Origin of the sequence: Polycladidibacter hongkongensis, from assembly GCF_001561995.1 — a bacterium.
Classification (GTDB): domain Bacteria; phylum Pseudomonadota; class Alphaproteobacteria; order Rhizobiales; family Stappiaceae; genus Pseudovibrio; species Pseudovibrio hongkongensis.
In genome coordinates, this window is sequence record NZ_LLWC01000017.1 from 1 (window position 1) to 56,082 (window position 56,082).

Annotated in this window: 57 protein-coding genes, 1 tRNA gene and 1 rRNA gene (1 of these 59 only partly in view); 43 read left to right on the forward strand and 16 right to left on the reverse strand. The window is 52.9% G+C overall.

Translation table 11 applies throughout. From position 1 onward, the window contains the following. Positions 1 to 288 precede the first annotated feature (288 nt). The 4 genes from rrf (at position 289) to AYK82_RS06465 (ending at position 2,626) form a co-directional block, all read left to right on the forward strand. Positions 289 to 403 (forward strand): 5S ribosomal RNA (gene rrf / locus AYK82_RS06450). A gap of 303 nt (positions 404 to 706) precedes the next feature. After that, complete coding sequence (locus tag AYK82_RS06455; RefSeq protein ID WP_068312925.1) at positions 707 to 1,441, forward strand: energy-coupling factor ABC transporter ATP-binding protein; 735 nt, start codon at positions 707 to 709, stop codon at positions 1,439 to 1,441. After that, a complete protein-coding gene (locus AYK82_RS06460) occupies positions 1,426 to 2,043 on the forward strand; it encodes an energy-coupling factor transporter transmembrane component T family protein (protein ID WP_208976416.1) in 618 nt (205 codons plus the stop codon). The genes AYK82_RS06455 and AYK82_RS06460 overlap by 16 nt, the downstream gene beginning before the upstream one ends. A gap of 22 nt (positions 2,044 to 2,065) precedes the next feature. Beyond that, complete coding sequence (locus AYK82_RS06465; RefSeq protein ID WP_068312927.1) at positions 2,066 to 2,626, forward strand: biotin transporter BioY; 561 nt, start codon at positions 2,066 to 2,068, stop codon at positions 2,624 to 2,626. Between the two features lie 42 nt (positions 2,627 to 2,668). On the opposite strand, the gene AYK82_RS06470 is transcribed toward AYK82_RS06465, so the two are convergent. Together AYK82_RS06470 and hppD are read right to left on the reverse strand one after the other, a co-directional pair. Next, entirely contained in the window at positions 2,669 to 3,919 is a 1,251-nt protein-coding gene (locus AYK82_RS06470) for an ROK family protein (protein ID WP_156453281.1), read from the reverse strand. 194 nt (positions 3,920 to 4,113) lie between these two features. Continuing rightward, on the reverse strand, positions 4,114 to 5,229 hold the full coding sequence (hppD, locus tag AYK82_RS06475; protein ID WP_068312933.1) for a 4-hydroxyphenylpyruvate dioxygenase: 1,116 nt from the start codon (positions 5,227 to 5,229) through the stop codon (positions 4,114 to 4,116). 115 nt (positions 5,230 to 5,344) lie between these two features. On the opposite strand from hppD, the gene AYK82_RS06480 reads away from it, so the two are divergent. From AYK82_RS06480 to AYK82_RS06515, 8 genes are all read left to right on the forward strand, one after another. Beyond that, on the forward strand, positions 5,345 to 5,848 hold the full coding sequence (locus AYK82_RS06480) for an Lrp/AsnC family transcriptional regulator (RefSeq protein WP_068312939.1): 504 nt from the start codon (positions 5,345 to 5,347) through the stop codon (positions 5,846 to 5,848). Further along, on the forward strand, positions 5,845 to 7,680 hold the full coding sequence (locus AYK82_RS06485) for a sensor histidine kinase (protein WP_068312942.1): 1,836 nt from the start codon (positions 5,845 to 5,847) through the stop codon (positions 7,678 to 7,680). Before AYK82_RS06480 ends, AYK82_RS06485 begins: the two co-directional genes overlap by 4 nt. Next, on the forward strand, positions 7,677 to 9,014 hold the full coding sequence (locus AYK82_RS06490; RefSeq protein ID WP_068312945.1) for a sigma-54-dependent transcriptional regulator: 1,338 nt from the start codon (positions 7,677 to 7,679) through the stop codon (positions 9,012 to 9,014). Before AYK82_RS06485 ends, AYK82_RS06490 begins: the two co-directional genes overlap by 4 nt. A gap of 207 nt (positions 9,015 to 9,221) precedes the next feature. Further along, on the forward strand, positions 9,222 to 10,223 hold the full coding sequence (locus AYK82_RS06495; protein ID WP_068312948.1) for a DctP family TRAP transporter solute-binding subunit: 1,002 nt from the start codon (positions 9,222 to 9,224) through the stop codon (positions 10,221 to 10,223). A gap of 91 nt (positions 10,224 to 10,314) precedes the next feature. Continuing rightward, a complete protein-coding gene (locus AYK82_RS06500; RefSeq protein ID WP_425272565.1) occupies positions 10,315 to 10,956 on the forward strand; it encodes a TRAP transporter small permease in 642 nt (213 codons plus the stop codon). A 4-nt stretch (positions 10,957 to 10,960) separates the two neighbouring features. Next, the gene (locus tag AYK82_RS06505) at positions 10,961 to 12,361 is read left to right on the forward strand and encodes a TRAP transporter large permease (RefSeq protein WP_068312950.1); all 1,401 of its coding nucleotides are present in this window, start codon (positions 10,961 to 10,963) and stop codon (positions 12,359 to 12,361) included. A gap of 487 nt (positions 12,362 to 12,848) precedes the next feature. Beyond that, positions 12,849 to 13,793, forward strand: a complete 945-nt coding sequence (locus AYK82_RS06510) for a LysR substrate-binding domain-containing protein (protein WP_082733792.1) — start codon at positions 12,849 to 12,851, stop codon at positions 13,791 to 13,793. 155 nt (positions 13,794 to 13,948) lie between these two features. Beyond that, positions 13,949 to 15,601, forward strand: coding sequence for a U32 family peptidase (locus AYK82_RS06515; RefSeq protein ID WP_068312954.1), 1,653 nt, complete (start codon positions 13,949 to 13,951; stop codon positions 15,599 to 15,601). A 103-nt stretch (positions 15,602 to 15,704) separates the two neighbouring features. On the opposite strand, the gene AYK82_RS06520 is transcribed toward AYK82_RS06515, so the two are convergent. Then, a complete protein-coding gene (locus tag AYK82_RS06520; protein WP_208976417.1) occupies positions 15,705 to 16,439 on the reverse strand; it encodes a nuclear transport factor 2 family protein in 735 nt (244 codons plus the stop codon). A 179-nt stretch (positions 16,440 to 16,618) separates the two neighbouring features. On the opposite strand from AYK82_RS06520, the gene AYK82_RS06525 reads away from it, so the two are divergent. Beyond that, positions 16,619 to 17,536, forward strand: coding sequence for a LysR family transcriptional regulator (locus AYK82_RS06525; RefSeq protein WP_068312965.1), 918 nt, complete (start codon positions 16,619 to 16,621; stop codon positions 17,534 to 17,536). Here AYK82_RS06525 and AYK82_RS06530 read toward each other — a convergent pair. Continuing rightward, positions 17,533 to 18,681, reverse strand: coding sequence for an amidohydrolase family protein (locus AYK82_RS06530; RefSeq protein ID WP_068312968.1), 1,149 nt, complete (start codon positions 18,679 to 18,681; stop codon positions 17,533 to 17,535). The genes AYK82_RS06525 and AYK82_RS06530 overlap by 4 nt on opposite strands. A 204-nt stretch (positions 18,682 to 18,885) precedes the next feature. Between AYK82_RS06530 and pcaF the strand changes: the two genes are divergently transcribed. The 6 genes from pcaF to paaE are packed head-to-tail and all read left to right on the forward strand — an operon-like array spanning position 18,886 to position 23,736. After that, on the forward strand, positions 18,886 to 20,088 hold the full coding sequence (gene pcaF / locus AYK82_RS06535) for a 3-oxoadipyl-CoA thiolase (protein ID WP_068312971.1): 1,203 nt from the start codon (positions 18,886 to 18,888) through the stop codon (positions 20,086 to 20,088). A gap of 14 nt (positions 20,089 to 20,102) precedes the next feature. Next, positions 20,103 to 21,092, forward strand: coding sequence for a 1,2-phenylacetyl-CoA epoxidase subunit PaaA (gene paaA, locus AYK82_RS06540; protein ID WP_068312975.1), 990 nt, complete (start codon positions 20,103 to 20,105; stop codon positions 21,090 to 21,092). 25 nt (positions 21,093 to 21,117) lie between these two features. After that, positions 21,118 to 21,402: a 1,2-phenylacetyl-CoA epoxidase subunit PaaB gene (gene paaB, locus AYK82_RS06545; protein ID WP_068312978.1), complete on the forward strand. Its 285-nt coding sequence runs from the start codon at positions 21,118 to 21,120 to the stop codon at positions 21,400 to 21,402. Position 21,403: 1 nt separating this feature from the next. Beyond that, positions 21,404 to 22,171, forward strand: a complete 768-nt coding sequence (gene paaC, locus AYK82_RS06550) for a 1,2-phenylacetyl-CoA epoxidase subunit PaaC (protein ID WP_068312980.1) — start codon at positions 21,404 to 21,406, stop codon at positions 22,169 to 22,171. 5 nt (positions 22,172 to 22,176) lie between these two features. Continuing rightward, positions 22,177 to 22,662, forward strand: a complete 486-nt coding sequence (paaD, locus tag AYK82_RS06555; protein ID WP_068312981.1) for a 1,2-phenylacetyl-CoA epoxidase subunit PaaD — start codon at positions 22,177 to 22,179, stop codon at positions 22,660 to 22,662. 9 nt (positions 22,663 to 22,671) lie between these two features. After that, positions 22,672 to 23,736 (forward strand): 1,2-phenylacetyl-CoA epoxidase subunit PaaE, encoded by a 1,065-nt coding sequence (paaE, locus tag AYK82_RS06560; protein ID WP_068312982.1) that lies wholly within the window; start codon positions 22,672 to 22,674, stop codon positions 23,734 to 23,736. Positions 23,737 to 23,876: 140 nt separating this feature from the next. Here the strand turns inward: paaE and AYK82_RS06565 are convergent, their stop codons facing one another. The 4 genes from AYK82_RS06565 to paaG are packed head-to-tail and all read right to left on the reverse strand — an operon-like array spanning position 23,877 to position 27,068. Next, the gene (locus AYK82_RS06565) at positions 23,877 to 24,479 is read right to left on the reverse strand and encodes a TetR/AcrR family transcriptional regulator (RefSeq protein ID WP_068312987.1); all 603 of its coding nucleotides are present in this window, start codon (positions 24,477 to 24,479) and stop codon (positions 23,877 to 23,879) included. A 3-nt stretch (positions 24,480 to 24,482) separates the two neighbouring features. Beyond that, positions 24,483 to 25,793 (reverse strand): phenylacetate--CoA ligase PaaK, encoded by a 1,311-nt coding sequence (gene paaK / locus AYK82_RS06570; protein ID WP_068312989.1) that lies wholly within the window; start codon positions 25,791 to 25,793, stop codon positions 24,483 to 24,485. A 51-nt stretch (positions 25,794 to 25,844) separates the two neighbouring features. Continuing rightward, on the reverse strand, positions 25,845 to 26,276 hold the full coding sequence (gene paaI / locus AYK82_RS06575) for a hydroxyphenylacetyl-CoA thioesterase PaaI (RefSeq protein WP_068312994.1): 432 nt from the start codon (positions 26,274 to 26,276) through the stop codon (positions 25,845 to 25,847). 3 nt (positions 26,277 to 26,279) lie between these two features. Next, positions 26,280 to 27,068 (reverse strand): 2-(1,2-epoxy-1,2-dihydrophenyl)acetyl-CoA isomerase PaaG, encoded by a 789-nt coding sequence (gene paaG / locus AYK82_RS06580; protein WP_068312997.1) that lies wholly within the window; start codon positions 27,066 to 27,068, stop codon positions 26,280 to 26,282. A 237-nt stretch (positions 27,069 to 27,305) separates the two neighbouring features. Between paaG and AYK82_RS06585 the strand changes: the two genes are divergently transcribed. The 6 genes from AYK82_RS06585 (at position 27,306) to AYK82_RS06610 (ending at position 35,471) form a co-directional block, all read left to right on the forward strand. Continuing rightward, positions 27,306 to 29,363, forward strand: coding sequence for an FAD-dependent oxidoreductase (locus AYK82_RS06585; protein WP_068312999.1), 2,058 nt, complete (start codon positions 27,306 to 27,308; stop codon positions 29,361 to 29,363). A gap of 37 nt (positions 29,364 to 29,400) precedes the next feature. After that, a complete protein-coding gene (locus tag AYK82_RS06590) occupies positions 29,401 to 30,423 on the forward strand; it encodes a TRAP transporter substrate-binding protein (RefSeq protein WP_068313001.1) in 1,023 nt (340 codons plus the stop codon). A gap of 72 nt (positions 30,424 to 30,495) precedes the next feature. Then, positions 30,496 to 30,993: a TRAP transporter small permease gene (locus tag AYK82_RS06595; protein ID WP_068313004.1), complete on the forward strand. Its 498-nt coding sequence runs from the start codon at positions 30,496 to 30,498 to the stop codon at positions 30,991 to 30,993. Between the two features lie 3 nt (positions 30,994 to 30,996). Next, positions 30,997 to 32,310 (forward strand): TRAP transporter large permease, encoded by a 1,314-nt coding sequence (locus tag AYK82_RS06600; protein WP_068313007.1) that lies wholly within the window; start codon positions 30,997 to 30,999, stop codon positions 32,308 to 32,310. Positions 32,311 to 32,446: 136 nt separating this feature from the next. After that, entirely contained in the window at positions 32,447 to 34,477 is a 2,031-nt protein-coding gene (gene paaZ / locus AYK82_RS06605) for a phenylacetic acid degradation bifunctional protein PaaZ (RefSeq protein WP_208976431.1), read from the forward strand. Between the two features lie 163 nt (positions 34,478 to 34,640). Beyond that, positions 34,641 to 35,471, forward strand: a complete 831-nt coding sequence (locus AYK82_RS06610) for a PaaX family transcriptional regulator (RefSeq protein ID WP_156453282.1) — start codon at positions 34,641 to 34,643, stop codon at positions 35,469 to 35,471. 34 nt (positions 35,472 to 35,505) lie between these two features. On the opposite strand, the gene AYK82_RS06615 is transcribed toward AYK82_RS06610, so the two are convergent. Then, entirely contained in the window at positions 35,506 to 36,579 is a 1,074-nt protein-coding gene (locus AYK82_RS06615; protein ID WP_068313016.1) for a MaoC family dehydratase, read from the reverse strand. 165 nt (positions 36,580 to 36,744) lie between these two features. Here AYK82_RS06615 and AYK82_RS06620 point away from each other — a divergent pair, with 165 nt between their 5' ends. Both AYK82_RS06620 and AYK82_RS06625 read left to right on the forward strand, forming a co-directional pair. Further along, on the forward strand, positions 36,745 to 37,140 hold the full coding sequence (locus tag AYK82_RS06620; RefSeq protein ID WP_068313023.1) for a RidA family protein: 396 nt from the start codon (positions 36,745 to 36,747) through the stop codon (positions 37,138 to 37,140). 76 nt (positions 37,141 to 37,216) lie between these two features. After that, positions 37,217 to 37,879, forward strand: coding sequence for a carbonic anhydrase (locus AYK82_RS06625; RefSeq protein WP_068313027.1), 663 nt, complete (start codon positions 37,217 to 37,219; stop codon positions 37,877 to 37,879). A gap of 47 nt (positions 37,880 to 37,926) precedes the next feature. On the opposite strand, the gene AYK82_RS06630 is transcribed toward AYK82_RS06625, so the two are convergent. Continuing rightward, a complete protein-coding gene (locus AYK82_RS06630) occupies positions 37,927 to 38,874 on the reverse strand; it encodes a 3-hydroxyacyl-CoA dehydrogenase family protein (RefSeq protein WP_068313030.1) in 948 nt (315 codons plus the stop codon). Between the two features lie 174 nt (positions 38,875 to 39,048). Here AYK82_RS06630 and AYK82_RS06635 point away from each other — a divergent pair, with 174 nt between their 5' ends. The 4 genes from AYK82_RS06635 to AYK82_RS06650 all read left to right on the forward strand — a co-directional run bounded on the left by AYK82_RS06635 (position 39,049) and on the right by AYK82_RS06650 (position 41,789). Further along, entirely contained in the window at positions 39,049 to 39,444 is a 396-nt protein-coding gene (locus AYK82_RS06635; RefSeq protein ID WP_068313032.1) for a VOC family protein, read from the forward strand. Between the two features lie 88 nt (positions 39,445 to 39,532). After that, positions 39,533 to 40,642 carry a 3-isopropylmalate dehydrogenase gene (leuB, locus tag AYK82_RS06640; protein WP_068313038.1) on the forward strand — a complete coding sequence of 370 codons (1,110 nt, stop codon included), beginning with the start codon at positions 39,533 to 39,535 and terminating at the stop codon, positions 40,640 to 40,642. Positions 40,643 to 40,792: 150 nt separating this feature from the next. Continuing rightward, positions 40,793 to 41,215 (forward strand): hypothetical protein, encoded by a 423-nt coding sequence (locus tag AYK82_RS06645; protein WP_068313041.1) that lies wholly within the window; start codon positions 40,793 to 40,795, stop codon positions 41,213 to 41,215. A 52-nt stretch (positions 41,216 to 41,267) separates the two neighbouring features. After that, complete coding sequence (locus AYK82_RS06650; protein WP_068313044.1) at positions 41,268 to 41,789, forward strand: hypothetical protein; 522 nt, start codon at positions 41,268 to 41,270, stop codon at positions 41,787 to 41,789. A 3-nt stretch (positions 41,790 to 41,792) separates the two neighbouring features. Here the strand turns inward: AYK82_RS06650 and AYK82_RS06655 are convergent, their stop codons facing one another. After that, on the reverse strand, positions 41,793 to 42,290 hold the full coding sequence (locus AYK82_RS06655) for a hypothetical protein (protein ID WP_156453283.1): 498 nt from the start codon (positions 42,288 to 42,290) through the stop codon (positions 41,793 to 41,795). A 287-nt stretch (positions 42,291 to 42,577) separates the two neighbouring features. On the opposite strand from AYK82_RS06655, the gene AYK82_RS18480 reads away from it, so the two are divergent. The 5 genes from AYK82_RS18480 to AYK82_RS06675 all read left to right on the forward strand — a co-directional run bounded on the left by AYK82_RS18480 (position 42,578) and on the right by AYK82_RS06675 (position 45,552). Next, positions 42,578 to 42,706: a hypothetical protein gene (locus AYK82_RS18480; RefSeq protein WP_279626418.1), complete on the forward strand. Its 129-nt coding sequence runs from the start codon at positions 42,578 to 42,580 to the stop codon at positions 42,704 to 42,706. Between the two features lie 106 nt (positions 42,707 to 42,812). Next, a complete protein-coding gene (locus tag AYK82_RS06660; RefSeq protein WP_068313050.1) occupies positions 42,813 to 43,844 on the forward strand; it encodes an aspartate-semialdehyde dehydrogenase in 1,032 nt (343 codons plus the stop codon). A gap of 4 nt (positions 43,845 to 43,848) precedes the next feature. Beyond that, a complete protein-coding gene (locus tag AYK82_RS06665; RefSeq protein ID WP_068313052.1) occupies positions 43,849 to 44,325 on the forward strand; it encodes a GNAT family N-acetyltransferase in 477 nt (158 codons plus the stop codon). 96 nt (positions 44,326 to 44,421) lie between these two features. Then, entirely contained in the window at positions 44,422 to 45,120 is a 699-nt protein-coding gene (locus AYK82_RS06670) for a TenA family protein (protein WP_068313055.1), read from the forward strand. Positions 45,121 to 45,219: 99 nt separating this feature from the next. Continuing rightward, complete coding sequence (locus tag AYK82_RS06675) at positions 45,220 to 45,552, forward strand: hypothetical protein (RefSeq protein WP_068313058.1); 333 nt, start codon at positions 45,220 to 45,222, stop codon at positions 45,550 to 45,552. A gap of 68 nt (positions 45,553 to 45,620) precedes the next feature. Here AYK82_RS06675 and AYK82_RS06680 read toward each other — a convergent pair whose 3' ends face one another. The 4 genes from AYK82_RS06680 to AYK82_RS06695 all read right to left on the reverse strand — a co-directional run bounded on the left by AYK82_RS06680 (position 45,621) and on the right by AYK82_RS06695 (position 47,923). Then, positions 45,621 to 46,049, reverse strand: a complete 429-nt coding sequence (locus AYK82_RS06680) for an EVE domain-containing protein (protein ID WP_068313061.1) — start codon at positions 46,047 to 46,049, stop codon at positions 45,621 to 45,623. A gap of 2 nt (positions 46,050 to 46,051) precedes the next feature. After that, entirely contained in the window at positions 46,052 to 46,342 is a 291-nt protein-coding gene (locus AYK82_RS06685) for a YciI family protein (protein WP_068313064.1), read from the reverse strand. Positions 46,343 to 46,429: 87 nt separating this feature from the next. Next, positions 46,430 to 47,425, reverse strand: coding sequence for an NAD(P)H-dependent glycerol-3-phosphate dehydrogenase (locus AYK82_RS06690; RefSeq protein ID WP_172795199.1), 996 nt, complete (start codon positions 47,423 to 47,425; stop codon positions 46,430 to 46,432). A gap of 30 nt (positions 47,426 to 47,455) precedes the next feature. Further along, positions 47,456 to 47,923 carry an NUDIX domain-containing protein gene (locus AYK82_RS06695; protein ID WP_208976418.1) on the reverse strand — a complete coding sequence of 156 codons (468 nt, stop codon included), beginning with the start codon at positions 47,921 to 47,923 and terminating at the stop codon, positions 47,456 to 47,458. A gap of 107 nt (positions 47,924 to 48,030) precedes the next feature. On the opposite strand from AYK82_RS06695, the gene AYK82_RS06700 reads away from it, so the two are divergent. Beyond that, positions 48,031 to 48,441, forward strand: coding sequence for a VOC family protein (locus tag AYK82_RS06700; protein WP_068313070.1), 411 nt, complete (start codon positions 48,031 to 48,033; stop codon positions 48,439 to 48,441). Positions 48,442 to 48,482: 41 nt separating this feature from the next. On the opposite strand, the gene tsaD is transcribed toward AYK82_RS06700, so the two are convergent. After that, a complete protein-coding gene (gene tsaD / locus AYK82_RS06705) occupies positions 48,483 to 49,598 on the reverse strand; it encodes a tRNA (adenosine(37)-N6)-threonylcarbamoyltransferase complex transferase subunit TsaD (protein ID WP_068313073.1) in 1,116 nt (371 codons plus the stop codon). A gap of 107 nt (positions 49,599 to 49,705) precedes the next feature. Between tsaD and hemC the strand changes: the two genes are divergently transcribed. From hemC to AYK82_RS06735, 6 genes are all read left to right on the forward strand, one after another. After that, entirely contained in the window at positions 49,706 to 50,629 is a 924-nt protein-coding gene (gene hemC, locus AYK82_RS06710; protein WP_068313075.1) for a hydroxymethylbilane synthase, read from the forward strand. Next, entirely contained in the window at positions 50,629 to 51,345 is a 717-nt protein-coding gene (locus AYK82_RS06715) for a uroporphyrinogen-III synthase (RefSeq protein ID WP_068313080.1), read from the forward strand. Before hemC ends, AYK82_RS06715 begins: the two co-directional genes overlap by 1 nt. A gap of 90 nt (positions 51,346 to 51,435) precedes the next feature. Next, positions 51,436 to 52,848 carry a hypothetical protein gene (locus AYK82_RS06720; protein ID WP_068313083.1) on the forward strand — a complete coding sequence of 471 codons (1,413 nt, stop codon included), beginning with the start codon at positions 51,436 to 51,438 and terminating at the stop codon, positions 52,846 to 52,848. A gap of 24 nt (positions 52,849 to 52,872) precedes the next feature. Then, positions 52,873 to 54,576 (forward strand): heme biosynthesis protein HemY, encoded by a 1,704-nt coding sequence (locus AYK82_RS06725; RefSeq protein ID WP_068313086.1) that lies wholly within the window; start codon positions 52,873 to 52,875, stop codon positions 54,574 to 54,576. A 99-nt stretch (positions 54,577 to 54,675) separates the two neighbouring features. After that, a tRNA-Thr gene (locus AYK82_RS06730) sits at positions 54,676 to 54,751 on the forward strand. A 231-nt stretch (positions 54,752 to 54,982) separates the two neighbouring features. Continuing rightward, a protein-coding gene (locus AYK82_RS06735; RefSeq protein WP_082733793.1) for an AGE family epimerase/isomerase crosses the window boundary here: on the forward strand, positions 54,983 to 56,082 show its 5' portion. 67 nt of this gene lie beyond the right edge of the window; 1,100 of the gene's 1,167 nt are visible here — the first part of the coding sequence; the start codon lies at positions 54,983 to 54,985; its stop codon lies off the right edge, out of view.

The following is a 56,082-nucleotide window of genomic DNA, read 5'->3' on the forward strand; positions in this document are numbered from 1 at the left end:
ATAATCACAAACAAACAAAAAACATGCTTGTATAACAAAACACCAGTAGCACATTCAATGCTCAACCAAGAATGACAAAACTACGCGCAAATCACCGTGTAGCGCATTCGAAGCCAAAGCAATGAATGTTACAGCTACGCGCAAATAACGCCGTGTAGCGCATTCGAAGCCAAAGCAATGAATGTTAAAGCTACGCGCAAATAACGCCGTGTAGCGCATTCGAAGCCAAAGCAATGAATGTTAAAGCTACGCGCAAATAAAATGACCAGTTCAAGTGAGGTTTTCCTGTCCGGTGGCTATGGCGGGGCGCCCCCACCCGATCCCATCCCGAACTCGGAAGTGAAACGCCCCTGCGCCAATGGTACTTCGTCTTAAGACGCGGGAGAGTAGGGCGCCGCCGGACATGATAACCTCACACACACACTTCAAATTCAAACAAACACATAAAAACCTCCCAAAATACAAACTAGCTTCATTCAGCAACGCACGTACAAACGGCAGCATGCGCGCATCGTTGTCTAAGTGCGCGCTAAACAGCACCCGCACCCGCGCAGATCACCCGTACGCACAAAACTCCACGACCGCGCATAACACCACGACCAAAATCAAATATTCATGGACGGTCACAAAGAGCTCAAAGTGTTACTCTCGCTTAATGCATGAAAATACACTATAGAAGCAAAAAACTTCAGCGTTAGAGTAATGCATGGCAGCTTGCAAAGATCGTAAGATTTCCTTTGATGACGTATCAATTGCGCGTGATGGTTCACCTGTTGTTCGTGATTTCACTTGTGAACTCGAAGGCGAACGCATCGGCATTATCGGTAGAAACGGATCCGGCAAAAGCACGCTCATTCGAAGTATTAACGCCCTCCTACCAATTAGTGCTGGGCAGTTATCTGTACATGGTCTTTGTTCGGCGGAAGACGGTAGGGCCTTACTAGAATATGTGGGTTTCGTTTTTCAAAATCCCGATCACCAGATTATATTTCCAACAGTGCTAGAGGAAGTTAGCTTTGTTCTCAGACAAAAAGGACTTGGGAAAACAGTTGCTGATAAGCAAGCGTTCGCGTTTCTTTGTGACCATGGCGTTGGGCAACTTGCGGATAAGCCCATCTTGTCCTGTTCTGAAGGGCAAAAGCAATATTTAAGTATTCTTGCAGTCCTGATTGGTGAACCTGAGGTCCTCATACTAGATGAGCCCTTTTCCAGTCTGGATTTAAGAAATTCTCGTTTGTTGGCGCGTGAACTTGAGCAACTGACGCAGCAGGTTATTTTTGTAAGTCATGATCTTTCCCTACTTGCCGACTATGATCAAGTCTTGTGGATGGAAGAAGGCCGTCTGAAAGCGCTCGGGAATGCTGGAGATGTTTTGAAGGACTATGAAGAGGCGGAACTTGGCGCCCTGAACAATCCCGATTTTAGATGGGCATCGGCATGAGGGCGGCATTTTTGCCCAATGTTAGTTGGGCGCACAATGTTCCTGTACGAGCCAAGTTGTTGGCTTTGTTTGTTATTTCGACATTCTTCTTGCCTTTTTCTTCGGTTGTCAGCATGGGGTGCCTCGCGGTACTTGCGTTTGGTCTCTATATTAGTGTTGGTAAACAGGGACTTGTTGCGCTGCGCACTCTTTCCCCTTTGCTCTATATAGTGGCAATTATCATCGGCTTTCATTATCTCAATGGGACATTGTGGGAAGGCGTTGTTGCGGGACTGCGCATGATTGGAATGGTATTGCTTGCAAATTTTGTAAGTATTACTAGTAGGATGAATGAGCTAATGGATGCTGTGATGCCGCTGTGCCGCCCCTTACGCCTGTTTGGTCTGAGTGAGCGTCGCGTTGCACTGGCATTTGCTTTGATGATCCGGTTTGTTCCTGTGTTGTTGGCGATCTATAGTGGCTTGCAAGAAGCATATCGAGCTCGCTCTGGTAGGCGGAATAGCTGGAGGTTGATAGCGCCATTTGTATTGCGAACACTTAAAATGTCGGAGAGTGTTGCCGAAGCTTTGAGTGCGCGTGGTGGCGCTGATGGATTTAGATAGAGATTGAATATTGGGGAATAATATGAGAAACGATCGCTCTTTGGTTCTGATTGCATTGTTTGCGGCGCTAATTGCCGCGCTTGGGCAAATGCCTAAGTTTGATGTTCCGTTTCTTGCGGGTGTACCGATTACAGCGCAAACTCTTGGTGTGATGCTGGCAGGCTGTGTGCTGGGTGCCAAGCGAGGGGCGCTTTCGGTGATCTTGCTGTTGGGCTTGGTGGCGGTTGGGCTGCCTGCGCTTTCCGGTGGACGTGGCGGGATCGCCGTCTTTTACGGCATAACCTCCGGCTTCCTGTTTGGCTGGGTGGCCGGTGCTTTTGTGACCGGTCTGATTATGGAGAAAATGCGCAGTGCAAATGCCGGTGTTGCGGCATTCCTGGCAAGTGTTGTTGGTGGCATTGGCGTGGTGTACTTGATCGGTGTACCGGCGATGGCGATGATTGGAAATATCCCTATCATGAAGGCGATCGTAGGTGCTGGTGTGTTCATTCCTGGCGACTTGATCAAAGCGGGGATCACGGCGCTGGTGGTTCAAACGCTTGCGCGCGGACTGCCCTCATCTTTGATGAGCCGCAGTAGCTGATATAGAAAGGCTGGCCTCGTGCCAGCCTTTTTCATTTAATGGCTAGACCAGTTCGCGCATGGGCTCTTTACGTGCCAGAAAGCTCTCATCTATGCGGCGTAGCGCTTTTGCTAGCACGCCGCGTTCGATCAAATCTTCGTTCCACGGCAAAACATCTATTTTAATCTCGTCTTGAAGGTTGCTGAGAAGCGAAGAGCCAAGACCCTCGCGAATGCCTGCTTCCATTACCGGATAAGCCTGAAGTGTTCGTCCGGTTAAATAAATGCTACGGAGATCAAGCATAGCCACGAGGCGCGTAAGGCCCGCACCGAGCGCAAAGCCAACTTCTCTGAAAACTGCAATTTTTGCAGCGTCTCCCTGCATGGCCTCTTCGATATGTGAAGCAATAGAGTGCCACTCTATGCCCAGACTGCCGGGGTCTGTATGCTCTGAGGCGCCTAAGATGCGGCGCTGTATGGCATAGTCACCAAGATAAGCTTCTAAGCATCCCCGCTTGCCACAGCGGCAAAGAGCTCCGCCGGGGATATGCAGAGAATGCCCAAACTCGGCAGCCGCGCCAGTTTCACCTAGGTAAAGTTCACCATTGACGATGAGGCCAGCGCCAACGCCTTGATCCATATAAATAACGGCGAAATTTGGCCCAAAACGCTCGGGATTTTGCCTGTAAAGCGCCTCAGCAATCATGTTGGTGTCGTTTGACAGGTAACACTCAATGCCAAACTGCCGCTTAATCGGCTTGACAACATCGATGTGCTTTTCTGCAAGCGCCGGGCTCCAGACAATGGTGCCGCGCTGAGTATCGACGATGCCTTGAATTGCAAATCCGATTTCCATGAGATTGGCCGATTCTTGCGGGTGTTCCGCCAAAAACTCATGCAAGGCACCGACAAGGGTTGCCGTAAAAGAAGCCCCGGACGCTTCAAGCGAAGCGAAGCGAACCTGCTTGCGTGCGCGTACATTGCCTGCAAAATCGCATAGCACGAAGTGGAGGCGATTAACTGACAGTTTGATGCTAACAGCACAGCCGACAAACGGGCGCAGGCCGAGCATGCAGCGTGGCCGACCCCTTCCCTTTGGTGCATCCGTGGACCGGCTCAGGTGCTCTTCGATTAGTCCTAAATCTAGAAGATCAGCAGTGATAGAAGTGACAGTTGCAGGGGAGAGGCTGGTAAGTTTGCCAAGTTCTATTCGTGCTATAGATTTTTCTCTGCGCAAAGAACTTAGAATTAGATCCCTGTTTTGATAACGGATCTGCTCTCGACTGCCTTTTTCCGACATAATTCTACCTGCCAATTTTGCGATCCACTGTCTCTTTATTTAGGCGCCTAAATGAAAATATGATGCAGCACAGCTAGCTAGGCAGAAACACGAGGATGAGTATTTTAATTCTGAAACCGAAAAAAATACTGCACGAAATGAGGCGGCAGGTCAATGGTTGTTTCTGTGTAAGCGCAGTCAGCGAGATTGCCCCCTGACTGCGTATGGGTTTATGCGGTTGCTCTTGGAGCGTTTAGAACCCCCCTTTGAATTTGGTCTTCTTCAATACTGTCGAACAGCGCCTGAAAATTTCCCTCTCCAAAGCCTTCATCGCCTTTGCGCTGGATAAACTCGAAGAAGATGGGGCCGACGACAGTCTTGGAGAAAATTTGCAAAAGAATTTTTGTCATGCCGCCATCTACAACTCCCTCACCATCAATCAGTATGCCGTGCTGTTGCATGCGGTCTAGTGGCTCTGAGTGTCCTTGCACGCGCTGGCGACTATTTTCGTAATAGGCAGAGGGCGGGCCGGGCATGAAGCGCAAACCGTTTTCGCTTAGTTGGTCTGTTGCATCGTATATCTCGTCGGTACCAATGGCGATGTGTTGAATCCCTTCACCGCGGTATTTCTTCAAATACTCTTCAATCTGGCTGTGATCATCCGTACTTTCGTTGATAGGAATTCGGATTTTTCCGCAAGGCGACGTAATGGCCCGGGAGACCAAACCTGAGACCTTGCCCGCAATGTCGAAAAAGTGAATCTGTTTGAAATTGAACAGATCGCGGTAGAAATCCCACCATTTGTCCATATTGCCCCGATGGACATTATGGGTGAGGTGATCAAGGTAATAGAAGCCAAGGCCTTCAGGCATTGGATTTTTTTGTGCGAGCCAGTCAAACTCTTCTTCATAACAAGAGTTGTTAGGGCCATACCTGTCAACAAAGTACAAGAGCGAGCCGCCAATGCCGATAATTGCGGGCGCATCGATTGTTTTATCATCACCTGTGTAGGCTTCAGCACCTTTTTCAATGGCGTGATTGAACGTGTGCTGCGCATCAACAACCCGCCAAATCATAGAGGGGGCGCAGGGGCCATGCGCTTCTACGAACCGGCTGGCGAAGCTGTTTGGTTCAGCATTGAGGATGTAATTGATATCGCCTTGACGATAAAGGGTGATGTTTTTGGTTTTGTGCTTGGCAACGGGTGCAAATCCCATTTTCTCAAAGAGCGCTGCGAGTATTTCTGGTTCGGCATGTGCGAACTCTACGGCCTCGAAGCCATCTGTCCCCGCAGGATTATCTTTAGAGATTTGCGCTGGTGCTGCGTCGTGTGGAAATGGTCCCATTGGTCTCTCCTCTTCGTGTCTAACTATTTCTACGTGCTTTGTGGGGAGAGCATTGTGCGAAAGGCGAGCAACAACGGCATTGAGATGCGCGAAAATTGTATATAACCTAGCTTTCATGCGCGATACGATTGAGCTAGATGGATTCGATTACAAGATTCTTGCGGCATTGCAGAGCGATGCGGCAATGACGAACCAGCAAATTGGAGAGCAGGTTTGCCTTTCTGCCTCGCAAGTTTCCAGAAGAAGGCAACGGCTGGAGGCGAGCGGTGTTGTGCGCCGGTATCGCGCTGAACTGGATAGTGCCAAGCTTGGGCTGGGCGTTACGGCTTTTGTGAGTGTCACGCTTTCCCACCACAGCCCCGAGAATGCAGAGGTGTTTCGGCAGTTGGTGTCACGGACTCCCGCAGTGCAAGCGGCCTACACAATGACCGGCGACATGGATTACCTTTTGCAGGTATGCGCCAGTGACTTAAAGGGACTTGGCAAGTTGATCAATGAACAGCTTTTGCCGAACACCGGTGTGCAAAGTGTGCGCTCGGCTATTGCATTGGAAGTGCTCAAGGATGACATGGAGTTGCCGCTTGCCGGTGTGTACCCGCGTGCCAGGGGGGGGAAATGAGCAACCTACCGGCCGAGAAAACCCAGCCGCAGGACCGGCGTTTGGGGCGCGGCTACTTTGCTGCATTGGCGATTAGCAGCCTACTTGTGTGTACCGTGGTTTCACTCTGGCTGGCGGATAGATACTATCTTGGAGTGTTGCTAGAACGCAAAGCCGCGATTTTAACAGTGCAAACTGCCAATCTGCAAAACCTGCTTGATAAGTATAGGTTGCTGCCCCCGCTCTTGGCGCGGCGTGCGGACCTGATATCTATCGTTCAGCAGGAAGATGCTGCTGCTGCCTTGCAAGCCACTCGAGTGATCGCTGGCATGTCTGGTGCAGAAGAGGTTGTGATCTCATCTTTTTTAAGCGACTTTTTTATGTCGAACCAGCCGGGCTTTAGCACTGGCTCGGCAAGCCGGCGGTTTTATGATGCTGATGCTCCCGCTATTCAGGCGGCGCGGCAAGGACGGCTTGGCCGTGATACCGTGTTTTTAAGTGATGGTACGCCCGCGAGTTATGTGTTTGCCGCACCAATCCGCCGGAAGCAAAAGATAGTCGGGGTGTTGGCGCTGCGTGTTTCGCTTGCCGAACTTGAGCAAACATGGGCGCTGACGAGGAACGCTTTGGTCGCCGTTGGACCTGACGGGCAAGTCGTGGCGAGTAATCGAGTAAAGTGGCGGCAAGGTGTTATTCCCTTTCGTTCATTTGAGAAGGATGCAGCGAGGAAACTTGGGGTTTCGGTGCCTGCGTCTGGTCCACCAACGCAAAGTGCATTTGGCCGGTTTAAAGGCGAAGAACAAGGCGGCCCGGAATGGCTGAAGCTTTCGAAGGAACTGCCAGTGATTGGCTGGCGGGTTGATATGTACAGCTCAACAAAGGAAGCGCATCAACAGGCCTTAAAAACCACTGTCGCGATAGTGTTGTCTTTTCTTGTCTTGCAGGTTGTCATTTGGCAGGTGCTCGAACGGCGCTGGCGGTTGTTGGCGCGATTGAAAGCGAATAGAGACGCTGCGGTCGTGCTTGAAAAAACGGTTCAGGCCCGAACGGCAGATCTACTCGCTGCCAATAAGCGCCTTGGTGAAGAAGTGGCTGAGCGCAAGGCGACCGAGAAAGAGTTGCAGCATGCACAAGCAGGGTTGGTGCAATCAGCGAAACTGGCGACGCTAGGAGAGATGTCTGCAGCGCTTTCGCATGAATTTAACCAGCCGTTGGGAGCCATCCGCACCTACGCCGATAATGCGGACCAATTTCTCAAGATGGGAAAGGTCGAGAAGGTAGAGAAGAACCTTGGCCGGATTGTTGCCATGGTGGAGCGCATGGCGGCGATTAGTAAAACCTTAAAAGGGTTTACGCGCAAAGCCGGCCGCGATCTGGATATTGTGCCGGTGGATTTGATCATTGATGAAGTGATGCTGTTGGCAGGACCGCGGCTGAAAAGCATGGCGGTTGACTTGCAGATAAGGCGGAGTGACGCAGGTCTTTTTGTGCTTGCGGGGCAGGTACGACTGACACAGGTGCTGATGAATCTGGTGGGCAATGCGTTGGATGCATTGAAGGGACGTCATGGTGCAGAATTGCGGATCGAAGTTAGTTCGTTTGACGAAAAGGTGCGTATCTGCGTGCTGGATAACGGCCCGGGGATAGATCCGACGACGGCGCAACATGTATTTGACCCCTTTTTTACAACAAAGGCTGTGGGAGAGGGGCTGGGGCTAGGGCTATCGATTGCCTATAAGATTATCAAGGATGTTGGTGGTGAGCTGAGTTTTAACAATGTAAGCGGTGGCGGCGCTTGCTTTGTGATTGAGCTGCAGCGCGCGTATGAGCGGGAAGGCATGAAGTGGGAATGAGCGACGCGACGATTTTACTTGTCGATGATGACGAGGATATGCGTGATGCTTTGGCAGAGGGGCTCGAGCTGGCAGGTTTTCACGTGCAAGCCTACGGGGCACCAGAAGCGGCGTTGGAGCAGATTTCGCACGAGTTTAACGGTGTGCTGGTAAGTGATATCCGGATGCCCGGTATGGATGGGTTTTCCGTGATGCGCGCTGCTTTTGAGATAGATAGCGCGTTGCCGGTGGTGCTGATCACCGGACATGGGGATGTGCCGCTTGCGGTGGAGGCGATGCGCGCCGGGGCCTATGATTTTCAAGAGAAGCCCTTTGCGGTGAGCGATCTTAGCAATGTGCTGGAGCGCGCGCTGGAGAAACGACGCCTGACACTTGAAAACCGGGTTCTGCGCGAAGAGTTGGGAGATCATTCCGGACTTGAACAACGTTTGGTGGGTAAATCTGCTGCCATTGTACAGATTCGCGAGATGGTGCGCGCACTGGCGGATACGGATGCGGACGTCCTCATTCTCGGCGAAACTGGTGCGGGCAAAGAAGTGGTGGCGCGGGCTCTGCATGAAGAAGGGCGGCGGAAAGAGAAGCCGTTTGTGGCGCTTAACTGCGGAGCCTTGCCAGCGGATATCATCGAATCTGAGCTATTTGGCCATGAGCGCGGCGCTTTCACCGGTGCGAGTGGGCAGCGGATCGGCAAGCTGGAGCATGCTCATGGCGGTACAGTCTTTCTTGATGAAATTGAGTCTATGCCGCTTGAGCTTCAGGTGAAGCTATTGCGTGTGATTGAGACCCGGTCAATAGAGCGACTTGGCTCAAATAAAGCTATCGAGCTTGATATCCGCTTTGTTGCGGCGACAAAGGATGATTTGTCTCAGGCCAGCGATGAGGGGCGTTTTCGGCGTGATTTGTTTTACCGCCTCAATGTAATCACGCTGTCTTTGCCACCCTTGCGAGAGCGTAAAGAGGATATTCCAATCCTGTTTCACTATTTGGCGAGGGGCGCGCGGGCGCGGTATCGCACTGAAGTGCCACAGCTGACACCAGCGTTTATGCAGGATCTGATGCAACGCGAATGGCCGGGAAATGTGCGCGAGCTGCGCAACGTGGCGGATAGATTTGTCCTTGGGTTGGAGCGCTTTGGCGAGCTGGCACCCGTGGCGGAAGTGCAGGGCGAAAGCTTGGCTCAAATCGTAGGGGCCTATGAGCGGCAGGTAATTGCGCAAGTGCTTGGCGAGAATGGCGGAAAAATAAAGCCGACCTATGAGCGACTACAGGTTTCACGTAAAGCTCTCTACGAGAAAATGAAGAAATACAATTTGGGCGGCGAACAAGGAGAGTAAATGTGTCGAGAACGACACATTTAGGGCGACCATGTGTTGAAAGGGTAACGTGATGTAGGTCACACAACAAGTGTGCGACGGATTGCCAGAGCGGGAAAACCCTTAGCAGTCTTAGGATTGGACTAATTTCAAAAACTTGGCATGCCTTTTGCTAAGTAATCGGCACGAGCCTGGAGGGGCTCAGTTATTGAATTTGGGAGAAACCTAATGAAAAAAATTGCTTTGGCCGCGTCTGTTGCCATGTCTCTTGCTGCTGCTGTTCCTGCAGCGGCGCAAGAAGCCTGCGATGCAGGTGAGATCGTTATCAAGTTCAGCCACGTTGTTGCTGCTCAAGGGCACCCAAAGGGTGAAATGGCGAATGCGCTGGCGGGCCGTATTAATGAAGAAATGAACGGCAAAGCCTGTATGCAGGTGTTCCCGAGCTCGCAGCTTTTTGATGATGACAAGGTAATGGAAGCCCTGCTGCTGGGTGATGTGCAGCTTGCTGCGCCATCCCTGGCAAAATTTGAGGCATATACCCTTAAATACCGCTTGTTTGATTTGCCATTCCTGTTTGAAGACATGAATGCTGTAAACAAGTTCACCACTGGTGAAAAAGGGCAAGAGCTGCTTGGTGCGATGTCTGATGTTGGCTTCGTTGGTCTGGGTTACGTCTTTAATGGCCTTAAGAACTTCTCTGCGAATAAGCCTTTGATGGTTCCATCTGATGCGAAGGGCCTCAAATTCCGCGTACAAACCTCTGACGTTGCCGTGGCTATGATTGAGGCTATGGATGCCAATGCGCAGAAACTGGCCTTTAAAGAGGTCTATGGTGCGCTGCAAACCGGCGTTGTTGATGGGCAAGAAAACACTTGGTCGAATATCTACACCAAGAAATTTTTCGAGGTTCAGGACGGCATTACCGAGACTAACCACCAGTTGCTGACCTACTTGGCTGTAACTTCACAGGAGTGGCTCGACAGTCTTGAGCCTAGTGTACGCGATCAGTTCCTGCAGATCTTCAACGAAGTATCCGCAGAGTACAATGACCGCTCTACCGCGATTAATGAAGAGAACAAGCAGAAGATTATTGCTGCCGGTTCTGTTGTCCGTGAATTGACACCTGAGCAGCGTCAGGAATGGGTCGATACAATGAAGCCGGTTTGGGGCAAGTTTGCCGACGACATCGGGCAAGATTTCATTGATGCGGCTGTTGCTGCCAACAACTAATCAAAAATGATCAAGATTCCGCCGGAGGTTCGTCCCTTCGGCGGGCACCGTCCCGTGCAGTGTGGTGAGCAATGTTGCGGGCGCTGGGGGAGTGTGTGCTTTGACGCAACTAAAGAACTTTTTTGCCTCGCTTGAAGAGAACATTATCGCGTTGCTTTTGGCGGTGATGACGCTTGTGACTTTTTCTCAGGTGGTTGCGCGCTACGGCTTTAACTCAGGCTGGGGAGGCGCGTTGGAATTCACGCGTGTTTTGTTTGCTTGGCTCATTCTTTTTGGCATGAGCTACGGTATTAAAATTGGCGCGCATCTGGGCGTTGATGCCTTTATCAATCTTTTTCCCAAGCGTGTTTACCGCTGGTTTGCGCTACTTGGTGCATTGGCAATCGTGCTTTATGCCGCGCTGCTTATAGATGCAAGTTGGTTCGGGGCGTTATTCGGCCTTGAAAACAAAGGCTCTACCGGCGGGGCATGGGCGTATGTTGCTAAATTCTACAAGCTGCCAATTGGCATGGTTGATTTGCGGTTCCCCGAGTGGGCGCAAGAAATGTTCGATGTAAAGGAACGTATTCCGCGTTGGACGAGCTATATCGTTTTGCCTTTTGGATTGGCCTTATTGGGTTTTCGCGCTTTGCAGGCTTTTTGGATGATTGCGACCGGTTCTCGCCATGCGCTTATTGCCGCGCATGAAGCGGAAGAGCTGGTGGAAGAAAACAAAGACGTATTGAAGGACTAACCCCATGGAAACTGCCTTTCTGTTTATTATGGTGCTGGTCTTATTGCTGATTGGCGCTCCGATTGCCATCGCGCTTGGCCTGTCAGCCGTTCTTTATATCGCGCTGTTCTCGCATGACAGTATGAGCGCGGTTGCCGTGCAGCTGTTTAATGCCTCGCAAAATTTTACTTTGCTGGCTATTCCGTTCTTCATTCTGGCTTCCAGCTTTATGTCCACTGGTGGGGTGGCGCGGCGCATTGTAAACTTCGCGATTGATACGGTGGGCTGGATCCGGGGTGGTCTGGCGATTGCGGCTGTATTTGCATGTATGATTTTTGCCGCTTTGTCTGGCTCTTCTCCTGCCACTGTGGTGGCGATTGGGACGATAGCCATCGCCGCGATGCAACGTGCGGGATATAGTAAGGATTTTGCTGCGGGTATTGTTGCAAACGCTGGAACACTAGGCATTCTCATTCCACCATCCATTGTGATGGTTGTTTATGCTGCGGCGACAAATGTGTCGGTTGGGCGGATGTTCCTTGCTGGTGTTGTTCCAGGGACGATCGCCGGTTTGATGCTGATGGGGACGATTTACATTATCGCGCGCAAGAAAAATATGCCCGCGCAGCCTTTCCCAAAACTCTCGCAGATTTGGGCTTCGTTCTCAGAGGCTGCCTTTGGTATGTTCCTCATGGTAATTATCCTTGGCGGGATTTACATGGGAGTGTTTACCCCAACAGAAGCAGCGGCGGTCGCTGCTGTATATGCGGCATTAATCGCGCTGTTTGTTTATCGAGATATGGGCCCACTTGCCGAAGTTCCTTGGCGGCGCCCTGCCGAGAGCTTAAGCGATGCGGCGTTACGCAACCTTTGGATGATCGTGTCACGTTTCGTACCTGCGTTTTTTCATCGGGATACGAGGAAGGTGTTGGTTGAGTCCGCAAAAACAACGGTGATGCTGATGTTTATCATCGTCAATGCGCTGTTGTTTGCTCACACGCTCACGGCCGAACGCATCCCGCAGGTGATTACCGATTGGATGATCGGAGCTGGGTTTAACTGGTTCACCTTCTTGATTGCGGTAAATATCCTACTGTTGATCGGAGGGCAGTTCATGGAGCCTTCTGGACTATTGTTGATTGTGGCGCCTGTGGTGTTTCCAATAGCGATAGAGCTTGGTGTCGATCCAATTCATCTTGGTATTATCATGGTAGTGAATATGGAAATTGGCATGATCACACCGCCGATCGGACTAAACCTGTTTGTTACATCCGGGATCACAGGAATGAGTTTGGTTCAGGTTGTGCGGGCAGCTGCGCCATTTGTATTGGTGCTATTGGTCTTCCTTGTTCTCGTGACTTATGTGCCATGGATTTCAACGGCTCTTCCCACGATGGTTATGGGGCCAGAGATCATAACGCGCTAATTTGACAATTTTTTTCACAGCGGCGGCTCGCATAAATTGTATGCGGGCCGCAAATTTCGTATGCGTAAGCTAAATTTTGTTAAATTGTTAAATTTTGAAAATAACTGACACTTAACGACTGTAGTCTGCAACAATTTTCTAATACTCTTCGTCAATTTGATCATCAAGCCTATATAGAAATACTAGATTTCAGGAATTGTGTATTACAATTTTCATAAATACCCTAAGGTAATGAGTGTTGTGTTCTTTTTTTCTGTCGAGTAACGATAATGTAACCCTAGATAATTTTGTTAATTTTTTACCTGATGCATTGTTGAAAAATAGAAAATCAAAACTAAAGTATAGTAAAACACTGTTTGGAAATTTTAAATTTGTCTTTAAATATTCAAGAAATCAGGGGTTTTATCAAAAAAGCTTGTATGGACTGGTTTGCTTGCGTTAAGATGACTTCACTTATTTAAATGCTGCAATAGATCGAAGCTTATACATGAATCGCTTACCGCCATTAAACGCTCTGGTTGCTTTTCGCGCCGTTATGGAGACAGGCAGTTTGGTTGCTGCTGCTTCAAAACTCTCTATTACTGCCAGTGCTGTTAGCCACCGCTTAAAAGCTCTTGAAGACCATCTTGGCCTTGAGTTGTTTGAGAGACGCTCTCGTGCAGTCTTTCCGACTGCCGCGGCCTATCGCTACTCAGCCGAGATTTCCGAGGCGTTTGACCGGATTGCCTCGGCGACGCGCGCTGTCGAAACTGTGGGCAATCGTGATACGTTAAGCATCCATTGTTCTAACTGCTTTGCTTCTAACTGGCTGCTCAAGCGTGTTTTGGCCTTTGGTGATTTGAACGAGGATCTCTCGACTATTGTCTCTTGTGTTGAGAGTGATGGTCTGGACCCGGAAAATGGACAGTTTGACCTTTACTTCCGGCATGGTGGCGATTTGCCTGATGGCTATGATAGTTTACCAATCGGTCATGAGCGTGTTAGGCCTTTGATTTCGCCGCTCCTCCTAGAGAAAATTGGCTACCCAAGAAAACCAGCGGACTTACTTGATGCGCCGATGGTTGTTTGCAGCCAAGCGCCAGTTAGTTGGGAGGACTGGCTTCTACAAGCAGGAGTGCGCGATGTTGCCATTCGTGAGAGCTTTGTATGCGATCAAGGCGTTGTTGCGCTAGAGGCAGCAAGGCAGGGCTTTGGCGTTGTGCTTGCTTCCGGAATTCTAAGCGCCGAATTGGAGAGTATGGGGCAGTTGGTCCCGCTCTTTCCTGAGTATCAGATGGAAGGGGCTGGCTACCATTTGATGTGGCGTGAGAAGCGGCGTGAAGAGGATAAGATCGCTAAATTTTGTAACTGGTTGGAGCGTCAACTGGAAAGTGGAGATGCTTTGGCGAGAGCAAATTTGAAGGTTGTGGGCGAATTGGAGATCGCCCAATAATGGCCGAGCAGCTGCCCTTTGCGGATGGCTGCTTCAATTTTTCCTGTTCAACCTAAGCAAAATCGCCTAAAACCGGCTCAGAATAGCAAAGAGCGCCGCCCATATGGTTGCGCGCGCGGGTCCCATTGCCCGAAGAAAAGCAAAAGCCGGTCGCCATGACAAATACATCTGAACTTCTAATGCCTGCAGGTAATCTGCAGAAGCTAAAAACAGCTGTCCTTTACGGGGCCGACGCCATTTATCTGGGCACGCCGGATATGTCGTTGCGCACCAAGTCAGAGTTCACTCTCGATCAAGTTGTCGAGGGTATCGAGTTTGCCCATGCACATGGAAAGCGCGTCTATCTCACTCTCAATTTGTTCTCGCATAACAAGGATATTCCCAAACTTGATGAGTATGCCGAGACAATCCGAGATTTGAATCCTGACGGATTGATCATTGCGGATCCCGGTGTGTTTCAATATATGCGCAAGCGTTTGCCGAATGTGCCGCTACATATTTCCACGCAGGCTAATGTATGTTCTTGGCTTTCTGTGGACTTTTGGAAGGAGCAGGGTGCAGAGCTTGTGGTCTTGGCGCGCGAGGTGTCCTTCCCGGAACTAGAAGAAATTCGCGAAAATTGCCCGGACATCCGCTTGGAAGCGTTTGTTCATGGGGCGATGTGTATGACCTATTCTGGCCGCTGCCTGCTGTCTAACTTTATGGCTGAGCGCGGGGCCAACCAAGGCAATTGTGCCAACTCCTGCCGCTGGAACTACAAAGTTCGCATGCGCATGAAAGATGGCACGATTGAAGAGCTTGAGCTGAATGAGAACAATATTGATATGTTCGAGTTCCTGCTGGAAGAGGGGTGCCGCCCAGGCGAGCTTATGCCGATATTGGAGGATGGCCGCGGGTCTTATATTCTAAATTCCAAAGACCTTTGCCTGATGCCAAAGCTCAATGATTTCCTCCGTATCGGCGTGGATTCACTGAAGGTCGAGGGGCGCGGCAAGTCGATGTACTATGTGGGTGTGGTTGCGCGCGCCTATCGCATGGCGATTGATGATTACTACAAGGATCCTGAAAACTGGAAGCCGCAGCCGTATATGGACGAGATGTATTCGGTTGCAAACCGAGGCTACACGACCGCGTTTCACGATGGGCGGCTCAACAATTTTGCACATAACTATGAAGACACGCACTCGATTGGCGAGTGGGAGTTCGCTGGAATCATCGAAGAGATCACCGATGATGCGATCTTGATGCAGGTAAAGAACAAGCTGCAAGCGGGCGATGTGCTGGAGTTTCTGCCGCCGAAAGAGCGCGAGACTGTGCTGCTGCGTATCTACGAGTTTGAAAATGTGCGCAAGAATGGCGAGATAACCAGCGAGGTTCATGCAGGTGCACAGCCGTTGATCCGTATTCCGCTGAGCTTGTTTGAGTATGAGGATGTGGAGACGTTCAAGGCCCGCTTCCCGCATGGAACATTGGTGCGCAAGGAAAAATCCCTAACTGCGCAGCAGTGGAACCGGCTGAAGCTGGATCGGATTGGCGAGCGCATTCAAGAGCGTGGGGAGCCTACGGAGGCACAGCAAAACAAGTATGACGGGCAACGACATAACTTGATCGACGCCATTTCGGAGGGCAACGAGGTGAAAAAGCCGAAGTCGCCTCGCCTCGGCATCGAAGGGTGTTGCGGCCGCGGCTGTAACGGCTGTTTGATTTTCTGGCAGGATCCGGAATTTGAAAAAGCGCGCGAGCTCATGCTTTCTAAAAAGCAGGGGGTGATGCTGGATAAAAATGCCCGCAAGCATGAAGTAAGCTGATCCTTGCGTTCTCAATTGTTTTCAGGCCAGACGAACGGTCGTTCGTCTGGTCTTTTTCGTCGGTAAATCAATGATATAACGCCGATTGGGGCCGCGAATTTCTTTAGAACATTCCATTTTTATGCGCGAGTGTTTCGGGGATTTTCTGCACGATATCCCAATGCTCAACAATTTTACCCTGTGCATCATGGCGGAAAATGTCAATCGCGGCATTATTGAACGCTGGGTATTCGACGAGAGCAAAAGTTAAATCACCTTGCGCCACAATCTGATGTATTGTGGCCGGGAAACCGCCCTTTTCCAAAAAACCAAGGATAACTTCCTTGCCATTCGGCACCATTGGATTGTGCTGGATGTATTCGTCCCCGAACAGACTGGCGAGTAGCTTTTTATCGCCCGCAAAGCCTTGTTCAATAAAGGCTTTAACATTGCTTTTGTTCCGTTCGAGCGCCGCAGTACTAACCTTGAGTGCGGCGTTGCCGCCACCATCGAGCATGCTGTTACCGTTTGCGCTTTTTTCTGCTGGGGTCTCTGGTTGCGTTGTGTCCCAGTGCTCGATGATCTTGCCTTCCTCGAGGCGAAAGATGTCGGCCACAATCGCGGAATGTCCTCCTATCTTGACTCGTGAGTGCACGGCGACCAAGTCGTTTTCTGCGACTATTCGGGCAATCTCTCGACTAGGCTTCAGGCCCGCCTCTTGCATTTGTTTTATTGCTTTGGTGATGCCTGCTTGCCCATCTTCAATCTCAGGAGAGTGTTGGATGTAGTCGTTATGATAGTAGGTTGGAACGAGTGATACATTTTGTGCATCAAAAACACTGGTTAGCGCCGCTTGCACGACTTGTTTGTTAGCTTGCTCAAGCTCTCCAGCGCTTGTCGGTGAAGACAGGGCAAGAATGCTAGCGGCAAACGCTGCTGACAGGGACTTTTTAAAAAAGCACATTAGAAATCTCCTTTACTGGACGAGATATAAAATGCAGGTTGCAGCAAACAAGGCGTAGAATTCTGAGTTCGGTTATGAAAAAAACTGATAGTTTAGATATAGATGGGCATGCTCTGAGGCAATTACTGGAGATTTATCAAAAAGGTAACGTGAGTCATGCAGCGGCGTCCCTGCAGATCAAGCAGTCTACCCTAAGCTATTCCTTAGAGCGAATGAGGCAGGCGCTGAATGATCCGCTGTTTGTGCGAAGCGGGCAGAAAATGGTCGCTACACCGCGAATGAAAGAGATTGCCCCGATTGCTGAGGGGGTGCTGCAAAGCTTCGTCCAACTTGGTGCTTTGGCTCCCTATTCGCCAGAAGAAGACACCGGTGTTTTGCGACTAGCAGGCAACGCGCTGGAAAGAGACCTGCTGTTTGGTTATCTATTTCGTGAAATGCGAGCAAGTGCCGCCGGTATTCAGTTGCAAGTGAGTGGCACGGGGTCGTGGCGAGATATCGCCCGTCGTTTACGCGATGGCTTGATCGATATAGCAGTTTTTCCTCGGATGCTGGAGGACTGCGGTGACATTCAACAGCGGCAGGTGCTCAGCTTGCCCCTCTCCGTATTTTATGATGGAGAAGTTACCCGACCGCCGCTGAATTTGAATGAGTATTGTGCTCGTCCACACGCTCGCGTTGCGCACGGCGATGTGCAACTTTCTTATATTGACGTTGCATTGGAGGGGCTAGGGCGTTCGCGCAATGTGGTTTTGCAAACAGCGGATTTTGACAGTTTGCCCCTTTATATGAAGGGAACGGAAATGTTGGTGACTTTGCCAAGCGCGCTTAAGAAGGGGTGTTTTAGGCAGTTAGATTCCGTGCCTGTCCCCTTTGCGATGCCTGAATGTGAATTGGCCATGTTTTGGCATAAGCGTGACCAGCGAGATCCGCGTAATGCTTATTGGCGCAATCGCCTACTGGAAATTGCCAATGGGTCGCAGTTGTTAAACTAGGCAAGGGTTTGTTCTTTGCTTTCATAGGCAAGCCCATTTAGGTAGTGCACCGGATTGGTTCGAGCGATGGTGCTATAGGTTTTCTCGCCAAGTTCCGCGCGTAGCTTTATAGACAGAAAACACTCTTCAAAGACCTCTTGTTCACTCATGTAGAAATCTGAGCCGAACAGGGTGCGGCTGCGCAACCTGTTATCTCTTAGGAACACCTTGAGCGCGGGCATATAGTCTTCGATATTGAAGACTGTGTAGGATATGTCTGTGTAGAGGTTAGGATATTCACCAGACTTGATCATTTGCATGATTTTTGTGAGCCAGTTCATGTGGGCTCGGGCGTTGTGCGGCGCGTCAAGAGCCGCCTCTTGCCGGCTTCCCACATCATAAAAGAATTTTTGCCAATCTTGAGATCCGCCGAAATGCGCGAGACAGAGGCGCATGTTGGGATAGGTGCTCAAGATTGTGCGGTAGTGATCGGGATCTGCGTAGTGGGCTGCGGTGCTTGGCGCCAGGTCTTTGGATTTCACCCCACCGCGTGAGCAGTGCGTCATGACAGGCAGAGAAAGCTCGTCGCATAGCTCCCAGATAGGCTCAAGTGCAACATCTATCGGAAGGTATCCAAGAGGCGGGTATAGCTTAATGCCCTTGAAAATGCGGGTGCCATCCGTATGGGTTTTATCCAGCAGCTGCTGCGCATATTGGCGTAAATCAGTGCCAGCCCGACTGTGTCGGCGCGGATCAATGGCAATAAAGGGGAGCAAGTGGCCTCGGCTGTTGCGTGCAAGTTCCGCGAGCTCTTCGTGCTGTTGGTAAATGTCTTTTGCAGGCTCACCGGCACCCATGAACGCCATATCCATAGGCAACACTATAAAGCGTGACGAGGGTGGATAATACCCTGTGAGTTTGTTCAGGACATCTGCTTGACTGGGCTGCGCGCCAACCTCGAGGAAATTCGCATAGCGGCTGAAAAGGTCGCGGCTATCGAACGGGCTGAGAGCCCGCAATAGCCAGCAGGCGAGGCGGCGAAATGGCAACCATCTAAAAACCTTTGCGAGTCCCAGAGGTAGGAAATTGTCTGGCACATGATCAAGCGTGAAGATGTGCGTATGGCAATTGATAATAGGGGTCTGTTTCGGGTTTGAGTCGGACATACCTTGCTCCCAAGTGCCATTGTTTAGCGCAGGCTTGCATAAAACGCGGAACGCTAAACCCCCCAAAAAATCAGTGGTTTTTATGTTCGTTGAAGCCCCTACTTTTTAATAGTTACAAAATATTTGACAAACAGATATATGTGTAACATATTAATAACCAACCGAACGGTTGGATATACGCGGGATTTGGGAGAGAGCCGCAGCATGGATGCTTTTATTTGCGATGGGATTCGCACACCAATTGGTCGATATGGCGGGGCGCTGTCGTCCATCAGAGCTGATGACTTGGCGGCTTTGCCCCTGCGTGCGCTTATGGAGCGTAACCCAGATGTTGATTGGGCTGATGTAGATGATGTGATTATGGGCTGCGCCAACCAAGCGGGTGAAGACAACCGCAATGTTGCCCGCATGGCGGCGCTGCTTGCCGAACTGCCTGTGACTGTTCCGGGCACCACGATCAACCGGCTGTGCGGCTCTGGTCTTGATGCTGTTGGTATGGCGGCGCGCGGAATTAAGGCTGGTGATTATGCTCTTGCGATTGCCGCGGGCGTAGAAAGCATGAGCCGGGCGCCTTTTGTGATGCCAAAAGCGACGAGTGCTTTTGGCCGTTCTAACGCCGTCTATGACACAACTATTGGCTGGCGCTTTATCAATAAGAAGCTGCAGGGCGCCCACGGAAGCCACTCGATGCCAGAGACCGCAGACAATGTAGCTGCGGATTTTGGCATTACCCGCGAGGACCAAGATGCGTTCGCCGCGCGCTCGCAAGCACGGTGGCAAGAGGCGCAAGAGGCCGGGCTGTTTGCCAGCGAAATTGTACCGGTAAGTGTGCCACAGCGCAAAGGTGCCCCAATCATCGTTGATGTTGACGAGCACCCTCGCCCGGGCACGACGGCAGAGAAGCTCTCGGGCCTGCGCGGGGTTAACGGGCCAGATCTTACGGTTACTGCCGGCAATGCTTCGGGGGTGAATGATGGAGCTGCGGCATTGCTGCTTGCAAGCGAGCTGGCCGCAAAGGCTCATGGTTTGACACCCAAAGCGCGCGTAGTGGCTATGGCTGCTGCTGGCGTACCCCCTCGGGTGATGGGAATTGGGCCGGTTCCTGCGGTGCGCAAAGTGTTGGCTTTGGCGGGTATGACGTTGGATCAGATGGATTTGGTGGAGCTGAACGAGGCGTTTGCCGCGCAGGCTTTGGCTGTGTCGCGCGAGCTGGGCCTTGCGGACGACGCGGGCCATGTGAACCCGAATGGCGGTGCGATTGCACTTGGCCATCCACTTGGAATGAGCGGCGCGCGTTTGGCGCTAACGGCGGCAAATGGGCTGCAACGCAACGGCGGGCGCTTCGCACTTTGCACCATGTGTGTGGGCGTGGGGCAGGGTATTGCCATGATCCTTGAGCGGGTCTGAGAGGGAGAACGAGCATGTACGCACAAATGGTCAAATCGACCGGCGCTGCAGTGAAATCTCTGGAAGAGATGGAGCCGCAGGAGCGCGCCTTTCAAGAGCGCATTGACGCTGGTGAGAAGATTGAGCCAAAGGACTGGATGCCGGAGGGCTATCGCAAGACGTTGGTTCGGCAGATTTCGCAGCACGCGCATTCGGAAATTGTTGGCCAATTGCCGGAGGGGAACTGGATTACTCGCGCACCAACGCTGGAGCGAAAGGCGATTTTGCTTGCCAAGGTGCAGGATGAGGCCGGGCATGGGCTTTATCTGTATTGCGCGGCGGAAACGCTGGGCGTGAGCCGGGACGAGCTTTACGAACAGCTGCATAGCGGTAAAGCGAAATACAGCTCCATTTTCAACTATCCAACTTTGAACTGGGCTGACATCGGCGCGGTCGGGTGGCTGGTGGATGGTGCGGCTATTATGAACCAAGTGCCGCTGCAAAGGACATCTTTTGGCCCGTATTCCCGCGCGATGATCCGCATTTGCAAAGAAGAATCCTTTCACCAGCGGCAGGGCTACGACATCATGATGAAGATGGCGTTTGGCAACGAGGCACAAAAACGGATGGCGCAGGATGCGCTGAACCGCTTTTGGTGGCCAGCGCTGATGATGTTCGGCCCATCTGATAAGGATTCGGTACATTCGGCGCAGTCGATGGCGTGGAAAATCAAACTTAACACCAATGATGAGCTGCGGCAGAAGTTTGTCGATCAGACCGTGCCTCAGGCGGAGTATCTGGGCCTGACCATTCCTGACGAGACAGTGAAATGGAATGAAGAGCGCGGCCATTATGACTTTGCTGATCCGGATTGGGCCGAGTTCTTCGAGGTGATCAAGGGCAACGGCCCTTGCAATAAAGAGCGCCTTGGGGCGCGGGTGAAGGCCTGGGATGACGGGGCGTGGTTCCGCGATGGGCTTATGGCTCATGCCCAGAAGCATGCTTTGGCTGATGCCGCTGAATAATCATGGAAGTTTAGGGAGAGAACCCATGAAAAAAGAATGGCCCCTCTGGGAGGTTTTTATTCGTGGTCAGCATGGTCTGGCGCATCGTCACGTTGGCAGCCTGCATGCACCTGATGCAGAAGTGGCGCTGAAAAGCGCGCGTGATGTGTACACGCGGCGCAACGAGGGTTTGAGCATTTGGGTTGTGCAGGCCAATGACATTACCGCTTCAAGCCCGAGTGAAAAGGGGCCGTTGTTCGACCCCTCGCAGGACAAGGTCTACCGGCATCCGACTTTCTTTCCCATGCCTGAGGAACTGAAAGGGTTGTAAGATGAGTGCTGCAACAATGGATAAGGCCTTATTCGAGTTCCTTTGCCGAATGGGCGATAATACGCTGGTGCTCGGGCACCGGGTTTCTGAGTGGTGCGGCCATGCGCCTGTGCTGGAAGAAGATATCGCCTTGGCGAATATGTCGCTGGATTTGATCGGTCAAACCCAACTCTGGCTTGGGCTTGCTGGCGAAATCGAAGGAAAGGGGCGCAGCGCCGACGATTTTGCGTATCTGCGTGATGCCTTCGATTTTCGCAATCTTTTGCTGGTGGAGCAGCCAAACGGCGATTTTGGCAAGACGCTGATGCGACAGTTCTTGTTTGATGGCTTTCAGAGCGTCATGCTGGAGCAGCTTGCCATTTCGAAGAATGAACGTGTTCGAGAGATTGCGCAAAAGGTGGCAAAGGAAGTCTCTTACCACTTGGAGCGTTCGAGCGATCTGGTTGTTCGTCTTGGGGATGGTTCGCAAGAAAGCCATCAGCGAATGCAAGCCGCACTTGAGGATCTCTGGCCCTATGTGGGGGAGATGTTCCTTGACGAGGCTGAGGACGCGGTGCTTGCTGATGCGGGTATCGCACCACAGCCAAGCTCGCTCAAGACCGCGTGGGACGAACTGATGTTGCCACTGCTTGGCAAGGCGTGTCTGGAGGTGCCGGAAAGCGGTTATTTCCAGAAAGGTGGTAAACGGGGAACCCATAGCGAGCACCTTGGCTTTATTCTCGCAGAGATGCAGTTTTTGCAGCGGGCCTATCCCGGCGCGACTTGGTGACGGTGATGACAGAGCGCAAGCAGCAAGCAGTAAGCGAGCCGGATTTGCAGAATGTCTGGCAATGGCTGGAAGAGGTTCCTGATCCGGAGATACCGGTACTGAGCCTTGTTGATCTTGGGGTTATTCGCTCGATTGAGGCGCAAGGTGGGGAGTTGGTGGTCGCGGTATCGCCGACATATTCAGGTTGTCCGGCAACGCGGATAATTCACGAAGATGTGGCAGCCAAGCTGCGCGAGAAGGGGTTGAGCGCTTTTCGTGTCGAGGCGGTGCTTTCGCCGCCATGGTCTAGCGAATGGATTTCCAAAAGCGGACGCAAAAAACTGGCAGCTTATGGAATTGCCCCGCCGCAAGCCAGCGGGAAACCCAAGGCTTGCCCCCAGTGCGGTTCTGCGCAGTTAGAGTTGGTCAGCCAGTTTGGTTCCACGCCCTGTAAAGCGAGCTGGCGCTGCCTGAGCTGTCTTGAACCTTTTGACTATTTCAAATGTATCTAGGGTGAAACCATGGCTAGATTTCATCGGTTGAACGTAACCGCAGTTGAAAAGACCACCCGCGATGCCGTGGTGGTTACATTGCAGCCGCAGGCGAGAGAAGCGCAGGACTTTGCCTTCAAGCAGGGGCAGTACCTTACCTTTCGTCAAAGCATTGGCGGGGAAGAAGTGCGTCGCTCCTATTCGATTTGCTCCGGTGTTGACGATGGCGTTTTACAAATTGGCGTGAAGAAAGTTCCAGGCGGGGTCTTTTCCAGCTTTGCGAATGATGAGTTGAAGGCGGGTGACACCCTGGAGGCTATGGCGCCGGAGGGCCGGTTTTATACCGAATTGCAGCCTGATAACGTCAAAAGCTATTTGGGCTTTGCAGTTGGCTCTGGCATTACGCCGATCCTGTCGATCGTAAAGAGTACGCTTGCGCGCGAGCCGGAGAGCGAGTTTACGCTGGTGTATGCCAATCGCTCTGTCGGGTCGATTATGTTCCGAGAGGAGCTTGAGGATCTCAAAAACACCTATATGGGCCGGTTTACCCTCATTCATGTGCTCAAGGCTGATGCACAGGAAATTGATTTGTTTACCGGCCGCCTTTCTCCAGAAAAACTGGAGGAGCTATTTGCGCATTGGGTGGATGTGAAAGCGGCTGATACTGCCTTTATCTGCGGTCCTGAGCCGGTGATGCATATGGTGAATGAAGCACTGCAAAAACAAGGCATGGCCCGTGAGGACATTAAGTTTGAGCTGTTTGGCACCGCTGCAACCGCAACGCCAAGGCCAACAGATTCCGCTTCCGAGGCACAGGGCTGCGAGGCGACCATAAAGCTGGATGGGACAGCGCGCACTGTTACCATGGCGCGGCAGGGCGTTTCGATGCTCGAGGCGGCGTTGGCGGCAGATATGGATGTGCCTTATTCCTGCAAAGGGGGCGTCTGTTCAACCTGTAAGGCGAAGGTGCTGGAGGGGGAGACTGAAATGGTCGCCAACTACGCACTGGAGGACTATGAGGTGGAGGCCGGTTATGTGCTTTCCTGTCAGTGCTACCCGATCTCCGAGCGCGTGGTAATCGATTTTGATCAATAAGGTGGTGGGCGCTTCGGCGCCCGACCGCCATTAGGTTCCTCCGGCTTCGTTGTTTCCCAATTGCCAACGAGGCTGCCTCACTAAAAGGCGCTGCACCTTGAAAGAGGAGAGCGCCTTTCTTTTGTCGGGACTATTATGCTCTAGGCTTTGATGCCTGCAAGGCCCTTTGTAAGGATGTCTGAGACGAGTTCAGCGTATTCCGCACGTGCTGCTTCGCGGTCATCGCCATTCCACATATAGAACCAGTTCAACATACCAAAAACCGACATTGTGGTTGCTTTTACCTTGCGAGGGTTGGCTTTCAATGCTGCCGGTGCCAACTCCATCAGGCTATCGGAAACCACTGTGACCAGTTCCCGTTGGTAGCTGCGCAGCAGTGCTTGTTGCTCCTCTGGCAGATACGACATGGCATCGATTTGCACGCGGTGCTGATGGTCAGCACCTCGGTAGGCCTGCAGGATTTCTGTGAGCACATTGCGGAGGTAGGCCTCAGGCTCAAGTTCCCCGCGCTGGATTGAAGTAATCCTGTCGCGGAGCGCTTTCAGGTAGCTGTCAAGAATATCGAAGAGCAAGGCGTCCTTGCTCTCGTAATAGTGGTAGATGGCTGCCTTAGAGATACCGCAGCTTTTGGCAAGCTGACTCATGGAGGCGCGGTCAAATCCTGTTTCAGCAAAGAATTTGGCCGCAGCATCCTGAATTTGCTTGCGCTTATCATCGTGATCTTTTGCGATCGTTCTTGCCAATTGTTAGTCTCCGGCGCGATTATCGACAACGCGCTTAGCTTTACCTTGGGAGCGCTCGACGCTTCCAGGTTCTGCTACTATGACTTGCGCGCTGATGCCAACAGTATCTTTGATCCGTTTTGAAAAGTGGTGGGCAGCCATGTTGCGCGCATCTTCACCGGCGGTATCTGGCATTGCTTCAACATGGATGCGCATACCATCCATGCGCCCTTTTTTAAACAGTTCAATCTGGAAGTGCGGCGAGAGGCCATCGGTAGCCAGCAACTGCTCTTCGATTTGAGTTGGGAAAACATTGACCCCGCGCAAGATAATCATATCGTCGGAACGGCCAGTGATTTTCTCCATACGGCGCATGGAGCGGGCCGTGCCGGGGAGGAGGCGCGTTAGATCGCGGGTACGATAGCGGATAATCGGCAGGGCCTCTTTTGTCAAAGAGGTAAAGACCAACTCACCGAGCTCACCTTCCTCGCATACCTCGCCTGTCTCCGGATTAATGATTTCCGGGTAGAAATGATCCTCCCAGATGTGCAGGCCATCTTTGGTTTCGACACATTCGTTTGCAACACCCGGGCCGATGACTTCCGAAAGGCCATAAATATCTACCGCGTGCATATCGAAGGCATCTTCGACTTCTTTGCGCATTGCGTTTGTCCATGGTTCGGCGCCGAAAACACCGACCTGAAGCGATGATTTGCGCGGGTCAAGGCCTTCGCGCTGATACTCCTCCAAGATGTTCAGCATATAGGAGGGGGTTACCATGATGGTGGTTGGCTTGAAGTCTTCAATAAGCAGGACTTGGCGAGAGGTCATGCCGCCCGAAACAGGAACAACCGTACAGCCCAGCTTTTCTGCGCCGGCATGGGCACCAAGGCCACCAGTGAACAGACCATATCCATAGGCATTATGCACAATATCGCCCGGGCGTGTGCCAGAAGCGCGTAAGGAGCGTGCGACGACTGTGGCCCATACATCAAGGTCATTCTTGGTGTATCCCACTACGGTTGGTTTGCCGGTGGTGCCGGAAGAACCGTGTAAGCGTGCGATTTGCTCACGCGGAACCGCAAACAAGCCAAAAGGATAGTTGTTGCGCAGATCCTGTTTGTAAGTGAAGGGGAATTTGGCAAGGTCTTTTAGTGATGTCAGATCATCTGGATGGACGCCTGCTTCATCAAAGCGCTGTTTATAAAATGGTACATTGTCGTAGGCATGTTTGAGCGTTTTTTTCATGCGCTCAAGTTGAAGTGCACTGATTTCATCACGCGAAGCGATTTCGATCGGATCAAGATCTTCGCGGCGTGGTGTTAAGTCTTTCATGGTTCCCTCCCAATGCGGTAGATGTTGCTCCCTCATCTACCGGCTCTCTACTTATTCTGAGAAATGCTGGCCCGGTACAACGCGAGAAAATCCGCGAAATTCTGCGATTGTCTCGCCGTCCTTGCGGGTTACAGTTACGTCGTAGATGCCGCTTCTTCCGGTTTTGGATAGTTCCAGCGCAGTTGCGATCAACGTGTCGCCTATCTTGGCAGGCCTGATGTAGGAAATCGTGGCGTGTTGGCCGACGACTTGTTCGTTGTAGCTGTTGCAGGCAAATGCAAATGCGCTATCGGCGAGTGAAAAGATAATTCCGCCATGGCAGATGCCGTGCCCATTACTGTGTTCCTGCTGAACTCTTAGGCTTAGGACCGCCTTGCCCGGCGCTATGTTTTCAATGCGCATGCCCATGTTCTGTGAGGCGGCGTCGCCGGCCCACATTGCGTCTGCTGATTTTTGTGCGCGAATCTGTGCAGCGTCGCTCATAGCCTATGCTCCGGTGAATGCTGGTTTGCGCTTTTGTAGAAAAGCGGTCACGCCCTCGGCATAATCGGCGCTATGGCCAGCTTTTCGCTGGTATTCGGCTTCTAGCTGCAATTGCTGTGCAAAGGTGTTGTTCGGTGCGGCGTTCATAGCGGCTTTTGTCAGAGCGAAGCCTGTTGTTGGCCCACTAGCAATGCGCGCGGTGAATTCTTCTGCTGCCGCTGGCATGTCTTCATCGGCCAATGCCTGCCAGATCATGCCCCAGCTTTCTGCCTGTGCGGCGGTGATCGGCATCGCCGTCATGGCAATTGCTTTTGCCCGCTGAGCGCCGATCAGGTGAGGTAATGTCCAGGTGCCTCCTGCGTCCGGCACCAAACCGACATTTGCAAATGATTCGATGAATTTTGCCGAAGTCGCGGCAAAGGTGACATCGCAAGCCAGGGCGAGGTTAGCTCCGGCGCCTGCGGCGACCCCATTAACCGCACAGATGACCGGCTTTTCCATTTCACGGATGAGGGTGATGTTCGGGTTGTAGAAGTTCTGGAGGGTGGCGCCTAGGTCTGGCTTATCTTTCATCTTTGTCGGGTCACGATCTCCCAAGTCCTGCCCGGCACAAAACCCCCGACCCGAACCGGTGATGAGCACGGCGCGGCAAGATGCGTCATTCGCAGCGTTTGTCAGCGCATCACGGAAAGCTAGGTGCATTTCCTCATTGAAAGAGTTTAGGCGATCTGGGCGGTTCAAGGTGATTTTCACCCATGCCTCTTGTCGGCTTGTGAGAATGGTCTGCGACATCTTAAGAGCCCTTGTTTTCGTGGTTCGCGCACCGTCCAGAGGAATTTCCCTTTTAAAACTCTAGGGAAACACGCGGTTTGGCAAAATTTAGAAATACTCCAGACAAGGCTTGCATAAACCGACCGGATGGTCAATAGTTCCAATGGTTAGGGTTACGAGAAGAATTTAACCTGTTAATTTGACCTCTGATATTTTACTGAGCTTTGATGAATGATGAGCAAAACAGGACTGGTTGGAATGTCTAGCTTTGAGAATGAAGGGCCCGTTCGGGTAAGCTTTGAAGGCGATATCGCACAGGTGCGGATTGATAATCCCCCTGTGAACGCCAGTTCTCAGGCTGTGCGTGCCGGTCTTTTAAAGGCGGTTGAGGTCGTGAACGCACGCGGCGGAGTTCATGCTGCTGTATTGAGCTGTGCCGGGCGTACTTTTATGGCTGGCGGCGATATCTCCGAGTTTGATGGCCCGGCGCCAGAGCCACACTTGCCAGATGTCTTGGCGGCTGTGGAAGCCTCGCGGGTGCCGTTCGTGGCGGTCCTGCATGGCACGGTGCTTGGGGGGGGCTTTGAGCTGGCCATGTGCTGTGCTTACCGGGTTGCGGTATCTGGAACGCGCTTTGGCCTTCCCGAGGTTCGGCTGGGACTAATTCCCGGCGCTGGTGGCACGCAGCGCCTGCCGCGTTTGATTGGCGCTGAACAGGCTGTGCAGCTTTGTGCATTGGGCAAACAGCTGAGTGCTGAGGAGCTGCTGGACCTCGGCGGGCTTGATCTTGTTGTTACTAAAGGGGCTCTAGACGAGGCTGTTTCGCAGTTCGTTGCAAATTTGCCAGAGCGACCACAAGCGCTTTCGCAGCGAGACTTGCCGCAGTTTCCCCAGCAATCCTACGAGAAGTTGGAGGGTCTGGTGCGCAAGCAGGCCAAGGGCGCTGCTGCTCCACTGCATAATCTTGAAGCTGTAAAATGGGCGAGCGAGATGCCTTTTAGCGAAGGGCAACCGCGCGAGCGGGCGTTGCACTTGGCCCTGAGAGACAGCGCAGAATCCCGTGGTCTGCGCCACTTGTTTTTTGCGGAGCGGGCAGCAGCTAAGCCCCGAATCTTGAAGGGGGTTTCTGCTCCCCATATCCAGAAAGTGGCCGTTGTCGGTGGTGGCCTGATGGGCTGTGGGATCGCGATGGCGCTGCTTGCTGCTGGCTGCGATGTCATCATGGTTGAGCGAGATGATGCTGCGGCTCACTCTGCCAAGGAGCGGCTGAAAGGGTTATTAGATGGGGCGCTTTCGCGCGGCAAGATGAGCATCGAGGCAGTTGAAAGTGCTTTGCAACGTTTTCTGGCTACCGCTGATTATGCGCAGTGCGCTGATGTGGATTTGGCGATTGAGGCGGTATTTGAAGACCTAGATGTAAAGCGAGACGTGTTTCGTGCGCTTGATAATGTTGTGCGCAAAGATGCGATCTTGGCGACCAACACCTCCTACCTAGATCCTATCTTGATTTTTGAGGGAGTGACGTGGCCAGAGCGCTGCATTGGCCTACATTTCTTCTCTCCAGCGCATATCATGAAGCTGCTTGAAATTGTCCGTTTGCCAACCACGAGTGATGCGGTGTTGGCAGCTGGTTTTGCGCTTGGCAAGCGACTTGGCAAGGTGAGTGTTGCTTGCGGAATATGCGACGGCTTCATCGGGAACAGGATGCTCGCTGCTTACCGCCGGCAGGCTGACTATTTGCTCGCCGATGGTTGCCTGCCTGAACAAATTGATGCGGCGATGCGTGGGTTCGGTCTGCCGATGGGGCCGTACGAGCTGCAGGACTTGACCGGCTTGCAGATCGCTTGGGCTAACAGGCAGCGGCAGGCGGAAACGCGCAGCCCGAATGAAAGATACATTCCATTTGGTGATTTGCTTTGCGCCCGCGAACATTTCGGTCAGCGAAGTAGCCGGGGCTGGTACCAGTATCGCGAAGGAGAACGTGCGCCGCTGGCGGATCCGGAAGTGGAGAACATGATATTGGATTGGGGGCGCCGCAACAGCGTGGTTCGCCACACCTTTACCACTGAAGACATTGTGGCCCGCATTATGGCGGTGCTGATCAATGAGGGCTTTTTGATCATTGAAGAGGGAATTGCCAGCTCCGCAGAGGATGTGGATTTGGTGCAGGTGCATGGCTATGGCTTCCCCCGCTGGAGGGGCGGGCCGATGGCATATGCACGGGAGATCGGGTTGGAGGATGTGTCCAGACACATGGAGGCAGTTGCCGCTCAAAGCCCGAACTCTTGGCGCATTGCAAAGGCATTGGCGCTTTAAGAGTTGTTGCTCTAGGTCATTTATTAGGGAGGAGACTATGGCGTTTAAAGGAAGAATGATTGGCCTGTTGGCCGGTGTTTCACTTGCAGTTTCCGGTGCAAGTGCGCTGGCTGCGGAATACACTTTGCAGATTTCCGGCTGGGGGCCACCCACACACGGGCTGAATGCTAAAATGTTCCCGAAATTCATCGAGATGGTGGAGGAGGCGACTGATGGCCGGGTGACTGGTGAGCTGAAGCTTGGCCTCGCGCCTCCACCGGCGCAAATGGACATGGTGATGGATGGAGCTGTTGATGTTTCCGTGATTTTCCATGGGTATCAGCCGGGTCGCTTCAACACCACCAAGCTGATTGAGCTGCCGGGTTACTCCGGTTCGGCGGAGGCTGCGTCAACAGCATATTGGCGTGTCTACGAGAAGTATCTTGCCAAAGCCAAAGAGCACCGCGGCGTTAAACTGCTTGCATTGCATACGCATGGTCCGGCGCAACTATATAGCGTAAGCAAGGTTTCTGGTCTTGGTGACATTGCGGGCCTGAAGCTGCGGGTACCTGGCGGTGTTGGCGGTGATGTTGGCAAGGCGCTCGGAGCGACCGGCATTGCAGTGCCTGCGCCTAAGGTATACGAGACACTGGCCTCTAATGCCGCGGATGGAGTTGTGATGCCAATGGAAAGCCGTGTCGGCTTTAAGCTGACAGAGGTTGCGCCGCACACTTTTGAAATTCCCGGCGGTTTGTACCGTGGCTCTTTTGCTTACATCATGAACGAAGACACATTCGCGGATCTACCTGCTGACTTGCAAAAAGCGTTAGAAGAGAAAGTGTTTGGTGAGCCGCTGAGCCGCGAACTTGGTAAGATCTGGGATGAGATTGACACCATCGGGCGTGAGGCAACGCTGAAAACCGAAGATAACACTATCACCGCTGCTTCTGTCGCGGACATGGCTGCCTTTGACAAGATCCGAGGCCAAGTGATCGACAAAGTATTGCTGGAGCTGAAAGAGCAAGGTGTTGATTCCATCAATGCCCATGAAATGATCAAGCAGGAAATGGCTAAGTTCTAGTCTTGCTTGCTTGTGAAAAACGAAGTGGCAGTGAGGGGCTGCCACTTCTTTGATAATCTTTCGGGAACACGAATGACTAGTTTTTATCGCCTGATGGACCGGCTCAGTGTCCTGCCCGTGTGGGTGGCATCTGCTGCGCTGTTTGCGTTGATGCTCATGACCTTCTTTGATGTGATTATGCGCTCGCTTTTTAACGCGCCGTTCGAGCCAGCAACAGAGCTTACCCGCATTTTGATGGCGGTTCTGGTGTTTTCGGTTTTGCCGCTGATCTCCGTTCGTGGGGGGCATATCAACGTGGATTTGCTGGATGGCTTGTTCTTACGTTTGCGCTTGCATGTATGGCGTGATGGCTTGATTTCACTCATCTGCGGTGGGCTGCTTTATTGGCCTGTTATGCGGCTATGGGTGCTGGCAGAACGCGCCCGGGATTACGGTGATGTGACCGAGTATGTCGGGATACCTGTGTACTTGGTGGGTTGGTTTATTTGCGCGATGGTGGCTTTGACCGCTGCTGCGATGATTATGCAGGGGCTTGGCTATCTTGCCCGGGCTGCTGGGCTGGTGAGGTAGGAAATGACTGCTGCTCTTATTGGGTTTGCCGCAGTGTTATTGTTGGTGCTGCTGCGGGTGCCGATTGTGTTTGCCATGGGGATTGTGGGAACGCTTGGCTATATGGAAGAGCGCGGCATGCGCGGTACCTTGTCGATGGTTGGGCGCCAGACTATGGATACGGCGCAAGACTATGGCCTTTCGGTTGTGCCGCTGTTCATTCTTATGGGGTTGTTTGTCAATAAAGGCGGGCTGAGCCGTGAGCTTTACGCCGCATCCAACGCCTTTTTGGGGCATATGCGCGGCGGGCTGGCAATGGCAACAGTGGTGGCGTGTGGCGGCTTTTCCGCTATTTGCGGCTCTTCCCTTGCAACTGCCGCAACAATGTCCAAAGTAGCCATGCCAGAAATGCGCCGCTACAACTACGCGGACTCGCTATCAACGGCTTCAATTGCTGCAGGTGGCACGCTTGGCATTCTCATTCCTCCATCGGTTATTCTTGTGCTTTATGGTTTGCTGACTGAAACATCTATTGGCAAACTGTTCATTGCGGGTGTGGTGCCCGGCATTATCGGCATTTTGTTCTATCTATTTGCTGTTCGCTGGACGGTTTTCCGCAATCCCGAAGCTGGACCGGCGGGTGCGCGCGCAAGCTGGGCGGAGCGGCTGGGTGCTCTGCGGGATGTTTGGGCAGTATTGCTATTGTTCTTCCTTGTGATCGGCGGGCTTTACGGCATGTTTGATTTTGCGCCGCTGAACCTGACATTCTCGCCGACCGAGGCGGCTGGCATGGGGGCGATGGGAGCGTTTTTGATCGCGTTTGCCCGCGGAAACCTCGGGTTTGGCGACATTATGGATGTGCTGAAGGAAACTTGCTTTACCGCAGCTGCATTGTTTGCGGTGCTGATCGGGGCGCAGATCTTTTCCAATTTTATCAATCTTGCCGGACTGCCTCAGGCGCTTATTGAGTTGGTGACTGCTTACTCGGTCTCACCTTGGGTGGTGATGCTGATGATCATTGGCATCTACATTTTGCTTGGTTGCGTGTTCGAGAGTCTTTCAATGTTGCTGTTAACAGTGCCGATATTTTTTCCGGTTGTGACATCGCTCGGCTTTGACGCAATTTGGTTTGGCATTGTTGTTGTGGTGGTGACTGAGATTAGTCTGATTACGCCGCCGGTTGGACTTAACGTGTTTATTCTAAAGGGAGTGGTTGGAAATGTATCTACGGCCACGATCTTTAAAGGGGTGACGCCGTTTTGGGTAGCGGATCTGATACGCCTTGCGCTGCTGGTCGGAATTCCTGCAATCACTTTGTTCTTACCGAACCAAATGTAACGAACTGAAAAAACAAATTTTTTGATCCTTCTGCAGTCTTTGGGGGCCGAAGGAAACGGGTGAGCTGTACCTTCTGCGAGGGCAAGAACTTTACAGACTTCAGCTCATAGGATGCTTCAGGAGAGCATAAGCCATGATGGATTTACAGAGTTTTGCTGCTGGCAAATGGGTTGGCCCGGACGGGAGTGCCCGTAGTGTTTATGATGCGGTAACGGGGGATGAAATCGCCAGAGCAGGGAGCAGCTCGCTTGATATGGAGCAGATGCTCTCGTTTGCGCGGGATGTGGGCGGTCCTGCGCTGCGGGCAATGACATTTCATGATAGAGCACGCAAGCTGAAAGCCCTTGCCCAGTATTTGAGTGCACATAAAGAGCAGCTCTACGAGCTCTCTTACCATACGGGTGCCACCAAAGCTGATGCGATGGTAGATATTGATGGCGGCATTGGCACGGTGTTTGTCTATGCTTCTAAAGGGCGGCGCGAACTCCCCGATGCGACCGTTTATCTTGATGGCGATGTGGAGCAGCTTTCACGCTCTGGCAGCTTTCTGGGCCAGCATATTTCTACGCCCCTGCAAGGTGTTGCCGTCCACATCAATGCGTTTAACTTTCCCGTTTGGGGGATGCTGGAAAAGCTGGCGCCTACGCTGCTTGCGGGTGTGCCTGCGATTGTGAAGCCAGCCACTGCGACATCGTATGTGACGGAGGCCTGTTTCCGTTTGATGATAGAGAGCAACATTTTTCCGGCAGGTTCATTGCAGCTGATCACTGGTGGAACCGGAGATTTGCTCGAGCGGCTGGGTTGTCAGGATGTTGTGAGCTTTACGGGCTCTGCGGATACTGCGTTGATGCTGCGGCAGACGCCCAATCTACTGCGGAACTCTGTGCGATTTGTTGCCGAGCAGGACAGTTTGAATGCCGCAATTCTGGGGCCGGATGCGCTGGTTGGCTCCGCAGAATTTGATCTCTTTGTCAAAGAGGCGACACGAGAGATGACAGTGAAGGCGGGGCAGAAATGCACAGCCATCCGGCGGATGATTGTGCCGCAAGCCTTGCTTGGTGACGTTGAGGCGGCGATTAAGGCCCGTCTTGACAAAGTGGTGGTTGGAGATCCTCGCCTAGATACGGTGCGCATGGGTGCACTGGTTTCGCAAGCGCAACGGCGAGATGTGCTGTCCAAGGTGGAGATGCTGCGCAAAGAGACAGTGCAAATTTGTGGTGCGCTGGATGGTTTTAGCGTGGAAGGTGCGGATGTAGACAAGGGCGCTTTTCTACCGCCCATGCTGCTGCGCTGTGCGGACCCGTTCGCAGCGGATGTGGTGCACCGCGTCGAGGCATTTGGCCCGGTCTCAACGATTCTGGGCTACAGCGATGTGTCGCAAGCGGCGCAACTGGCAAAACTGGGTGGTGGTAGTCTGGTGGCCTCCGTGTTTACCCATGACGGGGAAGTCGCGCGTAAACTGGCAATGGAGGCCGGTGCATTTCACGGACGGCTTTACTTCAACAACCGTGACAGCATGAAGGAAAGCACGGGCCATGGGTCTCCTTTGCCACATATGGTGCATGGCGGCCCCGGGCGTGCCGGGGGCGGTGAAGAGCTTGGCGGTGTGCGCGGGGTCATGCACTACATGCAGCGCACAGCAGTGCAGGGCAGCCCGGATATTTTATCCGCTGTTGGTGAAACTTGGATAAGCGGCGCTAAAGAGATAAAAGAGGACGCCCACCCCTTCACCCGCAGTTTTGATGAGCTTCGGCCGGGGGAGACGACGTATACGGATAGACGCGTGATAAGCTTGGAAGACATCGAGCACTTTGCGACCTTCACAGGCGATACTTTCTACGCACATATGGATGAGGAAGCGGCTAAGGCAAACCCGTTTTTCCCTGGCCGGGTCGCACATGGGTATCTGCTGCTTTCTTTTGCAGCAGGTTTGTTTGTCGAGCCAAATCCAGGGCCCGTTTTGGCAAACACTGGCCTGAATAGCTTGAGCTTCCAAAAGCCGGTTGAAGCTGGTGACAGTTTGCGCGCGCGTCTTACGGTGAAACGGAAGACAAAGCGAACAGATGAGTATGGGGAAGTTCGCTGGAATGTGACATTGTATAATCAGGATGACGAGCAGGTCGCAGAATATGAACTTTTGACAATGAATGCATATTCTAGCAGCTAATAACATTGCGTAAACTGGCGGTATCGCCTCAGTCTGGGTGACTGCAAAAAATGATGATGGCCTTCGCTTTGGCGGGGCCATCTCGCATTTTTTGCGCTTACCGCTGCCTTTAAACCAGCGAAAATTTGGTTGTTGTGTCGGGGGCTTTCCATATACTGCATTTATGGGCAATCAAGAAGAACTGACAAATCTATTCTCGTCTTATAATGCGCTTGTTGCTGAGGAACCTCTGCGTGTTTGGTCGGTGATCATCACGATTTTTGGCGATGTTGTCTTGCCGCGTGGTGGTGAGGTTTCCAGTGTGGCACTCTCTGCAATAACACGCGAGATAGGGATCAAACCTGAAGCTTATCGTGTTGCCATCTCCCGGCTTGCAAAAGATGGTTGGATTTCACGACGACGCGATGGGCGCGCAAGCTTTTACCGCCTGCTGCCTTCAGGTGCAGAGTTGTTCGTGCAGGCAAGTAAGCGCATTTATGCAGAAACAGCCTGTGAGATTACGGATGGATGGCAGTGGGTCGTTTACGGCCCGAGTGATCAACTGCAACTCGCCTCGCAGAAGGCAATATGCGAGCAAGCTGGTTATGTGCAATTAGATAACCGTACCTTTCTCGGTGTGGAAGATTTGCCCCTAGAAGCCAGCAATAAAGCGCTGCTATTCAAGGGGGCTCCTGATGTGGTCCCCGAGTGGGTGCGGGACAAATGCGGCCCGGCGGCTCTGTGCGAAGCCTACGAATTATTCTTAAGCGTGCTTGAGCGGCTAAAAAGAGAAAAAGGTGAGCTGTATGCGCTAAGCCCCCTGCAGGCATGTGCAATTAGGGTGCTGCTAGTGCATCGCTGGCGCCGTTTGCTGCTACGACACGCCGACCTGCCACTCCATTTTTTCCCCGAGGGTTGGTGTGGAGAAGAGTGTCGCATACTTTTCCATGAAGCCTATCAGTTGCTGAAAGAGCATAGCGAAGCGTGGCTTAAAGAGGTTATTGATAGTCCGTGAGTTTTCAGCGCTATACGATGCTTCGCTATTGGTTTTAGGCTGGCATCGCCACCCAGTAATCCAGATCGAGCAGAACATTTGGCGTGTAACCTGCGTTGCTCTCTGAAAAATCGAGGTTGTCAACAGGCACATCCTTGGTGGCCAAGGTGCGCAAGCGTAGAGCGGTAAGATCGGTCCGATCTGGCAGGCTTTGAATATCTAGAACTTGGGATGACGCGAAAATTGTATCGCCAGCGAAGGCCGGGCTAACGTGACGTCCTGAATTGATTGCGCAGATGTGCCACGCGTTTTGTAGGCCATTGAATGACAGAGAGCGGGCGATCGAGATAATATGTCCGCCATAAATCAAACGCTTGCCATGCTTGCTGCTTTTTGCAAGCTGGGCATTGAAGTGCACGGCTGCGGTGTTCTGGTAAAGGCGTGTGGCGAGCTGGTGCTCAGCTTCTTCGATCGTAGTGCCATCAATGTGCTCGATAATTTCCCCTATGGCGTAATCTGCTGCGGTGAACGAAGACCCAGAGAGAGCCGGACTCCAGCTTTGAGCAGGACATGGCGGAATTTGCTTACACAAATCAGCAGGGGCAACATGGCTGGGCATGTCTGGCAGTACTGGCGCTGGGGTGGCGGAGGCGGCCTCCCGTTTTTTGACCATGACCCAACGGCTAAACTCTAAGACAAGCTCGCCATTTTCTTTTTGGCCGCGGGTGGTGACATAGACGATGCCTGTTTTGCCATTGCTATTTTCTTTTAGCCCTATGATTGTAGAGGATGCAGTAAGACTATCGCCAGCATATACGGGTGCATGAAAACGCAGATTGGCATAGCCAAGATTAGCAACTGCGTTCAGCGAGATATCTGGAACGGACTTGCCGAAGATGCAATGAAAGACAAGAAGGTCGTCCAGCGGCTGGTGCACATAGCCAATGGAACGCGCGAAGGAGTGCGCGCTATGAGGTGCAAACCGTCCGCCATATAACGCTGTGTAGATGGCGAGGTCTGCCTCTGTCAGGGTTCGTGGTGTTGCATGTTCTATGTACTGGCCAAATTCGAAATCCTCAAAGTAGTTTCCTGCCGATGATTTCTGAAGGGTTTGGTTTTTTGTCGACATGCCGGTGCAAAGCTCCTCAGGTTTAGCGGAAGTGTGGCAGGTTTATTGTGCGGTGCAATAGCCAATTTGCAGGGGGCAGCGTTGATAGCCTAATGCTATTTGAGAAAAACTCGTTTGGGCAAACAGATTAAGTCATGCAATATGGGCTGATCTTAGGAGACTATTATGACTGATAGGCAATTGATTTCTTCTGGCTCACCTTTTGAAAAAACGGCAGGTTATTCGCGCGCTGTTAAGCAAGGGGCTTTGGTGCATGTATCTGGAACGACAGGCTATGACTATGCGACCATGACTATGCCCGAGGATGTTGCAGAGCAGACCGTGAACACTCTTGAGACTATCAAGGCGGCGCTAGCTGAGGCAGGAGCGCGGTTCGACCAAGTGGTGCGGGCGCGATATTATGTTACGGATCGGGCCTATGTTGAACCGGTTTTTGCGGTGCTCGGGCAGTATTTTGGCGAGGTCCGGCCTGCGGCAACGATGATTCTATGTGATTTGATTAAGCCTGAAATGAAGATTGAGATAGAGGTTACGGCACAACTGGACGAGATAGATAACTAGCAAAAAACAAACCTAGGCCTTGTTTTATACGCAAAAATACATAGATAAGTTGCCGTGAGTAAGAAAGAGGTGATCTATGGGTGCTTTTCCTGAAAGTCTGGTGCAGGGGTTCAGCCGGTACCGTAGCCGTATGTATCAGGATTTCAAAGAGGACTACGAGAATCTGGCGATCTATGGCCAGAAGCCCAAAGTTCTGGTGATTTCCTGTTGCGACAGCCGCGTGACGCCGGAAGCCATTTTTAATTGTGGCCCGGGTGAGCTTTTTGTAATTCGTAACGTTGCGAACCTTGTACCGCCTTTTGAGAATGACCTTGGCACCCATGGAACCAGTGCGGCTATAGAATATGCTGTGCAAAGCTTGAAGGTGGAGCATATTGTCGTTTTGGGTCACTGCAAGTGCGGCGGTGTGCAGGCATTTCGAGTAAATGGGGGCAAGGTTGATGAGGTTGGGCAGTTTGTTGGCCCGTGGATCAAAATCCTTGAACCAGCGGCTATTGCGCTCGCTTGCGACCCGGTGGAGCCAAACACCGACCCGCAGTTGGGGTTGGAATATGCCGGTGTGCGCCAAAGTCTGAAGAATCTCCGGACATTCCCGTTTGTTGAAGAAGCGATCAACAATGGAACATTGAATTTGCATGGCGCTTGGTTTGATATCGGCAGCGGTGAGCTCAGGGTGATGGACCCTGAAACGCGGATCTTTAGCGCGGTGCAAGCGCAGGAAGTTGATGCCTCTGTGTAATTGATGTTCCGGCCTTGTTGTCCAGTTCACAACAAGGCCGGATTGAACTAGTGCTTTTCTTTTTTCAGACTTTCAACGATCACTTTATCCCGGTGTTGCTTGAATGCTTCTGCATCTCGTTCCTGCCAGTTGTAATAGCCTTGGCCGGAGCGCATGCCGGTGTGCCCTTGCGCATAAAGCGCGCCCACAGAGGAGTTCGCAGGGTCTGAGTGATTACACAGGTCGGCCCAAACAGCTTTTGCGCCATCGCTGTTGAGCAAATCCAGCCCTGCTAAATCTGCGTGTTCAAAAGGGCCCATGGCGGGAAGGCGTGCGGCGTAACCCTTGCGCATAATGGTGTCGCAGGCTTGTGCGGAGACAAGGCCCTTTGCTTGCAGATCCGCGAATTCGCGCAGGATAACATGTTGAATGCGGGCGAAGAGAAACCCCGGGATATCGGGGCAGGTGACCGGGGCTTTGCCACAGTTTTCAAGTAGTTTTGTGAGTTGATTGGTGGTTTGTTCTGCGGTTTTTTCTCCGGGAACGACCTCGACAACTTCCATCAAGTGCGCCGGCTGGATGTAGTGCGCAACGCAGAAGTTTTCCGGCCGTGTTAAAGCGGATTGAATGTCAGTCGCCCGCAGGGCCGAGGTTGTCGAGCTGATGAGCGCGTTTTTGGGGCAGAGTTGTTCGGCATTGGCGAGCAGTGATTGCTTTAGTTGCAGGTCTTCCGCGATGGCTTCTATTACCACATCACAACCATCTAGCGCGCTTTCCATTGTGTGATGGTAGCTCAGCAAATCAAGGACTTGCTGTTTATCTGGGGCGTCGGCGAGGCCTTGGCTCACATAAAATTCGAAGTAGGTGGCGAGAGTTTCTTGCGCCTGCGCTAAGGCTTCGCGGCGTCTGGCCCAAAGGCGCGTGGGAAATCCTGCAACAGCAAGGGAAAATGCGATCTGACACCCCATGGTGCCAGCGCCTAGAACAGTGCAGGTTTGTTGTTGTTTATTGATCATGAAGCACTCACCGTTTTTGTTATTTTGCGAGCACCCTAGCATGATAAGGCAAGGGGGTAATGGTGCGGGCCTATGACTTTTTGTCATAGTCACATACACGCGCGATGCTATAGGTTGTGGGTGGGTAAGAACCTCTGATTTTCCAATGACTAACAATGGATTCTAGGAATTGTTATGGCAAAAGCTATTCACATGATGGTGCGGGTGCTGAATGAGGCACGTTCGCTTGCCTTCTACCAAGGGGCGCTTGGCCTTGAAGTAGCAGACCGGTTCGATTTTGATGGGTTTACGCTGGTTTATCTGCGTAATGCAGGAGCGGATTTTGAAGTAGAGCTGACAATCAACAAGGATCGCACCGAGCCATACACGCTTGGGGATGGTTATGGGCATGTTGCGTTTTGCGTTGAAGATGCAAAAGCTGAGCACGTGCGCCTCGAAGCAGCGGGCTACGCCCCGGAAGATGTGAAAGAGTTTTTCCGCGAGGGCGTTTTGATGGCGCGATTCTTCTTCATCACTGATCCGGATGGATACCGGATTGAAATACTTGAGCGGCACGGGCGCTATCGTTGAGGACAATTACCGCGCTAACGCCTTGCTCTTCTGCCGTTAAAACGGCAAAAACAGGCTACTCATTTTAACATTTGGAGCTTTGAGAGCAATGGCAACCAACAAGCTGCTTCTTTTGCCGGGTGATGGCATCGGACCAGAAATCATGGCGGAAGTGAAGAAGGTCATCGCGTGGTTTAATGCGCGTGGAACCAACTTCGAGTTTGAGGAAGGCCTTGTTGGCGGCGCTGCGTATGATGCGCATGGCACTGCGATCTCCGAAGAGGATATGGCAAAGGCGCAAGCGGCAGATGCCATCATCTTTGGCGCTGTAGGCGGACCTAAATGGGACAGCGTTCCTTATGATTGCCGTCCTGAAGCGGGCCTGCTGCGCTTGCGAAAAGATCTGGGCCTGTTTGCGAACTTGCGTCCGGCGATCTGTTATCCAGCCCTTGCGGATGCGTCTTCTTTGAAGAAAGAGCTCATTGAAGGGCTAGATATCCTGATCGTGCGTGAGCTGACCGGCGGTGTGTATTTTGGCGAGCCAAAAGAAATCACCGATCTGGAAAACGGCCAGAAGCGCGCTGTCGATACGCAGGTATATGATACCTACGAGATTGAGCGCATCGCCGAAGTTGCATTTGATCTAGCGCGGACCCGTGACAACAAAGTTTGCTCCATGGAAAAGCGCAATGTGATGGTTTCCGGTTTGCTGTGGAACGAAGTGGTAAGCGCGACCCACGCAGCCAAGTTCTCCGATGTTACTTTGGAGCATATGCTTGCAGATGCGGGCGGTATGCAACTGGTTCGCCGACCAAAGCAGTTTGACGTGATTGTAACGGATAACCTGTTTGGTGATATGCTGTCTGATGTCGCGGCGATGCTGACAGGTTCGCTGGGGATGCTGCCATCCGCTTCTTTGGGCGCACCAGATGCAGAAACCGGTAAGCGTAAAGCGATGTATGAGCCTGTGCATGGCTCTGCCCCTGATATTGCGGGCACCGGTGCGGCAAACCCGATTGCCATGATTGCCAGCTTTGCCATGGCGCTGCGCTACTCCTTCCAGATGATAGCTGAGGCGGATCTTTTAGAAAAAGCGGTTTCTAACGCACTGGACAAAGGTATGCGAACAAAAGACATTGCCAAGGAAGGCGAGGCAACCGTGTCTACCGAGCAGATGGGCGAGGCTATTCTGGCAGAGCTGGAAGCACTTGCCGCCTAACATGGTGTGGACATGAGAGACTTGAGGGGCGCTTCCTTGTGGGGCGCCCTTTTTTATTTGATGCCTGTTTTGCATGGTCGCAATGCTTGATCGCGCGGCTGCACTCCGGCATAAGCGGTGCTCAAGATTAGATAAATGCGGAGCTTAAGCATGGACACGCGGTTGGAGCCTTTTCTGGGTACTTGGATACTGGATCCTGACCTTTCTGACTATGAGCAAGGGGAGATCCCGCTGGGGGGGAGCCTTAAAATAGTCGCGCGTGGGGATGAGGTTGGCTTCTTTATGAAAACCGTGGAGGGCAGCGGTGAAACTATAGAAGCGAATTTTTCCGCTATTGCTGACGGGATTGATCGGCCAATGCCTGAAAATCCGTTTGCCGATACATTATCGCTTGAGTTTCAACCCGGCCCATCGCTGAATAGCGAAGCGAAGAAAGGGGGGCTGAGCATTATGAGCGCGAAGCGGACACTTGATGATACCGGAACAAAGCTGATGGTAGAGCAAACGGTGCATTTGCTGGATGCCGGTTCGTTTACCAATCTGGCAGTTTATGTGCGCGGTTTACTGCAATAAAACCTCGCTGGGGCAGGGTGAGCACCTCTTCATTTGCTAGGAGGTGTTCGTATTGGCGGGTCGTCGTTCGTTGATAGCTTTAACTGCCGGGTTATTTGCGGTTGCTCCGTTATCAACTCTTGCGCTTGAGTTTCCCGATGCGGATCGGCAACTCATTCCGTATATTGATAATCGCAGCACGCCGCAGGATGTCCTCACCAGCTTTTATAATGCGATTAATACTGGGCAGTTCCCTCGTGCCTATGGGTATTACGCGAGTGACTATGCGCCCAAAGACTTTGACGCATGGGTAAAAGGCTATACGAGCACGGTGAGGGTGCGACTGGTGACGGGCTCGGCACTGCCCAGCCCGGGAGCCGGGCAAATTTATTGGAGCGTGCCGCTCGCCATCGAGGCGACTTTAAGCGACGGCAGCAAACGCGTATATGGCGGCTGCTACCAACTGCATATGGCTAATCCAGGGATGATTACTGCGCCACCGTACAGCCCGATAGCCATGCAGAAAGGCAAGTTGGAGCCAAGCGATAAGCCCTTGGAGCAGGCTGTGCCGGAAAAGTGCGGGCCAGTGCTTTAGCGCTTAGGCAAGCAAGAGGTGGCGACAAAGCACGGCCACCGTCCAACACAAAAGGCCGACGAAACCCGCCCATCTAAAACGGCGAATAGTGCCGCGCGAGTCAACATTTGCCATATAGCGCCATGCGCCTACGAAGCGTAAAGCGATGCCATTGAGAAAGCCAAGCAGTGTTGCTGTGGTTGCAATCCAGAGCAACGGTTGGGCTATGAGCTTGCTTGCGTTCGGGCTGAGTTGCACCAGAGTTACAAACAGGAGCAAGACACCGGAGAGCTGGGCGCTGCGGGAAAGGACCCGCGCGATTTCAGCTAGTTGGGTGTTGCGCCAAAAGCCCATCATGCGGAATGAAAGTACGGTCGCGCTGCCTAGAAATATGCAAGCGAGGAAGACACCGGCAAGTTCGAACGCCGTGTCTGCCCATGGAGCGAGGCTAAAAAGCGTGCGCAAAAGGGATGCTTCGAGCATAGCAGCCAAATCTGCTGCATAGGGCATGAGGGCATTCACGGCTGTTTACTCCGGTTAATTCCAAGCACAATGGGAATTTCAGTGGACGATTGCAAGGCGCTGCTGGGTGCTTTGGCGAGTAATCCAAACGATAGTTGAGCAGGATGCATTTTATTGAGTTTTCTGCAAGTAATTGGAGTGCCGTTGCGCGAAGGGGAGAAACTGGCGGTATCGTGCGGTCTTTGCTGTGCGTACGGCTTGGAGCCTCGCTTTATAAGAAGGTTGACAGGGCGCGCAAGGCAGGGCAGAACTAACGCGTTTTCAACTTCGGGACGAAGCACTCAGCCATGATCCTAGCTGACGCAGCATACAACACGCCAAAGATGGCCGCCTTTGCGGGCCGGATGGCTATGCTCGCGCAGATGCAGACGAAAACAACCACCAAAACAACTACGATTACAAAGACCACCGTTTAACGGTGCCTCTCTTTCCCGCGCGTCTCCCCGGGATGGAGGGCGCCAGAGAGCGAACCGGGTGCGGAAGCCCTCGGAAGCTCGCGGGGGAGACGAAGAGGATACACCGATGGGTTTTAAGGTTGCGATTGCTGGGGCTACAGGCAATGTGGGCCGGGAGATGCTGGACATTCTCGCGGAACGTGGCTTTCCTGCTGATGTTGTGGTGCCGTTGGCTTCACGCCGCTCGCAAGGTAAAGATGTTTCTTATGGTGACAAGACGCTGAAAGTGCAGGCGCTTGAAAACTATGATTTCTCCGATACCGATATTTGCTTGATGTCTGCTGGCGGTACGATTGCCAAGGAATGGGCACCAAAGATTGGTGCTGCCGGTTGTGTGGTTATCGATAACTCTTCTGCGTGGCGCTATGATGCGGATGTGCCGCTGATCGTTCCTGAAGTGAACGCAGACGATGTCGCCGATTTCACCAAGAAAAACATTATCGCCAACCCGAATTGCTCTACCGCACAACTGGTTGTGGCGCTGAAGCCTATCCATGAGAAGGCGGGCATTAAACGCGTGGTTGTCTCCACCTACCAGTCCGTATCAGGTGGTGGTAAAGAGGCCATGGAAGAGCTGTTTGATCAAACTCGTGCGGTGTTTGTGAACGATCCGATTGAGCCTGCCAAATTTACCAAGCGCATTGCCTTTAACGTGATCCCGCATATCGATGTCTTTATGGAAGATGGCTACACTAAAGAAGAATGGAAGGTGTTGGCTGAAACCAAGAAGATGCTTGATCCAACCATCAAGGTGACCTGTACAGCTGTGCGTGTGCCGGTGTTCGTCGGTCATGCTGAAAGCGTCAACCTTGAGCTGGAAAGCCCTCTGAGCGCGGAAGAGGCGCAAGATCTGCTGCGTGAAGCGCCTGGGTGTCTGGTTGTCGATAAGCGCGAAGATGGAGGCTATGTCACGCCTTACGAATGTGCAGGGGAAGACGCAACCTACATCTCTCGTATTCGCGAGGATGCCACTGTCGAGAACGGCCTGAACATGTGGGTGGTTTCTGACAATCTGCGTAAGGGCGCGGCGCTTAACACCGTGCAGATTGCCGAGCTGCTGGTAAACGGCAAGTACATTCAGCCAAAATCTGGCGCATAATACTATGAGCGGCGCGCAGACCACCCCCGTCTTGCGCGCTGCCCGTTTTGATGAGTTAACTGCACTTGCCAAGCTTTATCGGCGCAGTCGACACGAACTGTTGCCTTTCGCTCCATGTCTTTACACCGCTGCGCAAGATCTCTGTTTTTTCCAAGAAGTGCTTTGGAAGCAATCTTGCGTTTCTGTGGCCGAAATTGATGGTCAACTAGCAGGGATGATGGCTTTGAGGGAGAGTCGGCTCGATCAGCTATATGTAGCGCCTGAGTTCGTAAGGCTTGGAATTGGAAGTTACTTTATTGAGCGGGCAAAAAGCAAAGCCAAGGGCGGATTAGACTTTTTTGCTTTGAGCAGAACAAAGCTGCATTGCAATTCTATGAGGCCCACGGATTTACCGCGATATCCCGAAGTGATGGAAGCAACAATGAAGAGTGCTTGCCAGATGTTCTGCTGGAATGGACTGCGGAGCACCTGCGATAAATAGTCATGTTCCAGTAAATCTGTAGTTATACTCTGGCTCCTCATAGCCTTTGGTGAGAGTATCTGGCTTGAGATATCGGGATTTTGTGGGAGGTAGCGCATGGCTGTTGATGTTTCTTATGCGATTTTTAAGGCGCGGCATAGCGAGCTTGGCTTTAGTGACTGGCTGGTGTCCTGTTGCCCGGAGGCATGGCATGGGGCGACGCATCATGCTTTTACGATCGCACTTGGTGACGGGACGCTGGATGAAGCTGCCTTTAAAGACTATCTTCTGCAGGATTATGCTTTTGTAAAAGACTTGGCGAGCGCGCTTGGCTATCTCGTAGCGCAGGCACCAACTATGGAAGCGAAACAGCGGCTTGCTGCGTTTCTTGCGCAATTGACCAGTGCTGAAAACGACTATTTTATTCGCTCTTTTGCGGCGCTGGGTATTGAAGAGACACAATACAGCCTTGCTCAAGAAGGCGAGGTTCTGCGGAAAATTACCGGCACATTGCTCTCAGCGGCTGGCAAAGGAAAGTACGAAGACGGGCTTGCCTGCCTTCTATGTGCGGAGTGGGTTTATATGGAGTGGGGACGCCGTGAGGGGCTGAAGCCGCGGCCTGCTCAATTCTACTTTGCGGAATGGATTGATCTGCACTGCGGACCGGAGTTTGAGGGTTTTGTTGGTTGGCTGCGCTCGCAAATGGACACGTACGGTGCGCAGTTAACGGAGCGGCGTCAAAAAGAGGTTGCCGAGCGCTTTGTTCGCATGTGCGAGTTGGAGCAAGGGTTCTTCGATAGCGTCATGCGTGTTTAACGTGAGTGGGAGGTGCTCGCCTTCACAAACATGGGCCTGCTTGCGTCATTAGCTATGAAGCGCGTGCCGCGCGATTATTCTGGCTGATGACGAGGGCCCATGGCGATTAACAACTTCACGGTTCAAAATCTGTCGAGCGATACTGCGCCACAGAGCTGGCAGCTGCTTGTTGGTGATGTGCATGTGAACGTGCCGGCGCTAGCTAAGGGGACGGCGCAGGATTGCTGCTCGTTTGATACGGACAAGATAAGCAGTTTAACTGTTTGCGTGAATGGCAATGTGACGCAGTTCACCTATAGCGCACCGACTCCAAGCGATCCGGCGGGGCAAAGCGGTGATCAGGACAAAGGTGGCTGGGCGCAAAGCGGCGCTAACCCTTATTATTCGATCACTGCCAATGGCACAAATATCACCATAACCTGTGTGATTTAGAAACAGAGATTAAAATGGGCGCGGAGCATGTGTTGCCCTGCGCCCAATAGCAAGTGCTTTATTGCCTATCAGATATCGGCGGGATCAAGACCGCCCATGCGGCAGACTATTTCCCACTCCTCTGGCTTGACCGGTTGAACCGACAAGCGCATGGAAGTGACGAGGGCCATGTCTGCGAGGCTCTCTTCTGCTTTGACAGCGGCGAGTGTTACTGGCTTTGGCAAATCGTGACGGGCTTTGATATCGACGCATTCCCAGCGGGGATCATCTGTTGTGGAATCGGGGTGCGCGAGGGCGCAGACTTCTACGATGCCAACAACCTCCTTGCCGATGTTTGAGTGATAGAAGAAGCCGCGGTCACCTATTTGCATAGTGCGCATGAAATTGCGCGCCTGATAATTGCGAACGCCGTCCCACTCTTCACCCTGCTCGCCTTTGGCTTTTTGCTGCTCCCAAGACCATTTGTTTGGCTCGGACTTAAATAGCCAGTATTGCACGCTTATTTCTCCGGATTGTTGAAGACCCAATCCCATGGGCGGATTTCGACAGATTCAAACAGGTCAGCCGCCGCGTATGGATCTTCATTTGCCACAAGGAGGGCTTCGTCGCGGTTGGAGGCTTCGACGACGATCAAAGAACCGGTTGCGGTGGTGAGGTTGTCGCAAAGGAACGGGCCAGCAAACTTCAAGCGATCTCCAAGGCTTGCGAGGAACTCGCGGTGGGCCGGACGGTGCTGTAGCCGAACCTCTTCGCTGTGTGGTTTATCCGTACAAATTAGAGCGTAGAGCATTTCATATCCTCCTGTGAGAAGCCCGAAAATTCAAAAATTAACGCAAAACGAACCAGTCGATACTTGATAGGCTATAACAATTGTAAGTTAGTGTGCCTCTCGCTTTAGGGGGCGCGTCATTAAGTCGCTCATTGCGGCGGCAACGTCAAGTCTGCCTTCGATAATAGCAGCTACCGTGCTGGCTATCGGCATGTCAACGCCATGCTGTTTGGCGAGCTTTACGGCGATTGCGGCAGAGTAGGCGCCTTCTGCCAGTTTTTGTCCCGGTGCGACCAGCTCTTGCGGGGTATAGCCTTCTCCCAGTTTGGCTCCAAAAGCGAAATTGCGGGATTGGGTTGAACCACAGGTGAGTACCAGATCTCCGAGGCCGCTGAGGCCGGTGAGCGTTTCTGCTCGGGCGCCCAATGCGCGGCCAAGGCGCGTTAGTTCTGCAAAGCCGCGGGCGGTAAGGGCGGCTTTCGCACTTGCTCCAAGGCCAAACCCCTCAGCAGCGCCGCAAGCAATAGCCAGAACGTTTTTCAAAGCGCCGCCGACCTGAACACCGACCAGATCGTCGGAGGCATAGGGGCGAAAGGCTTCACTTGCCAAGCTTGAGCACAATGCTTCGGCGCGGTTTATTTCCGGCGCAGCTATGGTTACCGCAGTGGGTAGCCCCGCGGCGACATCATGGGCAAAGCTGGGGCCAGACAATACGCATGGAACAGCGTTCGGCAATGTTTCACTGACGATTGTGGAGAGGAGGCGGCCTGTACTCGCTTCGATGCCTTTGGCACAGAGTACAAGAGGAATGTTTGCACCTGTGAACGGACCCAGAAGCCTGCAGAATTCGCTGGTAGTTTGCGCGGGGGTCACCAGTAAAATGGCGGAGGCACCTTGCACCGCTAGCTTAAGATCTGTGGTGGCACTAATGCTTTTATTGAAGGTAATGCCCGGCAGATACTTAGGGTTTTGGCGATGCTGATTAATCGCTGCAACCATTTCATCATCGCGCGCCCAGAGGGAGACAGATCGCCCAGCTGTCGCCGCAGCAACTGCGAGCGCAGTGCCCCAAGCGCCTCCGCCGATGACAGCGATTTTTTCCATGCCTGATGTCACTGGAATTACCTTCTTGGATTACAGTTGTAATTGCTCTAGCAGGCGTGGCAGGGGGGCGTCAAAGCCCGCATAGAATTGCGGCTTGCTTTCCACTAGCTTGTTTAGATCGAGCCATGAGAAGCGGAAAAGAATAGGCGGCCCGCCCGCACTTGGCGTTAATTCATAATGATCAAAGGTTTGTTCGGCGTGCCAATCTGCGGTTTTGTCCTGCAACAGGCGTGCATGATAGAAACGGCGCTTGTGCAGGGCGGGCGCGGCGCCATCCTCATAGATAAAGTCAACATCCATAAGTGGGTGTAAGCCGCCTTCTAGCTTGAAGCCGGTTTCCTCAGTGAATTCGCGGCGAGCGGCCTGTAAATGGCTTTCACCGGGATCAAGCGTGCCGCCGGGTAGTTGGTAGCCAATAGTGCGAGTCTCCGGTTCATTGAAAACCAGTAGGTGATTTTCATGGGTCAAATAGACGTAGGACTTATGAAAAGTATTCATTTGTTCTCTTATTGTTCTGGTAATAGGCTTTTGCTGTGATCCGTTTGATTCCCTGCCTAACATGGCCGGGACCGCGCGACCACTCAACTCGATTGAGGGAGAGAAATATGGATAGTGACGTTCCATCCATTATGTCGCATGTTTCTATTGGTGTAACCGATTTTGAGAGGGCGATAGCTTTTTACGACAAGGTTTTGGCAACTATCGGGGCAAGACGCATTATGGAGCATCCCGGCGCTGTGGCCTATGGGAAGATGTTTCCCGAGTTTTGGGTGCAGATCCCGTGTAACGGGGAAGCGCCAAGCGTTGGCAATGGCACCCACTTTGGCTTTATTGCCCCAAACAATGATGCTGTACATGCGTTTTGGGAGGCCGCGATTGCAGCAGGTGCCAAGCCCGATGGGGAGCCGGGGCCACGGCCGCATTATGGGGAGCCATACTATGGCTGTTTTGTAAGAGATCTTGATGGTCACAAGATCGAGGCAGCTGCTTGGAATGCGCCACCGCCCGAGGCTTAAGACTGCCGTAAAAGCCAGGTGCTTTGCCGCCGTAAAGGGGATTAGACCTTCGCCCCTTTACGGCCGGAGCCAAAGACGCTTTGCGAAAGCTGATCGAGAGGCCAGCGAGGACGCGGCGCGACTTGCATGTCGTCGCCGTTTCCGTTGCCGGAGAGGATGTCCGGGTTCGCTTGCGCTTTTGCCCGTAGGTGTTCGGCGCCGGCCCATGCGATCATTGCGGCGTTGTCTGTGCATAGGCGGTGGGGAGGGGCAACCATAGTTGCGCTATGTGTGAGGGCGACTTCGGTTAAGCGCTCCCGGATGGCGTTGTTGGCCGCGACACCCCCAGCCACTACGATTGTGGGGGCAGTTTGCGGATAGCGTTCTTTAAACAAGCCAAGCGCGCGGTCCGTTCGCTTGCCGATCACATCTGCGATTGCGGCTTGGAAGCTTGCGCAAAGGTCTGCCACTGTTTGATCATTTACTGGCTCTTCCTTTAGAGCAGCGGTGCGTACCGCGGTTTTTAGCCCGGCAAACGACATATCGAGGCCGGGGCGATCAAGCAGCGGGCGGGGAAGCGGAAAGCGGGTGGCATCGCCTTTTTTTGCCGCAGTCTCAACGGACGGACCACCAGGATAAGGAAGGCCCAGCATTTTCGCGGTTTTGTCAAAAGCCTCACCAATGGCATCATCAATGGTGGTGCCAAGGCGTTCATAGCTTCCAAGGCCTTTAACAAGGAGAAACTGGGTGTGACCACCGGAAACAAGCAGAAGCAGGTAGGGAAATGCCGTTTGGTTTGTCAGTCGTGCGGTGAGGGCGTGGCCTTCCAGATGGTTTACAGCGATTAGCGGCTTTTCAAGAGCTTGGGCCATGGCCTTTGCGGTCATCAGGCCAACAATTACGCCGCCGATCAGGCCCGGCCCGGCTGTTGCCGCGATGCCGTCAATCTCTGCTGCACTAACATCTGCTTCTTGCAGTGCTTGCTGAATGACCCCATCAATCAACTGGATATGGGCGCGTGCCGCTATTTCAGGAACAACGCCACCAAAAGCTGCGTGATCTTCAATTTGTGAATGAATGGTATTTGAGAGTATGTGCCCGCAACCGGCTTGATCCACCGCAACGACAGCGGCGGCAGTTTCATCGCAACTGGTTTCAATCCCGAGGACCTTCAGCACAAATGACTCCTTTGGTAATACAGTTATCCGGTTTGCGCATTGATTTTACATGGCAAGCCGGTTAATTGCTCGAAAGATACAAGCCTTTAGCATTGGGAGAGTGGTCGTTGCAAACCTCTTTGATCAAAATCGGTACCCGAGGTAGCGCGCTTGCCCTTGCGCAGGCCAGGGAAACGCGGTCGCGTTTGATGGCGGCGCATAACCTTAATGAAGATGAATTCGAGATTGTGGTTATTAAAACCTCAGGTGACCGCATTCAAGATCGGCCATTGGCGGAAGTGGGCGGCAAAGGCTTGTTTACCAAAGAGATTGAAGAAGCGCTGCTTGATGGCAGTATTGATCTGGCGGTTCACTCTTCCAAGGATATGCCGACCGTTCTGCCTGACGGGCTCGAGATTTCGACATTCTTGCCGCGCGAAGATGCGCGTGATGCGTTTTTGTCGCCAAAGGCCAACGCCCCGCAGGACCTGCCAGAGGGAGCCGTGGTTGGCTCTTCGTCGTTGCGCCGGCAAGCACAGCTCAAACGGTTGCGGCCTGATCTTGAAGTGGTGATGTATCGTGGCAACCTCGATACACGTATCCGTAAAGTCTCCGAGGGTGTTGTTGATGCGACGTTGTTGGCACATGCAGGTTTGCGCCGCTTGAAGCTGGATGAACATGTGACCTCTGTCCTTGACACGGATGTCTTTCTTCCAGCTGTTGGTCAAGGCGCGATCTGTATAGAAAGCCGTGTGGATGATACGCGAATGTTGCAATTGTTGGCGCCGATCCATTGCGCAATGACTGCGGCGCGGTTGACGTTGGAACGTGCATTCCTGTTCGAGATGGATGGCTCTTGCCGCACGCCAATTGCCGGCCTTAGTGAAGTGGACGGCAATACCATCCGTTTCAAGGGTGAGGTTATCAAGCCGGACGGAAGCCAAACACATCGTATCGAGCGTGAGGGGCCGGTTGCTAACGCAAAAGCAATTGGACACGAGGCTGGGAAGGCCCTGAAAGCAATTGCGGGGCCAGACTTCTTGGAGAGCTGATGCAGGTCATCTTGACCAGGTCTGAAGAGGATTCTCGTGCAAGCATGGGTTTGCTTGCACAGCGTGGGTATGAGGTTTTGCTTGCGCCAATGTTGCGGGAAGAGCCAATTGCGGCTCAGGTCGGGACAGCTGCGGATTTCGGTGCTATCGCGTTTACCAGTAAGCGGGCTCCGCGTGCACTGTTGCGCGCCGTTCCGCGCGCCGTTGCCGAAGGCTTGATGGGCTTGCCAGTGTTTGCTGTTGGTGCAAAAACTGCCAGCGCCGTGCGGCGCAGCGGATTTGACAATGTGAGCGTCGCTGCGGGAACCGTTGCGGATCTGGCAGATCTAATTGTAAGTCACCCTTTTGACGGCGGCGTGCTCTATGCAGCCGCAAGAGAACGAAGCGGCGATCTTGCTGGGGATTTAAAAAGCCGGGGCATCAGCTGCGAGCTGCGTGTTGTGTACCATATGCAGCAGGTTTATGAGCTTCCAAAGCTGGTCTTGAAAGAGATAGCTGAGGATCGGGCCGCGGCTGCCTTATTCTATTCTAAAAGAACTGCTGAAGCTTTTGTAGAAGCCTGCACCCTTGAAAACGTGCAGACAGAACTTAAACATATTACAGCGCTGTGTATTTCGACGCAGGTCGCTGACGTGTGTTGCGCGTTTGGGGAAGTACGCATTGCAAAAAGGCCTGATGAACATCACCTCTTGGATTTGTTAGCAACTTGCTCTTAGTGGTGTGTTTGCAAGTTTGCGGTAGTTTCGTGCTTTAAAGGCGATGGCTAGGTTTAGACCCCCTAAACTATGGGTCTGGAGGAGATTAGGATGGCGGAGACACCCTCCAACAAAACGGGATCTAAAAAGGCGAGTGACGCAACTGCCGGCGCGGCGGGAAAGGCGGCTGCGTCAAAACCGCCGGTAATAGAGCTGGAGGCAAAAGAGACTTCCTCCAAGGCCGCAAAAGCGCAGGCTGTAAAAAGCAAGAGCGCACCTGCCGCGTCGCAGGGGCCTGAAAAAGCTTCCAAGCAGAAGGAAGATACCGCGCCTGATACCAGCGGAAGATCTACTGGTTTCTCTGCGGCGGTACCTAAGAGTGAACCAACCACCGACGAGCCGTCAGGTGAGAAGCCAGATACGGCTGCCCTACATGGTGAGCCTGCGCAGGCGAAGAGTTCCGGCGTCTCTGCATGGGTTGCAGGGGGGCTGAGCGGGGGTTTTGTCGGTGCAGTAGCTGCTTTTGCCTTGGTTGCCTCAGGCGTAGTGAATGTTCAAGCTATTTCGGGTGACGAGCGAGCTGTGATGGCTGGTGTGGTTGAGGCCAATCAGATCCGGCTTGAAAAGCTGGAACAGCAGATTGCTGCGCTTGAAACGGCCACTCCGGTTAGCGATGCTGCACAAGATGCCGAGCTTGATGGCCAGAAAGGTGAGTTGGAACAGCGAATCCAGGAAATTGCAAAGGCGTTTGGCAGCCGCATTGATGCGATACGCGTAGATGTGGCGCAGTTGCAGGAGGGACAAGCAAGTGCTGCCCCTCAGGGTGATGCGGCGCCGGTTGCTGATTTGCAGATGCAGTTAAATTCGGTATCTGGGCATGTTGAGCGGTTGCAGTCCGCGTTTGCCGCGTTCGAGGGCACCATTGCGCAGTTGCAAGCAGATAACGCGGCACAAGCAAGTGAATTTGCCGCTCTGCAAGATCAAGCCTCAGCGTCCTTAGATCGTAATCAAGCCGCGCGCGCTTTGGCTGTTAGTTCGCTGCAGCGTGCGGTGGAACAAGGTCGACCATTTGAAACAGAGCTGACCGCTGTGATGGCCGTATTTCCAGAGCATGCGGTCTCGTTGCAAGAGCTTGAGCCTTTTGCCAAGGAGGGCGTGGCAAGCACAGCCTCGCTTATTGGCGGGTTTGATGCGGTCGTGCGCCAGATGAGCCGGGCGCAAATTGCTGAAGAGGCTGCGGAAGAAGGGTTTTGGGGCCGATTGATGGGCAGTGCAGAGCAGCTTGTGTCTGTTCGGCGCATTGACGGCAGCGATATGAGTGACCCGCGTAGGATGCTGGGGGCGATGGAGCAGAAGGTTGCTAAAGGGGATCTCGCCGGTGCGCTAGATCTATACGACGCGCTTCCAGATGAGATGCGGCAAGCAGGGGCCCAGTGGGCTGGTGCTGTTAAGGCACGTGTGCAGGCAGCGGACCTGATGCGGCAGGTGCAAGAGCAATTGATCAGCGCCATGGCCGCGAAATAGAAAAAGCAGAGGAAGCCTAGGGTTATGATTAAAGCGCTTGTTTACCTTGCTTTATTTTTCGCCGTTGCGTGGGCCGGAGCATGGGTGGCTGATCGACCGGGCGTGGTAACTGTCGATTGGCAGGGACTGCGCATGCAGGCAGAGTTGATGCCCGTGTTGGTTGGCCTTGTGGTTGTTGTGGTTCTGGCCGTAATCGCGTGGCAAGTGTTTCGGTTGGTGATGAAGTCACCCAGCTTGACGGCAAAGTACATGCAGCGGCGGCGGCGTGACAAAGGCTTTGACGTGCTTTCGCAGGGCCTGATCGCGCTTGGGGCTGGTAACATACCTCGGGCGAAGAAGATGGGGCTGGAGGCTGACAAGCTGCTGCGCGGGGACGAGCCTGCAGCAAAGCTATTACTCGCGCAGGCCTCGCAGCTTTCTGGCAACAGCGAGGAGAGCCGACGCCGTTTTGAAGCAATGTTGGAGGATCCGCGCACGAAGTCTGTTGGGCTGCACGGGTTGTTTGTCGAGGCGGAGCGGGAACAAGAGCCTGCCGCGGCGGCGCATTTTGCCAAAGAGGCGTTACAACTGGTCCCCGGCCTGAAATGGGCTGGCAAGGCAGTGCTTGGCTATCAGGCGGTCTCGGGAAATTGGGAGGCAGCTCTAGAGACCTTATCAAAGAATCACGCTGCTAAATTGATTGGTAAACCGAGCTATCGGCGCAATCGCGCTGTGCTTTTGTGCGCCCGTGCGCTTGAGCTGGAAGACAAAGAACCTGAGCGGGCGCGGATTTTGGCGGTGGAAGCGCATGGCCTTGCTGTTGATTTGGTGCCAGCGGCACAAGTGGCAGCACGTTTGCTGGTGCTTAAGGGAGATATGCGCAAGGCCTCTAAAGTGCTGGAGGCCACATGGAAGGCTGCCCCGCATCCAGATATCGCCGAGGGGTATCTGAAGGTAAGAGCAGGAGATAGTGCGCAAGATCGCTTGAAGCGGGCTCACCATTTGGATGGGCTGCGTAGCAACACCAGTGAGGGGGCGCTTGCGGTTGCTGTTGCGGCACTTGACGCGCGCAAATTTGATGTTGCGCGCGAACATTTGACGCGCGTGTTGCGTAGTGAGCCAACGCAGCGTGCATTTTTGCTGATGGCGGATCTTGACGAATTGGAAAGCGGGGATCAAGGGCGTGTGCGTGAATGGTTGTCACGGGCGTTAAAAGCACCCCAGGACAAGGTTTGGGTTGCGGATGGGTTTGTTTCCGCTCATTGGGCGCCTGTTTCGCCGCGCACTGGCCGGCTCGATGCCTATCGCTGGCAAGTGCCGGAAGGGACGGGGGGTGAGGCTGCCGTTGTGGAGCATATTGATGAGGATCTATTGCGGCCCCTCGGTGTGATCGAACACGAGGAAGCAACCAAAGCGCAAGATCAAGATGTGCGCGTTGAAAAAATGCCGGTGGCTGAGGTTACGCCAGTCGCACCTGCTGCGGCGGATCAAAGTCTTGATAGATCCGAGCGTGCAAACAAGCGGGAGAATTCAGCGCCTGTGGCAGATGGCCACTTGCTTGACCAAGGGAAAGGCACGGGAGAAACTGTTGAGGCTGTGCCTGTTGCTGAGCCGATAAAAGCCAAGCAAAACGGGCAAGCAGAGGAGCAACTTGTGGAGTTTCCATTGCACCGGGCACCAGATGATCCGGGGGTGGAAAGCGCAGAGAGCGCAAAATCCAAGGACGCGGACTTTCGCTATCTGAGATAGGAATAGGCTGGTGGTGGATGAGTGCGCCGCCAGCGTGAAAGCCCTCTTGCATTCGAATAATAGCTTTTGTATCACATGCAAAAGCGCCAAGGGCGCTGTGCCGCTGTAGCTCAGATGGTAGAGCAACGCATTCGTAATGCGTGGGTCGTAGGTTCAAGTCCTATCAGCGGCACCATTATCTCGATCTGATAAAAGCCCCCCCTCCTCATCACTTGTGCACATCTGGATTATTCCAGCATGAGAATTTGCAGCTTGCCGAATTGCGTTTCAGCGTTAGTCTTGGCAGGAAATGGGCGTGTGCGACAGTATTTGGTTTGCAACTGTGCCTATTTGGTAATATCAAAAACATGATTTAGCCTTACTAGGCTATTGTGCTGTGTACATTTGATTGCCGGGAGATAAGAACGTGAATTTGGCAGAACAGACAGACTACCTGCAAGAGTGGCTTCTTCAGGGAGCGTTGCCGCTGTGGTGGCATGAAGGCGCAATTCGGGGCCGCGGTGGTTATGCAGAAACCATGGCGCTGAATGGTAAAGCATGTCACGTTCCGCTGCGTTCGCGTGTTAATCCGCGGATGGTCTATGTGTTTTGTGAGGGCAATCGTCTAGGCTGGCAAGACGGCTGGAGCGAAGCAGCTCTGCATGGCATGGCTCATTATGATAGTGTTTTTAAGCTGGATGCTGGCTACTACGGCGCGCTGATTGATGTTGATGGCAAGCTAATTGACGAGAGCTTTGATCTTTACAATCAGGCATTTGCGCTGCTGGCCAAGGCAAGCATTGCCGAGCGTTTGCCAGAGAAAAAAGAGGAGGCGCTTGGCGAAGCGCGCGCTCTTTTTGACTATATCTGCAAGAATTACAAGCATCCTGAAATCGGGTTTTACAGCGACAATCCGGCAAAGGTTCCGCTGTGTTCAAATCCGCATATGCATATGTTCGAGGCGTGTCAGGCGTTGGAGCTTGTTGACGCGGATGGGCCTTGGTCTGCTTGTGCTGACGAAATTGTGCAGCTGTGTATGAGCAGGTTTATGCGCGCGGATAATGGTGCTTTGCGTGAGTTTTTCGAGTTGGACTGGCAGGCGCAAGCGGGTGACAAAGGCAGAGAAGTCGAGCCGGGGCACTTGTTTGAGTGGGCGTGGTTGCTGTGTAACTGGGCGGAGCGACACGGCGATGAGGCAGCGGTATCTGCGGCTCGGAAGCTGTATGCCGTAGCCTTGGAAAAGGGTGTTTGCCCACAGCGTGATGTTGTTGTTATGGGTATCTGGGATGACTTGAGCCCGCGTGACCCGTTGGCGCGCCTTTGGGGTCAGACCGAGTGGATCAAATCTACTCTCTCCATGATCCGTCATGCAGAAACTGCGCAGGAACGCGCAACCTATGAGCAAGTGTTGCCGCGTGCTGTGGCAGCGCTGCGCAAGTATCTGGACGCAGCGCCTAAAGGGCTTTGGCTGGATAAGATGCTGGAAGACGGCAGCTTTGTGGAAGAGCCGTCGCCAGCAAGCTCGCT

Coding starts and splice junctions, on each gene's coding strand:
- AYK82_RS06510 (WP_082733792.1), top strand. CDS start 12,849: ATGAATCGCTTACCGCCATTAAACGCTCTGGTTGCTTTTCGCGCCGTT.
- AYK82_RS06630 (WP_068313030.1), bottom strand. CDS start 38,874: ATGATCAATAAACAACAACAAACCTGCACTGTTCTAGGCGCTGGCACC.
- AYK82_RS06685 (WP_068313064.1), bottom strand. CDS start 46,342: ATGCTCTACGCTCTAATTTGTACGGATAAACCACACAGCGAAGAGGTT.
- AYK82_RS06675 (WP_068313058.1), top strand. CDS start 45,220: ATGGCGATTAACAACTTCACGGTTCAAAATCTGTCGAGCGATACTGCG.
- paaD (WP_068312981.1), top strand. CDS start 22,177: ATGACAGAGCGCAAGCAGCAAGCAGTAAGCGAGCCGGATTTGCAGAAT.
- AYK82_RS06610 (WP_156453282.1), top strand. CDS start 34,641: ATGGGCAATCAAGAAGAACTGACAAATCTATTCTCGTCTTATAATGCG.
- leuB (WP_068313038.1), top strand. CDS start 39,533: ATGGCAACCAACAAGCTGCTTCTTTTGCCGGGTGATGGCATCGGACCA.
- AYK82_RS06725 (WP_068313086.1), top strand. CDS start 52,873: ATGATTAAAGCGCTTGTTTACCTTGCTTTATTTTTCGCCGTTGCGTGG.
- AYK82_RS18480 (WP_279626418.1), top strand. CDS start 42,578: ATGATCCTAGCTGACGCAGCATACAACACGCCAAAGATGGCCGCCTTT.
- AYK82_RS06590 (WP_068313001.1), top strand. CDS start 29,401: ATGGCGTTTAAAGGAAGAATGATTGGCCTGTTGGCCGGTGTTTCACTT.
- AYK82_RS06715 (WP_068313080.1), top strand. CDS start 50,629: ATGCAGGTCATCTTGACCAGGTCTGAAGAGGATTCTCGTGCAAGCATG.
- AYK82_RS06720 (WP_068313083.1), top strand. CDS start 51,436: ATGGCGGAGACACCCTCCAACAAAACGGGATCTAAAAAGGCGAGTGAC.
- AYK82_RS06600 (WP_068313007.1), top strand. CDS start 30,997: ATGACTGCTGCTCTTATTGGGTTTGCCGCAGTGTTATTGTTGGTGCTG.
- AYK82_RS06620 (WP_068313023.1), top strand. CDS start 36,745: ATGACTGATAGGCAATTGATTTCTTCTGGCTCACCTTTTGAAAAAACG.
- AYK82_RS06690 (WP_172795199.1), bottom strand. CDS start 47,425: ATGGAAAAAATCGCTGTCATCGGCGGAGGCGCTTGGGGCACTGCGCTC.
- AYK82_RS06595 (WP_068313004.1), top strand. CDS start 30,496: ATGACTAGTTTTTATCGCCTGATGGACCGGCTCAGTGTCCTGCCCGTG.
- paaC (WP_068312980.1), top strand. CDS start 21,404: ATGAGTGCTGCAACAATGGATAAGGCCTTATTCGAGTTCCTTTGCCGA.
- AYK82_RS06625 (WP_068313027.1), top strand. CDS start 37,217: ATGGGTGCTTTTCCTGAAAGTCTGGTGCAGGGGTTCAGCCGGTACCGT.
- AYK82_RS06455 (WP_068312925.1), top strand. CDS start 707: ATGGCAGCTTGCAAAGATCGTAAGATTTCCTTTGATGACGTATCAATT.
- AYK82_RS06670 (WP_068313055.1), top strand. CDS start 44,422: ATGGCTGTTGATGTTTCTTATGCGATTTTTAAGGCGCGGCATAGCGAG.
- AYK82_RS06645 (WP_068313041.1), top strand. CDS start 40,793: ATGGACACGCGGTTGGAGCCTTTTCTGGGTACTTGGATACTGGATCCT.
- paaA (WP_068312975.1), top strand. CDS start 20,103: ATGTACGCACAAATGGTCAAATCGACCGGCGCTGCAGTGAAATCTCTG.
- hppD (WP_068312933.1), bottom strand. CDS start 5,229: ATGGGACCATTTCCACACGACGCAGCACCAGCGCAAATCTCTAAAGAT.
- AYK82_RS06700 (WP_068313070.1), top strand. CDS start 48,031: ATGGATAGTGACGTTCCATCCATTATGTCGCATGTTTCTATTGGTGTA.
- AYK82_RS06615 (WP_068313016.1), bottom strand. CDS start 36,579: ATGTCGACAAAAAACCAAACCCTTCAGAAATCATCGGCAGGAAACTAC.
- AYK82_RS06695 (WP_208976418.1), bottom strand. CDS start 47,923: ATGAATACTTTTCATAAGTCCTACGTCTATTTGACCCATGAAAATCAC.
- paaZ (WP_208976431.1), top strand. CDS start 32,447: ATGGATTTACAGAGTTTTGCTGCTGGCAAATGGGTTGGCCCGGACGGG.
- AYK82_RS06485 (WP_068312942.1), top strand. CDS start 5,845: ATGAGCAACCTACCGGCCGAGAAAACCCAGCCGCAGGACCGGCGTTTG.
- AYK82_RS06530 (WP_068312968.1), bottom strand. CDS start 18,681: ATGTCCGACTCAAACCCGAAACAGACCCCTATTATCAATTGCCATACG.
- AYK82_RS06465 (WP_068312927.1), top strand. CDS start 2,066: ATGAGAAACGATCGCTCTTTGGTTCTGATTGCATTGTTTGCGGCGCTA.
- AYK82_RS06490 (WP_068312945.1), top strand. CDS start 7,677: ATGAGCGACGCGACGATTTTACTTGTCGATGATGACGAGGATATGCGT.
- AYK82_RS06505 (WP_068312950.1), top strand. CDS start 10,961: ATGGAAACTGCCTTTCTGTTTATTATGGTGCTGGTCTTATTGCTGATT.
- pcaF (WP_068312971.1), top strand. CDS start 18,886: ATGGATGCTTTTATTTGCGATGGGATTCGCACACCAATTGGTCGATAT.
- AYK82_RS06460 (WP_208976416.1), top strand. CDS start 1,426: ATGGGCATCGGCATGAGGGCGGCATTTTTGCCCAATGTTAGTTGGGCG.
- AYK82_RS06515 (WP_068312954.1), top strand. CDS start 13,949: ATGACAAATACATCTGAACTTCTAATGCCTGCAGGTAATCTGCAGAAG.
- AYK82_RS06585 (WP_068312999.1), top strand. CDS start 27,306: ATGTCTAGCTTTGAGAATGAAGGGCCCGTTCGGGTAAGCTTTGAAGGC.
- AYK82_RS06635 (WP_068313032.1), top strand. CDS start 39,049: ATGGCAAAAGCTATTCACATGATGGTGCGGGTGCTGAATGAGGCACGT.
- AYK82_RS06480 (WP_068312939.1), top strand. CDS start 5,345: ATGCGCGATACGATTGAGCTAGATGGATTCGATTACAAGATTCTTGCG.
- paaE (WP_068312982.1), top strand. CDS start 22,672: ATGGCTAGATTTCATCGGTTGAACGTAACCGCAGTTGAAAAGACCACC.
- paaI (WP_068312994.1), bottom strand. CDS start 26,276: ATGAGCGACGCTGCACAGATTCGCGCACAAAAATCAGCAGACGCAATG.
- paaB (WP_068312978.1), top strand. CDS start 21,118: ATGAAAAAAGAATGGCCCCTCTGGGAGGTTTTTATTCGTGGTCAGCAT.
- paaG (WP_068312997.1), bottom strand. CDS start 27,068: ATGTCGCAGACCATTCTCACAAGCCGACAAGAGGCATGGGTGAAAATC.
- AYK82_RS06495 (WP_068312948.1), top strand. CDS start 9,222: ATGAAAAAAATTGCTTTGGCCGCGTCTGTTGCCATGTCTCTTGCTGCT.
- AYK82_RS06660 (WP_068313050.1), top strand. CDS start 42,813: ATGGGTTTTAAGGTTGCGATTGCTGGGGCTACAGGCAATGTGGGCCGG.
- AYK82_RS06525 (WP_068312965.1), top strand. CDS start 16,619: ATGAAAAAAACTGATAGTTTAGATATAGATGGGCATGCTCTGAGGCAA.
- paaK (WP_068312989.1), bottom strand. CDS start 25,793: ATGAAAGACTTAACACCACGCCGCGAAGATCTTGATCCGATCGAAATC.
- AYK82_RS06665 (WP_068313052.1), top strand. CDS start 43,849: ATGAGCGGCGCGCAGACCACCCCCGTCTTGCGCGCTGCCCGTTTTGAT.